The organism is Staphylococcus canis (assembly GCF_016238445.1).
GTDB classification, from domain to species: domain Bacteria; phylum Bacillota; class Bacilli; order Staphylococcales; family Staphylococcaceae; genus Staphylococcus; species Staphylococcus canis.
This window is the reverse complement of sequence record NZ_JABANU010000007.1, coordinates 1-57,671: the sequence shown is the minus strand read 5'-3', so window position 1 is coordinate 57,671 and position 57,671 is coordinate 1. Positions and strand designations below refer to the sequence as shown.

Annotated in this window: 56 protein-coding genes and 1 rRNA gene (1 of these 57 running past the window's edge); 42 read left to right on the top strand and 15 right to left on the bottom strand. The window is 34.2% G+C overall.

Annotated elements, in window-relative coordinates; all coding sequences use genetic code 11:
* Positions 1–933: the 5' portion of a nitric oxide synthase oxygenase gene (locus HHH54_RS03970; RefSeq protein WP_198617544.1), read on the bottom strand. It extends 144 nt beyond the left edge of the window; only the first 933 of its 1,077 coding nucleotides appear in the window; it begins with the start codon at positions 931–933; its stop codon lies off the left edge, out of view.
* A gap of 281 nt (positions 934–1,214) precedes the next feature.
* On the opposite strand from HHH54_RS03970, the gene HHH54_RS03965 reads away from it, so the two are divergent.
* The 10 genes from HHH54_RS03965 (at position 1,215) to HHH54_RS03920 (ending at position 12,834) form a co-directional block, all read left to right on the top strand.
* Positions 1,215–2,684: a nicotinate phosphoribosyltransferase gene (locus HHH54_RS03965; protein WP_198617543.1), complete on the top strand. Its 1,470-nt coding sequence runs from the start codon at positions 1,215–1,217 to the stop codon at positions 2,682–2,684.
* Positions 2,677–3,498 carry an NAD(+) synthase gene (gene nadE / locus HHH54_RS03960; protein WP_198617542.1) on the top strand — a complete coding sequence of 274 codons (822 nt, stop codon included), beginning with the start codon at positions 2,677–2,679 and terminating at the stop codon, positions 3,496–3,498. The genes HHH54_RS03965 and nadE overlap by 8 nt, the downstream gene beginning before the upstream one ends.
* A gap of 189 nt (positions 3,499–3,687) precedes the next feature.
* On the top strand, positions 3,688–4,257 hold the full coding sequence (locus HHH54_RS03955; RefSeq protein WP_198617541.1) for a DUF2179 domain-containing protein: 570 nt from the start codon (positions 3,688–3,690) through the stop codon (positions 4,255–4,257).
* Positions 4,247–4,423: an NETI motif-containing protein gene (locus HHH54_RS03950; RefSeq protein ID WP_198617540.1), complete on the top strand. Its 177-nt coding sequence runs from the start codon at positions 4,247–4,249 to the stop codon at positions 4,421–4,423. Before HHH54_RS03955 ends, HHH54_RS03950 begins: the two co-directional genes overlap by 11 nt.
* A 371-nt stretch (positions 4,424–4,794) precedes the next feature.
* The gene (gene purB / locus HHH54_RS03945) at positions 4,795–6,090 is read left to right on the top strand and encodes an adenylosuccinate lyase (RefSeq protein ID WP_198617539.1); all 1,296 of its coding nucleotides are present in this window, start codon (positions 4,795–4,797) and stop codon (positions 6,088–6,090) included.
* Between the two features lie 66 nt (positions 6,091–6,156).
* Positions 6,157–6,459, top strand: a complete 303-nt coding sequence (locus HHH54_RS03940; protein WP_198617538.1) for a YerC/YecD family TrpR-related protein — start codon at positions 6,157–6,159, stop codon at positions 6,457–6,459.
* 281 nt (positions 6,460–6,740) lie between these two features.
* Positions 6,741–7,430 (top strand): heptaprenylglyceryl phosphate synthase, encoded by a 690-nt coding sequence (gene pcrB, locus HHH54_RS03935; RefSeq protein ID WP_198617537.1) that lies wholly within the window; start codon positions 6,741–6,743, stop codon positions 7,428–7,430.
* Positions 7,430–9,622: a DNA helicase PcrA gene (gene pcrA / locus HHH54_RS03930; RefSeq protein WP_198617536.1), complete on the top strand. Its 2,193-nt coding sequence runs from the start codon at positions 7,430–7,432 to the stop codon at positions 9,620–9,622. Before pcrB ends, pcrA begins: the two co-directional genes overlap by 1 nt.
* 3 nt (positions 9,623–9,625) lie before the next feature.
* Positions 9,626–11,638 (top strand): NAD-dependent DNA ligase LigA, encoded by a 2,013-nt coding sequence (gene ligA / locus HHH54_RS03925; RefSeq protein ID WP_198617535.1) that lies wholly within the window; start codon positions 9,626–9,628, stop codon positions 11,636–11,638.
* A 2-nt stretch (positions 11,639–11,640) separates the two neighbouring features.
* Positions 11,641–12,834, top strand: coding sequence for a CamS family sex pheromone protein (locus HHH54_RS03920; protein WP_198617534.1), 1,194 nt, complete (start codon positions 11,641–11,643; stop codon positions 12,832–12,834).
* An 83-nt stretch (positions 12,835–12,917) separates the two neighbouring features.
* Here HHH54_RS03920 and putP read toward each other — a convergent pair whose 3' ends face one another.
* The gene (gene putP / locus HHH54_RS03915) at positions 12,918–14,408 is read right to left on the bottom strand and encodes a sodium/proline symporter PutP (protein ID WP_198617584.1); all 1,491 of its coding nucleotides are present in this window, start codon (positions 14,406–14,408) and stop codon (positions 12,918–12,920) included.
* 295 nt (positions 14,409–14,703) lie between these two features.
* Between putP and gatC the strand changes: the two genes are divergently transcribed.
* From gatC to dinB, 7 genes are all read left to right on the top strand, one after another.
* On the top strand, positions 14,704–15,006 hold the full coding sequence (gatC, locus tag HHH54_RS03910; RefSeq protein WP_198617533.1) for an Asp-tRNA(Asn)/Glu-tRNA(Gln) amidotransferase subunit GatC: 303 nt from the start codon (positions 14,704–14,706) through the stop codon (positions 15,004–15,006).
* A 2-nt stretch (positions 15,007–15,008) separates the two neighbouring features.
* Entirely contained in the window at positions 15,009–16,469 is a 1,461-nt protein-coding gene (gene gatA / locus HHH54_RS03905) for an Asp-tRNA(Asn)/Glu-tRNA(Gln) amidotransferase subunit GatA (protein ID WP_198617532.1), read from the top strand.
* A gap of 13 nt (positions 16,470–16,482) precedes the next feature.
* Positions 16,483–17,910, top strand: a complete 1,428-nt coding sequence (gene gatB, locus HHH54_RS03900; protein WP_198617531.1) for an Asp-tRNA(Asn)/Glu-tRNA(Gln) amidotransferase subunit GatB — start codon at positions 16,483–16,485, stop codon at positions 17,908–17,910.
* A gap of 342 nt (positions 17,911–18,252) precedes the next feature.
* Positions 18,253–19,185 (top strand): diacylglycerol kinase, encoded by a 933-nt coding sequence (locus HHH54_RS03895; RefSeq protein WP_198617530.1) that lies wholly within the window; start codon positions 18,253–18,255, stop codon positions 19,183–19,185.
* Positions 19,186–19,266: 81 nt separating this feature from the next.
* Entirely contained in the window at positions 19,267–20,628 is a 1,362-nt protein-coding gene (gene rlmD / locus HHH54_RS03890; RefSeq protein ID WP_198617529.1) for a 23S rRNA (uracil(1939)-C(5))-methyltransferase RlmD, read from the top strand.
* A 61-nt stretch (positions 20,629–20,689) separates the two neighbouring features.
* Positions 20,690–21,223 (top strand): metalloprotease family protein, encoded by a 534-nt coding sequence (locus HHH54_RS03885; RefSeq protein ID WP_198617528.1) that lies wholly within the window; start codon positions 20,690–20,692, stop codon positions 21,221–21,223.
* Positions 21,224–21,318: 95 nt separating this feature from the next.
* A complete protein-coding gene (gene dinB, locus HHH54_RS03880) occupies positions 21,319–22,389 on the top strand; it encodes a DNA polymerase IV (RefSeq protein WP_198617527.1) in 1,071 nt (356 codons plus the stop codon).
* On the opposite strand, the gene HHH54_RS03875 is transcribed toward dinB, so the two are convergent.
* Positions 22,384–22,938: a 3'-5' exonuclease gene (locus HHH54_RS03875; RefSeq protein ID WP_198617526.1), complete on the bottom strand. Its 555-nt coding sequence runs from the start codon at positions 22,936–22,938 to the stop codon at positions 22,384–22,386. The genes dinB and HHH54_RS03875 overlap by 6 nt on opposite strands.
* A 167-nt stretch (positions 22,939–23,105) precedes the next feature.
* The gene (locus tag HHH54_RS03870; RefSeq protein ID WP_198617525.1) at positions 23,106–23,609 is read right to left on the bottom strand and encodes a ferritin; all 504 of its coding nucleotides are present in this window, start codon (positions 23,607–23,609) and stop codon (positions 23,106–23,108) included.
* 157 nt (positions 23,610–23,766) lie between these two features.
* On the opposite strand from HHH54_RS03870, the gene murT reads away from it, so the two are divergent.
* Together murT and gatD are read left to right on the top strand one after the other, a co-directional pair.
* Positions 23,767–25,080, top strand: a complete 1,314-nt coding sequence (gene murT, locus HHH54_RS03865; RefSeq protein WP_198617524.1) for a lipid II isoglutaminyl synthase subunit MurT — start codon at positions 23,767–23,769, stop codon at positions 25,078–25,080.
* Positions 25,080–25,808, top strand: a complete 729-nt coding sequence (gatD, locus tag HHH54_RS03860; RefSeq protein ID WP_198617523.1) for a lipid II isoglutaminyl synthase subunit GatD — start codon at positions 25,080–25,082, stop codon at positions 25,806–25,808. Before murT ends, gatD begins: the two co-directional genes overlap by 1 nt.
* Before the next feature lie 64 nt (positions 25,809–25,872).
* Here the strand turns inward: gatD and HHH54_RS03855 are convergent, their stop codons facing one another.
* Entirely contained in the window at positions 25,873–26,871 is a 999-nt protein-coding gene (locus tag HHH54_RS03855; RefSeq protein WP_198617522.1) for an FUSC family protein, read from the bottom strand.
* 93 nt (positions 26,872–26,964) lie between these two features.
* On the opposite strand from HHH54_RS03855, the gene map reads away from it, so the two are divergent.
* From map to vraR, 5 genes are all read left to right on the top strand, one after another.
* Positions 26,965–27,720, top strand: coding sequence for a type I methionyl aminopeptidase (gene map / locus HHH54_RS03850; protein WP_198617521.1), 756 nt, complete (start codon positions 26,965–26,967; stop codon positions 27,718–27,720).
* Positions 27,721–27,820: 100 nt separating this feature from the next.
* Positions 27,821–28,210 (top strand): hypothetical protein, encoded by a 390-nt coding sequence (locus HHH54_RS03845; protein ID WP_198617520.1) that lies wholly within the window; start codon positions 27,821–27,823, stop codon positions 28,208–28,210.
* Positions 28,211–28,222: 12 nt separating this feature from the next.
* Positions 28,223–28,924, top strand: coding sequence for a cell wall-active antibiotics response protein VraT (gene vraT, locus HHH54_RS03840; RefSeq protein WP_198617519.1), 702 nt, complete (start codon positions 28,223–28,225; stop codon positions 28,922–28,924).
* Complete coding sequence (vraS, locus tag HHH54_RS03835; protein ID WP_198617518.1) at positions 28,921–29,964, top strand: sensor histidine kinase VraS; 1,044 nt, start codon at positions 28,921–28,923, stop codon at positions 29,962–29,964. Before vraT ends, vraS begins: the two co-directional genes overlap by 4 nt.
* Positions 29,954–30,583, top strand: a complete 630-nt coding sequence (vraR, locus tag HHH54_RS03830; protein WP_198617517.1) for a response regulator transcription factor VraR — start codon at positions 29,954–29,956, stop codon at positions 30,581–30,583. Before vraS ends, vraR begins: the two co-directional genes overlap by 11 nt.
* Before the next feature lie 68 nt (positions 30,584–30,651).
* On the opposite strand, the gene HHH54_RS03825 is transcribed toward vraR, so the two are convergent.
* The 4 genes from HHH54_RS03825 to HHH54_RS03810 all read right to left on the bottom strand — a co-directional run bounded on the left by HHH54_RS03825 (position 30,652) and on the right by HHH54_RS03810 (position 33,429).
* Positions 30,652–31,224 (bottom strand): beta-class carbonic anhydrase, encoded by a 573-nt coding sequence (locus HHH54_RS03825; RefSeq protein WP_198617516.1) that lies wholly within the window; start codon positions 31,222–31,224, stop codon positions 30,652–30,654.
* Positions 31,225–31,254: 30 nt separating this feature from the next.
* The gene (locus HHH54_RS03820; RefSeq protein ID WP_198617515.1) at positions 31,255–32,514 is read right to left on the bottom strand and encodes a YihY/virulence factor BrkB family protein; all 1,260 of its coding nucleotides are present in this window, start codon (positions 32,512–32,514) and stop codon (positions 31,255–31,257) included.
* 161 nt (positions 32,515–32,675) lie between these two features.
* Positions 32,676–32,963, bottom strand: coding sequence for a YtxH domain-containing protein (locus HHH54_RS03815; RefSeq protein WP_198617514.1), 288 nt, complete (start codon positions 32,961–32,963; stop codon positions 32,676–32,678).
* Between the two features lies 1 nt (position 32,964).
* Positions 32,965–33,429: a low molecular weight protein-tyrosine-phosphatase gene (locus HHH54_RS03810; protein WP_198617513.1), complete on the bottom strand. Its 465-nt coding sequence runs from the start codon at positions 33,427–33,429 to the stop codon at positions 32,965–32,967.
* A 133-nt stretch (positions 33,430–33,562) separates the two neighbouring features.
* Between HHH54_RS03810 and HHH54_RS03805 the strand changes: the two genes are divergently transcribed.
* Genes HHH54_RS03805 through HHH54_RS03795 form a run of 3 tightly spaced genes read left to right on the top strand, consistent with a single transcriptional unit; the run spans position 33,563 to position 35,552 of the window.
* Positions 33,563–33,769, top strand: coding sequence for a DUF1128 family protein (locus HHH54_RS03805; protein ID WP_198617512.1), 207 nt, complete (start codon positions 33,563–33,565; stop codon positions 33,767–33,769).
* A gap of 11 nt (positions 33,770–33,780) precedes the next feature.
* Complete coding sequence (locus HHH54_RS03800; protein WP_198617511.1) at positions 33,781–35,025, top strand: aminopeptidase; 1,245 nt, start codon at positions 33,781–33,783, stop codon at positions 35,023–35,025.
* An 11-nt stretch (positions 35,026–35,036) separates the two neighbouring features.
* The gene (locus HHH54_RS03795) at positions 35,037–35,552 is read left to right on the top strand and encodes an acyl-CoA thioesterase (RefSeq protein ID WP_198617510.1); all 516 of its coding nucleotides are present in this window, start codon (positions 35,037–35,039) and stop codon (positions 35,550–35,552) included.
* An 85-nt stretch (positions 35,553–35,637) separates the two neighbouring features.
* Here the strand turns inward: HHH54_RS03795 and yfkAB are convergent, their stop codons facing one another.
* Positions 35,638–36,789 (bottom strand): radical SAM/CxCxxxxC motif protein YfkAB, encoded by a 1,152-nt coding sequence (gene yfkAB / locus HHH54_RS03790; protein ID WP_198617509.1) that lies wholly within the window; start codon positions 36,787–36,789, stop codon positions 35,638–35,640.
* 112 nt (positions 36,790–36,901) lie between these two features.
* Here yfkAB and HHH54_RS03785 point away from each other — a divergent pair, with 112 nt between their 5' ends.
* Together HHH54_RS03785 and HHH54_RS03780 are read left to right on the top strand one after the other, a co-directional pair.
* The gene (locus HHH54_RS03785) at positions 36,902–37,066 is read left to right on the top strand and encodes an SE1561 family protein (RefSeq protein WP_198617508.1); all 165 of its coding nucleotides are present in this window, start codon (positions 36,902–36,904) and stop codon (positions 37,064–37,066) included.
* Between the two features lie 101 nt (positions 37,067–37,167).
* On the top strand, positions 37,168–37,686 hold the full coding sequence (locus HHH54_RS03780; protein WP_198617507.1) for a type 1 glutamine amidotransferase domain-containing protein: 519 nt from the start codon (positions 37,168–37,170) through the stop codon (positions 37,684–37,686).
* Positions 37,687–37,761: 75 nt separating this feature from the next.
* Here the strand turns inward: HHH54_RS03780 and HHH54_RS03775 are convergent, their stop codons facing one another.
* Positions 37,762–39,012 (bottom strand): aminoacyltransferase, encoded by a 1,251-nt coding sequence (locus tag HHH54_RS03775; RefSeq protein WP_198617506.1) that lies wholly within the window; start codon positions 39,010–39,012, stop codon positions 37,762–37,764.
* 177 nt (positions 39,013–39,189) lie between these two features.
* A complete protein-coding gene (locus tag HHH54_RS03770) occupies positions 39,190–40,935 on the bottom strand; it encodes a pyruvate oxidase (RefSeq protein WP_198617505.1) in 1,746 nt (581 codons plus the stop codon).
* Between the two features lie 235 nt (positions 40,936–41,170).
* Here HHH54_RS03770 and sgtB point away from each other — a divergent pair, with 235 nt between their 5' ends.
* The 5 genes from sgtB (at position 41,171) to HHH54_RS03745 (ending at position 45,484) form a co-directional block, all read left to right on the top strand.
* Entirely contained in the window at positions 41,171–41,971 is an 801-nt protein-coding gene (gene sgtB, locus HHH54_RS03765; RefSeq protein WP_198617504.1) for a monofunctional peptidoglycan glycosyltransferase SgtB, read from the top strand.
* 80 nt (positions 41,972–42,051) lie between these two features.
* A complete protein-coding gene (gene recX, locus HHH54_RS03760) occupies positions 42,052–42,855 on the top strand; it encodes a recombination regulator RecX (protein WP_198617503.1) in 804 nt (267 codons plus the stop codon).
* Positions 42,848–43,162, top strand: coding sequence for a YfhH family protein (locus HHH54_RS03755; RefSeq protein WP_198617502.1), 315 nt, complete (start codon positions 42,848–42,850; stop codon positions 43,160–43,162). Before recX ends, HHH54_RS03755 begins: the two co-directional genes overlap by 8 nt.
* 15 nt (positions 43,163–43,177) lie before the next feature.
* The gene (locus HHH54_RS03750; RefSeq protein WP_198617501.1) at positions 43,178–44,704 is read left to right on the top strand and encodes an ABC transporter ATP-binding protein; all 1,527 of its coding nucleotides are present in this window, start codon (positions 43,178–43,180) and stop codon (positions 44,702–44,704) included.
* A gap of 9 nt (positions 44,705–44,713) precedes the next feature.
* On the top strand, positions 44,714–45,484 hold the full coding sequence (locus HHH54_RS03745) for a teichoic acid translocation permease (RefSeq protein WP_198617500.1): 771 nt from the start codon (positions 44,714–44,716) through the stop codon (positions 45,482–45,484).
* A gap of 41 nt (positions 45,485–45,525) precedes the next feature.
* On the opposite strand, the gene HHH54_RS03740 is transcribed toward HHH54_RS03745, so the two are convergent.
* Positions 45,526–46,503, bottom strand: coding sequence for a metal-dependent hydrolase (locus tag HHH54_RS03740; RefSeq protein ID WP_198617499.1), 978 nt, complete (start codon positions 46,501–46,503; stop codon positions 45,526–45,528).
* Between the two features lie 91 nt (positions 46,504–46,594).
* Here HHH54_RS03740 and mutY point away from each other — a divergent pair, with 91 nt between their 5' ends.
* The 4 genes from mutY to HHH54_RS03720 all read left to right on the top strand — a co-directional run bounded on the left by mutY (position 46,595) and on the right by HHH54_RS03720 (position 52,000).
* On the top strand, positions 46,595–47,644 hold the full coding sequence (mutY, locus tag HHH54_RS03735; RefSeq protein ID WP_198617498.1) for an A/G-specific adenine glycosylase: 1,050 nt from the start codon (positions 46,595–46,597) through the stop codon (positions 47,642–47,644).
* Positions 47,645–47,703: 59 nt separating this feature from the next.
* The gene (gene ntdP, locus HHH54_RS03730; protein ID WP_198617497.1) at positions 47,704–48,252 is read left to right on the top strand and encodes a nucleoside tri-diphosphate phosphatase; all 549 of its coding nucleotides are present in this window, start codon (positions 47,704–47,706) and stop codon (positions 48,250–48,252) included.
* A 142-nt stretch (positions 48,253–48,394) separates the two neighbouring features.
* Entirely contained in the window at positions 48,395–50,137 is a 1,743-nt protein-coding gene (locus HHH54_RS03725) for an ABC transporter ATP-binding protein (RefSeq protein WP_198617496.1), read from the top strand.
* A 282-nt stretch (positions 50,138–50,419) separates the two neighbouring features.
* Complete coding sequence (locus HHH54_RS03720; protein ID WP_198617495.1) at positions 50,420–52,000, top strand: FMN-binding glutamate synthase family protein; 1,581 nt, start codon at positions 50,420–50,422, stop codon at positions 51,998–52,000.
* Positions 52,001–52,081: 81 nt separating this feature from the next.
* Here HHH54_RS03720 and HHH54_RS03715 read toward each other — a convergent pair whose 3' ends face one another.
* Both HHH54_RS03715 and HHH54_RS03710 read right to left on the bottom strand, forming a co-directional pair.
* The gene (locus tag HHH54_RS03715) at positions 52,082–53,173 is read right to left on the bottom strand and encodes an FUSC family protein (protein WP_198617494.1); all 1,092 of its coding nucleotides are present in this window, start codon (positions 53,171–53,173) and stop codon (positions 52,082–52,084) included.
* 84 nt (positions 53,174–53,257) lie between these two features.
* The gene (locus tag HHH54_RS03710) at positions 53,258–54,544 is read right to left on the bottom strand and encodes a glutamate-1-semialdehyde 2,1-aminomutase (protein WP_198617493.1); all 1,287 of its coding nucleotides are present in this window, start codon (positions 54,542–54,544) and stop codon (positions 53,258–53,260) included.
* Between the two features lie 92 nt (positions 54,545–54,636).
* On the opposite strand from HHH54_RS03710, the gene bcp reads away from it, so the two are divergent.
* The 4 genes from bcp to HHH54_RS03690 form a co-directional block, all read left to right on the top strand.
* Positions 54,637–55,095 (top strand): thioredoxin-dependent thiol peroxidase, encoded by a 459-nt coding sequence (bcp, locus tag HHH54_RS03705; protein ID WP_198617492.1) that lies wholly within the window; start codon positions 54,637–54,639, stop codon positions 55,093–55,095.
* 4 nt (positions 55,096–55,099) lie between these two features.
* Positions 55,100–56,050, top strand: coding sequence for a phosphoglycerate dehydrogenase (locus HHH54_RS03700; protein WP_198617491.1), 951 nt, complete (start codon positions 55,100–55,102; stop codon positions 56,048–56,050).
* An 84-nt stretch (positions 56,051–56,134) separates the two neighbouring features.
* Entirely contained in the window at positions 56,135–56,596 is a 462-nt protein-coding gene (gene perR / locus HHH54_RS03695) for a peroxide-responsive transcriptional repressor PerR (protein ID WP_198617490.1), read from the top strand.
* 677 nt (positions 56,597–57,273) lie between these two features.
* Positions 57,274–57,671: ribosomal RNA gene (locus HHH54_RS03690) — 16S ribosomal RNA — on the top strand; the annotation flags it as partial.

Sequence of the window (57,671 nt, the reverse complement as noted above, 5' to 3'; positions counted from 1 at the left end):
TACTGTTCGGCCATGATCTTTTTCGTTCTTTTCAAATTGTTCGAATTGTTTAGAAGCGGTTAAATGATCAACAATTGAAACCCCTTCTGATTTAAATGATTGATAGACAGCATCATTGATTTCAACGAGTACACGGTCTCGATTAAATGTATTATTTTTAAGATCCTCAAATCCCATTGCCTCTGCAAATTGCGGTAATAAATCATAGCGATACGTATCTGTAAAGTTACGTACTGCAATTTCGTTAACCATATACCAACCATTAAATGGCACTGTAGGATAGGTAATACCCCCAATTCTAAGATCCATACTTGAAATGATAGGCACCGCATACCATTTGAACCCAAGTTCTTTCACTTTTGGAAAACGAGAGTGACTTATTGGTACTTCTTTAACGAGTGATTTTGGGTATTCATGAAATTTCATAGGTTGGTTTGGCAGTTTATATATAAGTGGCAGTACATCAAAGTGTGTCCCTTGACCACGCCAACCTAAATGCTCAGCAAGTTGGGTCACTTGACGCTCAGAAGGATCGCCGGCATGTGGATAACCTGCATAACGTATCAATTGATTATTATAAATTTTAGGTCCATCGTCTTCTGATTGAGCATATATTGTAATAAACGGGCGAATACGACCATTGTTTGTCGCATAAGATAAATGGTGATGTATAGAGTCAATAAATGCTTCTTCATCCTTAATATGTCTTGCATCATTAACAATTAAGCGTTCCCAAAATAAGCGTCCAATACATCGATTAGAATGACGCCACGCCATTTTCGCACCGTATGTTAATTCTTCTGTTGTATGATGATATGTGCCAGTTGAATGAATCTCATGCTTGATTTCCTCAAGTCTCTTCTGACAGGATTCATGTGATTTGCCAAGTTCATGATACATTTGTTCAATAAACTGTTTTGCCTGACTAAACATTGTGCTCACCTCACCATTATTATATTCAATTTCAATTCATGATAATAGGAAATAACAATGTTTTCTTTTCTTTTAGCGTTATTTACTGTTAACATTTTAAAAATTTGTCACAAATTCTTAGAACATTTCATAGAAAAATATAAATCAATCATTTTCAAGGGTGTAGAAATTAAAGCCAAGTATAATATGAATATACATATGATTAAAACGGCAGTTACAGAATAAATATGTTACTATTGTGATATCTTAATAAATGTTTATGAGGGTTGAAGGAGAAAATGATGTATCAATTTAATGATGATAGTTTAATGTTGCATAACGATTTATATCAAATTAATATGGCGGAATCTTACTGGTTTGATAATATTCATGAAAAAACTGCTGTATTTGACTTATATTTTAGAAATATGCCTTTTGGAAGCGGGTATGCTGTATTTAATGGTTTGAGAAGAGTGATTGAATTTATCCAAAACTTACATTTTTCAGAAACGGACATTGAATATTTACGTTCTATAGGCTATCAGGAAGATTTTTTAGCATATCTTAAAGAACTTAAATTTACTGGAAATATTCGTTCTATGCAAGAAGGAGAGTTATGTTTTAATAATGAACCACTCATTCGCGTTGAAGCGCCACTTATTCAAGCACAATTAATTGAGACGGCTTTACTAAACATTATTAATTTCCAAACGTTAATATCTACAAAAGCGAGTTTAATTAAGCAAGTGGCAGCAAATGATACGTTAATGGAGTTCGGTACACGTCGTGCGCATGAATTAGATGCAGCAATTTGGGGGGCGCGTGCTGCGATTATTGGTGGGTTTGATTCCACAAGTAATGTACGAGCAGGAAAATTATTTGATATTCCAGTTTCTGGTACACATGCACATGCATTTGTTCAGACTTATGGTGATGAATATGTAGCATTTAAAAAATATGCTGAAAGACATAAAGATTGTGTATTTTTAGTCGATACATTCCATACGTTAAAGTCAGGTGTACCAAATGCAATTCGTGTAGCAAAAGAGCTAGGAGATAGTATTAATTTTATTGGTATTCGATTAGATTCTGGTGATATTGCGTACTTATCTAAAGCTGCACGCAAAATGTTAGATGACGCTGGATTTAAAGATGCAAAAATCATCGCTTCAAATGATTTAGATGAAGAAACAATCACGAGTTTAAAAGCACAAGGTGCAACGGTTGATTCATGGGGTGTAGGAACTAAGCTCATCACTGCCTATCAACAACCAGCATTAGGTGCCGTTTATAAAATGGTAGCTGTTGAAGATGATTCTGGAGTATTAGTGGATCGTATTAAATTATCAAATAATGCTGAAAAAGTTACAACACCAGGTAAAAAGAGAGTATACCGTATTATCAATACGAAAACGAACAAGTCTGAAGGAGATTATATTGCTTTAGAACATGAAAATCCAGGCGCACAAGATAGACTTAAAATGTTCCATCCTATCCATACTTACAAAATGAAATGGATAAAATCATTCAAAGCAATTGATTTGCATCATGATATATTTGTGAATGGTGAGCTTGTCTATGAGCTTCCTTCAGAAAAAGAAGCACAAACTTACTTACAAGATAATCTGAACTTACTTTGGGAAGAAAACAAACGTTATCTCAATCCAGAAGAGTACCCAGTCGATTTAAGTACGGCTTGTTGGGAAAATAAACAAAAACGTATTTTTGAAGTTGCTGAAAATGTAAAAGAGATGGAGGAAGAGCATGACTGATTTACAAAAGATAATTGTGAAGGAAATGAAAGTACAACCAGAAATTGATAGCCATGAAACGATTGAAGCGATTAAAAATTTTATTAAACATTATGTACAAAGTCACAGTTTTATTCAATCACTTGTGCTTGGTATTTCTGGTGGTCAAGATTCTACGCTTGCGGGTAAGCTTGTACAATTAGCAGTCAATGAGCTCAATGCATCTGAGTCTCAAAAATATGAATTTATAGCTGTGAAATTACCATACGGTGTCCAAAAAGATGCAGATGAAGTAGAAGATGCATTGGAATTTATTCAGCCTGACCGTGTTGTTACTGTAAACATTAAGCCCGCTGTCGGTCAAAGTGTGAGTGCTTTAGAAGCATCGGGCATTACACTGACAGATTTTCAAAAAGGAAATGAGAAAGCACGAGAGCGTATGAAAGTTCAATATGCGATTGCATCTAATACTAGTGGAATTGTAGTTGGAACTGACCATTCCGCTGAAAATGTCACTGGATTTTTCACGAAGTATGGTGACGGTGCAGCAGATATCGCACCATTATTTGGCCTAAATAAGAGACAGGGACGCCAGCTACTTAAAGCACTTGGGGCAAGTCCGCATTTATATGAAAAAGTACCAACTGCTGATTTAGAAGATTTGAAACCACAACTTCCAGATGAAGAGGCTTTAGGTGTGACTTATGAGGCTATTGATGATTATTTAGAAGGAAAACAAGTCAATTCTAAAGATGCTAAAGCGATTGAATCTCATTATATTAAAAATGCCCATAAAAGAGAGTTAGCATATACACGCTTTACGTGGCCAAAGTAAGTCTTTATAATGATGAAAGGCCTACCGTAGACTAAAGCATAAAGAGTGAAAATGAGATTGAGATAATTCCTAATTATGCGCAACATGAATGACTACTTCACTCTTTATTGATAAGTTTGCTTTAACTTTTTAAAATCACGCTTTTATCTATATGTAAGCCCATAATTAGAAAATGAAATGAGGTTCTATATGAGTTGGATTAATGATAACCCTTGGATGATGCTCATTGCGATATTTGTTATTAACGTCGCATATGTGACAGCTTTAACAATGCGTGTCATTCTAACGCTTAAAGGTTATCGCTATGTTGCAGCTATAGTAAGTTTTGTTGAAGTGTTAGTTTATGTAATTGGTTTAGGAATGGTAATGTCAAGTCTTGATCAGTTCCTCAATATCATCGCATATGCGTTAGGTTTTTCAGTAGGTATTATTGTAGGGATGAAAATTGAAGAAAAATTAGCGCTAGGTTATTCGGTAGTCAATGTGACAACAGCTGACTATGAGCTTGATTTACCAAGACAATTAAGAGAGTTAGGATACGGTGTCACTCACTTTGGTGCGCATGGTCGTGATGGAGATCGTTTGGTGATGCAAATCTTAACACCAAGACGCTATGAACTAAAACTCATGGATACAATTAAACAACTTGACCCGAAAGCCTTCGTAATTGCGTATGAACCACGGACAATTCATGGCGGATTCTGGGTTAAAGGTGTACGTAGTAAAAAAGTAAAGGCGTATGATACGGATGAAATTTAAAGTACAAGAAAACGAATCTATTACCGAATGTTTAGCACGAATGAAGTCAGAAGGATATATGCCTGTGAAGCGATATGAGAAACCTATATTTAAAGAAGGTCCAGATGGGCAAGTTGAAGTGTTGAAACAAGAAATTATATTTACAGGCAAGAAAATTGAAAAATAGATGTATATAAAGTTGAGATACAAAGATGAAAAGTTGTAAAGTGAAATATCTCTTGAAATTAACAAAATCGTTCATCGATAAAAATTCAGTATGAGGTAACTTGCTTAGCTCATCATACCGTATCTCAACTTTTTATTTTTTAACTACAAGGTATCGTATTTATTAAAAGCCAAGTTTCGTTTTAAAAGTGAATTATATTCATAGCATTTATCATATCATTCGTATTTTTGCGATTGATTTTGATATTTCTAATGAAAAACTTTTCGCCAAACACTTGATTACGAACATTAAATTTGATTGAATAGATAATGTACATATTTTTAGACTTTGATATACTAATATTAACAATGAATGTGAGGAGCTTATAAATAATGATCGAACGTTATTCAAGAGAAGAAATGTCAAATATTTGGACAGATCAAAATCGTTATGAGGCATGGTTAGAGGTTGAAATTCTTGCAAGTGAGGCATGGAGTGAACTTGGCTACATTCCTAAAGAAGATGTTCAAAAGATTAGAGCAAATGCACGTGTTGATGTTGAAAGAGCTAAAGAAATCGAAGAACAAACACGACATGATGTTGTGGCTTTTACACGCCAAGTATCAGAAACACTTGGAGATGAACGTAAATGGGTACATTATGGTTTAACATCAACTGATGTAGTGGATACAGCATTAAGCTTTCAAATTAAACAAGCGAATGACATTATTGAAAAAGATTTAGAGCGTTTTATTGAAGTTTTAGCAGCAAAAGCTAAAAAGTATAAAACGACATTAATGATGGGACGAACTCACGGTGTCCATGCTGAACCGACTACATTTGGTTTGAAAATGGCATTATGGTATGCAGAAATGAACCGAAATTTAGAACGTTTTAAACGCGTTCGTGAAGAAATTGAAGTGGGTAAAATGAGTGGGGCAGTTGGTACATTTGCGAATATTCCACCTGAAATTGAAGCATATGTATGTAAACATTTAGGTATTACGCCAGCACCAATTTCTACACAAACATTACAACGTGATCGTCATGCATATTACATTGCAACGTTGAGCTTAATTGCGACATCTCTCGAAAAATTTGCTGTCGAAGTTCGTAATTTACAAAAAACTGAAACACGTGAAGTTGAAGAAGCATTTGCAAAAGGACAAAAAGGTTCATCTGCAATGCCACATAAGCGTAACCCAGTTGGTTCTGAAAATATTACAGGTATTGCACGTGTCATTCGTGGTTACCTTACAACAGCCTATGAAAATGTAGCATTATGGCATGAAAGAGATATTTCTCACTCATCAGCTGAACGTATTATGCTACCTGATGTGACAATAGCTTTAGACTATGCATTAAACCGCTTCACAAACATTATTGATCGTTTAACAATTTATGAAGATAACATGACTGAAAACATGAATAAAACGTTCGGTTTAATTTATTCACAACGTGTGTTACTTGCCCTTATTGATAAAGGCATGGTGCGTGAAGAAGCTTATGATACGGTACAACCTAAAGCAATGGAATCATGGCAAACTAAAACTCCATTTAGAGAATTAGTTGAAGCAGATCCAAAAATTACAGATCAATTATCAAAAGAAGAGCTAGATGAATGTTTTGACCCTAGACATCATCTTAACCAAGTTGATACAATATTTAAAAGAGTAGGATTAGTATAATTTACTACACTTTAATCTATTAATTCGTTAAAATGATTGTAGATTAATAAATTAGGGGTTGTTTGCATGCAAATTGAAAAATTACGTGGACCAGCATTAGATGAATTATTTGATGCAATATTAACATTAGAAACGAGAGAAGAATGTTATCAATTTTTTGATGACCTATGCACAGTTAATGAGATACAGTCTCTTTCGCAAAGATTACAAGTCGCTAAGATGATTAAGCAAGGTTACACATATGCGACGATTGAACAAGAATCGGGTGCGTCGACCGCAACGATTTCTCGTGTAAAACGTTCGCTTCAATGGGGAAATGATGCATACACTATGATTTTGGAAAGAATGAATATCGAAACGAAGCAATAGCGCCAATAATAGATTAAGTGAAAGCAGTAAATTTAAGACTTTAAGGAAGTGGTTAGGATGACACCAAGCCACTTCGTCCTAGTCTTATTTTAGGATTGGAAATATACGAATTCAAAAGATTAGAATACATCGCAATGCACGGCGAATGTATTCTAATCTTTTTATTTGTTTTGAACATTGTATAATGATAAATGCTGTATCAAAATGACTAGATGAACTTTAGATATCGCATTCTAAAAGTGATATAATATGAGGTATGAAATTTTAAAGGAGCGTTTACGATGTATGATATAAAAAACTGGCGACACGTCTTTAAATTAGACCCAGCAAAAGAAATATCAGATGATGATTTAGAACGTATTTGTATGTCCAATACTGATGCAATTATGATAGGCGGCACAGATAATGTGACAGAAGATAACGTCTTAAATTTAATGAGTCGCGTTCGTAGATATCCATTACCATTAGCATTAGAAATTTCTAATATAGAAAGCACGATGCCTGGGTTTGACTTTTATTTTGTCCCTACTGTATTAAATAGCCAAGATACAGAATTTCACAATGGGTTACTGCATCGCGCGCTCAAAGAATATGGTCACATGATTAACTTTGATGAATTTATCTTTGAAGGTTACCTTGTGATGAATCCTGATAGTAAAGTGAGTGCACATACAAAAGCAAATACAAATTTAGATGTGGATGACATTGTGGCATTTAGTCAAATGGCTAATGCATTTTATAGATTTCCAGTACTTTATTTAGAATATAGTGGTACATTTGGTGATTTAAAGATGGTTGAAGCGGCGCGTTCTGAGCTCACAGAAACGCAACTTTTTTATGGTGGTGGCATCGATAGTTTATCACGTGCAACAGAGGTCGCTGCAATCGCTGATACTATAGTCGTTGGTAATATTATTTATGAAGATATTAAAAAAGCTTTACAAACTACTAAAATAAAGGAGAGAACATAATGAATGCTTTATTACAAAATATGAATCCTGAACAAAGTGAAGCGGTACGTACAACTGAAGGGCCTCTTCTTATTATGGCAGGCGCAGGATCAGGTAAAACACGTGTATTAACGCATCGTATTGCTTATTTATTAGATGAAAAAGGCGTTTCTCCTTATAATATTTTAGCGATTACATTTACAAACAAAGCAGCAAGAGAGATGAAAGAACGTGTACATAGCCTTGTAGGAGAAGAGGCAGAAGTAATATGGATGTCAACATTTCACTCCATGTGTGTAAGAATTTTAAGACGAGATATCGATCGCATAGGAATTGAAAGAAACTTTACAATCATTGACCCGACTGACCAGAAATCAGTGATTAAAGATATTTTAAAACGAGAAAATATCGATCCTAAAAAATATGAGCCACGTATGTTTATAGGGGCTATTAGTCAACTTAAAAATGATCTAAAATCACCAAGTACGGCTTTAAGTGAAGCAAGTGATTTTTACGCTAAAATGGTCGCCCGAGTTTATGAAGGATATCAAAAACAACTCTTAAGAAATCAGGCGTTAGATTTTGATGATTTAATTATGACAACGATTAAATTATTTGAACGTGTCCCTGAAGTATTAGAGTATTATCAAAATAAGTTTCAGTATATTCATGTAGATGAGTATCAAGATACTAACAAAGCACAATATACATTAGTGAACCTCATCGCTAAGAAATTTAAAAACCTCTGTGTTGTAGGTGATTCCGATCAGTCGATATATGGTTGGAGAGGTGCTGATATCCAAAACATTTTATCTTTTGAAGAAGATTATCCAACAGCAAAAACGATTTATTTAGAGCAAAATTATCGCTCAACAAAAACTATTTTAACTGCGGCTAACGAAGTTATACGTAATAATACAGAGCGTAAACCTAAAGGATTATGGACAGCAAATCAGCAGGGTGAAAAAATTTATTATTACGAAGCGTTTAGTGAACGAGACGAGACAGAATATGTTGTACGTGAGATTATGAAGCAACAGCAACGTGGTAAAAAGTTTAAAGATATCGCTGTACTGTATCGAACAAATGCGCAATCTCGTGTGCTTGAAGAAACATTTCTTAAATCTAATATCCCTTATGTCATGGTAGGGGGACAAAAGTTCTATGACCGTAAAGAGATTAAAGATGTATTAAGTTATTTACGACTCGTCGCGAATAGCGCAGATGACATAAGTTTAAGACGTATTATTAATGTGCCAAAAAGAGGCATTGGCCCATCATCAGTTGAAAAAATTGCAAATTATGCGAATGAACATAATATTAGTATGTTTGATGCATTAGCTGAAGTTGATTTTATCGGATTATCTAAAAAAGTCGCACAAGCTGCAGCAACTTTTTACACTTTAATTAATAATTTAATGAAAGAACAAGAGTTTCTTGAAATTACAGAGATTGTTGATGAAGTTTTAGATAAGTCTGGATATCGTGAAATGTTGCAACGAGAACAATCTATTGAGTCAAGAAGTAGACTTGAAAATATTGATGAATTCATGTCTGTGCCACATGATTACGAAGAGAATACGCCGCTTGAGGATCAATCACTCATTAATTTCTTAACTGATTTATCACTTGTTGCAGATGTGGATGAGGCAAATTTAGAAGATGGTGTGACGCTTATGACGATGCATTCTGCCAAAGGACTAGAGTTCCCAGTCGTCTTTATTATTGGTATGGAAGAATCACTATTTCCTCATATTCGTGCTATTAAAGCAGATGATAATCATGAAATGGAAGAAGAGCGTCGTATTAGTTACGTTGCGATTACACGTGCTGAAGAGGTCTTGTATCTCACACATGCGTCATCTCGTACACTTTACGGCCGACCTCAATCTAATGCACGTTCAAGATTTTTAGATGAAATACCTACAGACTTGCTAGAGGACTTGAATGCATCTGCTCAATTTACACGTACACCTCAGCAAAAACCAACAAAACGGGGATTTAGCCAAAAGGTAACCCATTCAAAACAAAGCGCACAACATCAATCTGATTGGCAAGTGGGCGATAAAGTAGTGCATAAGTCATGGGGGGAAGGGATGGTCTCCCATGTAAATAATAAAAATGGTTCAATAGAGTTAGATATTATCTTCAAAAGTGAAGGCCCTAAACGATTACTGGCGCAATTTGCCCCTATTGAAAAAAAGGAGGATTAATCAGTGAAGGATATTCAAGCACGTGTTAATGAATTACATCAACTTTTACACCAATATAACTATGAATACCATGTTCAAGATAATCCGTCAGTACCTGATAGTGAATATGATCAATTGTTACATGAGTTGATTGATATTGAAGCAAAGCATCCAGAGTTTAAAACGTCTGATTCACCGACAGTACGTGTAGGTGGAGAAGCGCAATCTTCATTTGAAAAAAAACGTCATGATACACCGATGTTGAGTTTATCGAATGCGTTTAATGAAGCGGATTTAAGACGATTTGATCAAAGAGTGCGTGACGCAGTGGGACCTGTTGAATATATGTGTGAATTAAAAATTGATGGGTTAGCAGTATCTTTAAAGTATGTCGAAGGTAAGTTTGTTCAAGGACTCACTCGAGGTGATGGTACGACGGGTGAGGACATTACAGAGAATCTTAAGACCATACAAGCTATACCGCTTACACTGAAAACACCTATCTCTTTTGAAGTACGCGGAGAGGCGTATATGCCTAGAAAGTCTTTCTTGAAATTGAATGAGTTAAAAGAAAAAAGAGACGAACAACCTTTCGCTAACCCTCGAAATGCAGCAGCCGGATCATTACGACAACTTGATTCAAAGTTAGCGGCACAACGTAAACTGGATGTGTTTATATATAGTATTAATGATTTAACAGAATTAGATGCTACTTCTCAAAGTGAAGCATTGGATCAGTTGGATGATTTAGGTTTTAAAACAAATCACAATCGTGAAAAGGTTAAAGACATTGAAGGAGTATTAGATTATATTGAGCGATGGACAAAGCAACGTGAACATCTTTCTTATGATATTGACGGAATCGTAATCAAAGTCAATGCATTAGACTATCAAGAAGAAATGGGCTTTACTCAAAAATCACCACGATGGGCTATCGCATATAAATTTCCAGCAGAAGAAGTGGTCTCTCAATTACATGATATTGAACTCAGTATAGGACGCACAGGCGTTGTGACACCTACTGCGATTTTAGAACCTGTGCGTGTTGCGGGTACAACTGTATCTCGTGCGTCTTTACATAATGAAGACTTAATTCATGAAAAAGATATCCGTATAGGGGATCATGTCGTAGTCAAAAAAGCAGGAGACATTATACCCGAAGTAGTTCGTGTGATTTTAGATCGACGTCCTAGTGATGCAAAACCTTATCATATGCCAACGCATTGTCCAAGTTGCGATCATGAATTGGTACGCATTGAAGGTGAAGTCGCGTTAAGATGTATTAATCCTAAATGCCAAGCTCAACTTGTTGAAGGACTAATCCATTTTGTATCAAGACAAGCAATGAATATAGATGGGTTAGGAACAAAAATAATTGAGCAACTTTATCACTATGATTTGATAAAAGACGTCGCAGATATTTTTTACTTAACAAAAGAAGATCTATTGCCACTTGAAAGAATGGGTGAGAAAAAAGCTCAAAACCTCTTAGATGCTATTGAAAAATCTAAACAACAATCTCTAGAACATCTGTTATTCGGTTTAGGTATTAGACACTTAGGCGCGAAAGCGAGTCAGGTTATTGCTGAAAAATACGAAACAATGGACCGCTTGTTTACTGTGACTGAAGATGAGCTCGTTGAAATTTATGATGTAGGTGAAAAGTTAGCCCAATCATTAATTACTTATCTAGAAAACGACGATATAAAACGATTAATTGAAAAATTAAAATCACAAAATGTGAATATGACATTTAAAGGTGAAAAACTATCAGATATTGAAGGTCATCCAGAGTTTAATGGTAAAACAATTGTATTAACAGGAAAACTCCAACAAATGACACGCTCTGAAGCATCAAATTGGTTAAAGCAACAAGGTGCTAAAGTTACAAGTAGTGTAACTAAGTCGACGGATCTTGTAATTGCAGGTGAGGATGCTGGTTCAAAACTGACAAAAGCACAATCGTTAGGTACAGAAGTTTGGGATGAAGCGCAATTTATAGAAAAACAAAGTGAAATTAATAAGCAAGGAGTTTAACGATGAAAAAAAGGATGATGACTATCTTAGGGCTTACGCTCATGCTCACGGCTTGTGCACCTAAATCAGACACCGAATCTCAAATTGATAACGACGCCAAAAATAAAGAACATGTCAAAGAAATCGCTACTGATAAGGCTGTACAAGGAGATAATTATCGTACGTTACTTCCGTTTAAGGAAAGCCAAGCAAGAGGATTAATTCAAGAAAATATGGCAAATAGTTATAACGGAGAAGATTTTGAAGATGGTTTATTAAATATTAGTAAGAGTGTTTTTCCAACAAAAGATTATTTGTATCAAGATGGACAATATTTAGATAAAGATACGATAAGAGCTTACCTCAAGCCTAAATATACCAAAAAAGAACTTGACGCGATGAGCGACGATGAGAAGTCGGAAAAAGATGCGAGTGAAAATCTAGGTTTAAATCCATCAACACATGGTGAAACAGATGAGGCTAAAATTGCTAAAAATAGCCCTGCAGTTTTATCCAATATTTTAGAACAAGATTTTTATGGTCGCTCTGATACTAAAGGGAAAAAGATTAAGGGTATGACGATTGGTTTAGCGATGAATAGTGTTTACTACTATCAAAAAGAAAAATATGGTGAAACTTACAGTGAAAATTTAGATCCAAAAGAAGTTGAAAAACAAGGGCGCCAAATGGCCGATGAAGTATTAACACGTTTGCGTGCACATAAAGATCTAAAAAACATCCCGATTAACTTTGCGATATATATTCAATCTTCTCAAGATGATATTACACCTGGTCGCTTTGTAAGCTATGCCACTTCAGAATCTCAAAAAGACAATCTAGATGAGTGGAAGAAGATTAAAGAAAAAACAGTGTTACTACCATCAAGTGAAGCAGCAGAATTAAATGATAATTTAAACAACAGTTTCCAAAATTTTAATAATGGACTACAGTCTTATTTTTCAAACTTTACACAAGCGGTTGGTAAAGTGACGTTTGTGAATAAAAAAGCGGATCACTTAGTTGTAGATTTACCTATTGATTATTATGGTAAGGCAGAATTAATTGGAATTACACAATATGTTACACAACTTTCAGAGAAGGAATTTAAAGATGTTGATTCTTATGAGATTCATATTAAGGATGGTAATGAATCAAGAGCACTTATTGTGAAAACAAAAGATGATAAATCACCGAACGTACACATTTATCAAAACTAGTATATAGAGATGGAATTACAAAAAGGGTTGGCTGTCAGAAGTACCTTTAAAAGTACTCGTGACGTACCAACCCTTATTTATGTTTATTTATGTTTGACTTCAGCAAGTTGACGTTCAACTTCAGTAAATTCACGATGTACAAATTCGCCTGGTTTTTTCGTAAACATTGATATAACAATAGTGACAATAAAGCTCACAATAAATCCTGGTACAATTTCATATAAATTAAAGAAATCATTCATTTCACCTAGTGGTAATACGAAGGCAATCCATAAAATAACAGTTACTGCACCGGCAATCATACCGCTGATAGCACCAGTACGTGTTAAACCTCTCCAATAAAGAGATAAAATGACGAGAGGGCCAAATGAAGCACCAAATCCTGCCCATGCGTTACCTACTAAGTTTAAAATCGTATCGTTTGGTGTCCAAGCGATTAAAATAGCTACAATAGCAACTAAGATAACCGAAATACGACCAACAAGAACAAACTCTTTTTCATGTTTTTCGGTATTTGCACGTTGACCACGTATTAATTTGTAAAAATCTTCTGTTAATGAACTCGATGTTACGAGTAATTGTGAAGAAATCGTACTCATAATTGCGGCTAAAATTGCGGCTAGTAGAAAACCGCCAACTAAAGGATGAAATAGTACTTGTCCCATTAAAATAAACAATGTTTCAGGGTCTTTAATAGTCACACCTTGCGCAGGTACGAAAGCAATCCCTAGTAATCCCACTAAAACAGCACCTAATAAACCTACAGCCATCCAACTGATACCAATACGTCTCGTCAATGGAAACAATTTAATTGTTCTTATAGACATGAAACGTACTAATATATGTGGTTGACCGAAATATCCCAATCCCCATGCAAAAAATGAAATGATGCCGATCGCTGTTGTTCCTTTGAATAAATCTAGGTTAGTTGGTTTCATTTCTGCAATTGTTCCAAATGTATCTAGACCATTCAGTTTGAGCATTGTTACAATTGGAACCATAATCATAGCAATAAGCATAATCACACCTTGGAAAAAGTCTGTAATAGAAACAGCAAGGTAACCCCCAAAAAAGGTGTATAGAATTACAATGACTGCAATGACAATTAAACCAACACGATAATCAATACCAAAAGCACTTTCGAATAATTTACCTCCAGAAACAAGTCCTGAATGTGTGTAAAGTGTAAAAAACACTACAATAATCACACCAGATACAATTTTAATGATATTTGTTTCATCATTTAAGCGATTCTTAAAGAAATCTGGTAAAGTAATGGCATCTCCGGCTAGTTCGGTGTGCACACGTAGACGAGGTGCAACGAGTAAATAGTTGACATATGCACCTAATGTCAAACCGATAGCAAGCCATAGTGCTGATAACCCTGTCGAATACACTTCTCCAGGTAACCCCATAATCATCCAGCCACTCATATCTGAAGCCCCAGCGGATAATGCTGTTACCCAAGGACCGATACTTCGCCCACCTAGCATGTATTCGCTTAAATTACTTGTTGCTTGCTTGTATCCGTAATAACCAATACCTAAAAGAATCACGAAATAAGCAACGATCATTATATAGGTTTGCCAGTCAGGGTTTACCTGACTCGATAACGTCGCTCCGAAATTAAACACATTAACTCCCCCTTTTCGTTGTTTAAATACATTATACAGAATTGTCAAATAAAGGAAAGAATTTTTTGTAATTATTAATCTTAAGTGTCCAGAATAAGAGTATAATGTTAAATATATAAATCATTTCAAAATGTGTTACGAATAATGAGGGACGTTTTTGAAAGGTTTAGATTTTTACATGGAAATTTGATACAATTTATAGATAAAAGACTATTTTTAAGGAGGCTTTGTTGTAATGGCTGATATTACACAAGAACAAGTCGAATATATTGCTAATCTTGCTCGTTTAAATGTAACTGAGGAAGAATCACAATCATTACAAGATACATTAGAAGGTATACTGAATTTTTGTCATCAAATTGATAATGTAGATACAGAAAATGTGAAACCAACCAATCATGTTTTGGACTTACAAAATGTTTTGCGTGATGACGTAGCAGTACCTGGAATTCCGCAAGAACAAGCTTTGGCGAACGCAAAAGAGGTTGAAGCAGGTCAATTTAAAGTACCAGCAGTCATGAATGAGGAGGACGCATAAAGATGAGCATCCGTTACGAATCAATTGAAAACTTACAAAAAATGATAAAGAATAATGAAATTAAACCTTCTGAAATTGTGAAAGATATATATGATGCAATTGAAGAAACTGATCCAACTATTAAATCTTTCCTTGCACTAGATAAAGAAAATGCAATAAAAAAAGCTGAAGAATTAGATGAATTACAAGCAAAAGGTCAAATGGATGGTAAGTTATTTGGAATTCCGATGGGGATTAAAGATAACATTATCACTGAAGGTTTAGAAACTACTTGTGCAAGTAAAATGTTAGAAGGATTCGTACCGATTTACGAATCAACTGTTATGAAAAAATTACATGCTGAAAATGGTGTGTTAATCGGAAAGGTTAACTTGGATGAATTTGCAATGGGTGGTTCTACTGAAACATCTTACTTTAAGAAAACGGTAAATCCATTTGATCACACAGCTGTTCCGGGTGGCTCATCAGGTGGGTCAGCAGCAGCTGTAGCAGCGGGTCTTGTACCGTTTACGTTAGGAACAGATACAGGTGGGTCTATCCGTCAACCGGCAGCATATTGCGGTGTGGTTGGATTAAAACCTACATACGGCCGTGTGTCTCGTTTTGGTTTAGTAGCATTTGCATCATCACTTGATCAAATTGGACCATTAACACGTAATGTTAAAGATAATGCATTAGTACTTGAAGCTATTGCTGGCGAGGATGAAATGGATTCAACAAGTGCACCTGATGTTGCTACGGATTTTACTGCAGATATTGGCAAAGATATCAAAGGTATGAAGATTGGTTTACCAAAAGAATACATTGGCGACGGTGTGGACGAAGATGTTAAAGAAGCGGTATTAAAAGCAGCTGAAACATTGAAATCACTAGGCGCAGTGGTGGAAGAAGTAAGTTTACCACGTACTGCTGCAGGTATTCCTTCATATTATGTAATTGCATCAGCCGAAGCATCTTCTAACTTAGCACGTTTTGATGGTATTCGATATGGTTACCACTCTAAAGATGCTAAATCGCTTGAAGAGTTATATAAAATGTCACGTAGCGAAGGATTTGGTGAAGAGGTTAAACGTCGTATTTTCTTAGGAACGTACGTTTTAAGTTCAGGCTACTTTGATGCGTACTATAAAAAAGCTCAAAAAGTACGTACGTTAATCAAAAATGATTTTGAAAAAGTATTTGAAAACTATGATGTAATTATTGGACCTACAACACCGACAGTAGCATTTGACCTTGGTGCAGAAATCAATGATCCTTTAACAATGTATGCGAATGACTTATTAACTACACCTGTAAACTTAGCAGGGTTACCAGGTATTTCATTACCATGTGGTTTAGCTGAAAATAATCGTCCAATTGGTCTACAACTCATCGGTAAACCATTTGATGAAAAAACGTTATACCGTGTTGCATATCAATATGAAACACAATTTAATCTACACGACCAATATCAAAACTTATAAGGAGTGGCAATCAATGCATTTTGAAACAATTATCGGGCTTGAAGTCCACGTTGAATTGAAAACAGATTCTAAAATGTTTTCTAGTGCACCAGTTGGTTATGGTGCAGAACCTAATACAAATACAAGTGTTATCGATTTAGCATATCCAGGTGTACTACCAACAGTAAATAGACGTGCAGTCGATTGGTCTATGCGTGCTGCGATGGCGCTCAATATGGATATCGCAACAGAATCTAAATTTGATCGTAAAAACTACTTTTATCCAGATAACCCGAAAGCATACCAAATCTCTCAATTAGACCAACCGATTGGAGAAAATGGATATATAGATATTGAAGTCAATGGCGAAACCAAACGTATCGGTATTACACGACTTCATATGGAAGAAGACGCTGGTAAATCCACACATAAAGATGGGTATTCACTCGTTGACTTAAACCGTCAAGGTACGCCTTTAGTTGAAATTGTATCTGAACCTGATATGCGTTCACCGGAAGAGGCATATGCTTATTTAGAAAAACTGAAGTCTATCATTCAATATACTGGTGTATCAGATGGAAAAATGGAAGAAGGGTCATTACGTTGTGACGCAAACGTATCTCTTCGTCCATATGGTCAAAAAGAATTCGGAACAAAAGCTGAGTTGAAAAACTTAAACTCATTTAACAACGTCAGAAAAGGACTGGAATATGAGGTTAAGCGTCAAGAAGAAGAACTTTTAAACGGTGGCGAAATCTTACAAGAAACACGTCGTTATGATGAATCAACAGGTAAAACAATTTTAATGCGTGTTAAGGAAGCTTCAGATGACTACCGTTACTTCCCTGAACCGGACATCGTTCCTTTATATATTGATGATGCTTGGAAAGAACGCGTACGTCAAACGATTCCGGAATTACCAGATGCACGTAAAGCGAAATATGTCTCTGAATTTGGTTTACCAGAATATGACGCTCATGTCCTTACATTAACAAAAGAGATGTCAGATTTATTTGAGGGCACAGTTAAAGAAGGTGCTGATATTAAACTTACATCTAACTGGTTAATGGGCGGTGTCAATGAGTATCTCAATAAAAATCAAATTGAATTACATGATACGGCTTTAACACCAGAAAATTTAGCGAGTATGATTAAATTAATTAAAGACGGAACAATGAGTAGTAAAATTGCGAAAAAAGTCTTCCCAGAATTAGCTAAAAATGGTGGAGATGCACAACAAATCATGAAAGATAAAGGATTAGTACAAATTTCTGATGAAGGTGCTGTACTAAAATTTGTTCAAGAAGCAATTGAAAATAATCCTCAATCTGTTGAAGATTATAAAAATGGTAAAGGTAAAGCGATGGGTTTCTTAGTTGGACAAATTATGAAACTTTCTAAAGGACAAGCAAATCCACAACTTGCAAATAAATTATTAAAAGAAGAACTCGATAAGTTATAAAATGTTCATCTTATAGAAAATATTCATCATGTGAATAATCAATGATACTTATAAAGAGGCTGGCATTAAGTAAAAAGTGTAGAAATAGAGTTGAAAGACTCCGCGTCTGATTTAAAGATTTCTATTTTAACACGTATCAAGTGTCAAGCCTCTTTATATTTGAATTTATTGACGGTAACTTTTTATGATTGTTCAAACATCCCGGTAAACTCATATACATTTAAGGGATGGCTATCATAAAATGTTATTGAAAGGGACTTAATTGCATTAGGTGTTATGACTTTAAATGATACTCATATTGCTATAATATGATTGTGAGTATATAAAAATTGAGGGATATGAATGAGAAAACGCGCAAGAATTATTTATAATCCAACTTCTGGAAAAGAAGTGTTTAAACGAGCATTACCCGATGTTTTAACGCAAATGGAACAAGCAGGTTACGAAACAAGTACATATGCAACACAAAGTATTGGTGATGCCACAGAAGAAGCGGCACGTGTCATTAATCAAAATTTTGACTTGCTCATTGTCGCTGGTGGAGACGGTACATTAAATGAAGTGATTAATGGAATTGCTGAAAAACCTAACAGACCTAAGTTAGGCCTTATCCCTATGGGGACAGTTAACGATTTTGGCCGCGCACTTCACTTGCCAACAGATATTTTTGAAGCAGTAGATGTTATTTTAAAAGGGAAGACCGTGCATGTAGATATTGGTAAAATGAATAGCCGATACTTTATAAATCTTGCAGGTGGTGGAAAAATCACTGAAGTTTCTTATGAAGCACCAAGTAAATTGAAATCTATTGTTGGTCCGTTTGCTTATTATATTAAGGGATTTGAAATGTTACCTCAAATGAATGCTGTGAATGTCAGAATTGAATACGACGGAGAAGTTTTCGAAGGTGACATTATGTTGTTTTTATTAGGCCTTACGAATTCTATGGCAGGATTTGAAAAATTAGTGCCTAATGCAAAACTTGATGACGGTATGTTTACCCTGTTAATCGTTGAAAAGGCAAATATTGCTGAACTTGGCCATATTATGACACTTGCATCTAGAGGCGAACATATTCATCATCCTAAAGTACATTATTATAAAGCACAAGCTGTTAATATTTCTTCTTTCAGTGACATGAGATTAAATGTTGATGGTGAATACGGAGGACAATTACCAGCAAACTTTTTCAATTTAGAGCGTCATATTGAAGTGTTTTCACCATCCCAAGAAGATAATGAATTATTGATTGATGAGCCTAAACAATCAGAATAATAAAGATATGTATCGTCTTTGTTAGTGACTTAATATTTATTGTTGTATGGGTGATACCAAAATAGTAATGGGGAGTTTTTTATGGCAATAGTAGAAAAAAATCAAATCTATGAAGGAAAAGTTATCGATTTAACACATGAAGGGCATGGCGTGATTAAAATAGATAGATATCCAATATTCGTCCCAATGAGTCTGATAGATGAATTAATTACTTTTAAAGTCATTAAAGTCAAAAAAAACTTTGCGATTGGAAAACTCATAGAAGTTAAAGTTAAAAGCGATAGCCGAGTAGAGGCTCCATGCCCGTATTATAGTAAGTGTGGAGGATGTCAGTTGCAACACCTATCATATGAGGCACAGCTTGCTATGAAGCGTGAGCAAGTTGTGAACCTATTTGAACGTAAAGGTCAATTTGAAAATGTCAAAATTCATGACACAGTCGGTGCTTTAGATCCATGGCGATATCGCAATAAATCACAGATACCAGTGGGATTAACTAAAGAAGGACAAGTTAAAATGGGTTTCTATCGCCAGCGCAGTCATGACATTATCGACATTGATCACTGTATGATTCAATATGAAACACAAGATGAGATTATGCAATTTTTAAAAAGACTCATTGATTCATACCAGATTAAACCATATCAAGAAGTTAAACATAAAGGATTGTTGCGTCATATCGTCATACGTAAAGGCTATTATTCTCAAGAAGTGATGATCATTTTTGTTATTAACGGTAATCAACTTCCGCACCAGAATGACATTATTGAAGCAATTGTTTCTCAATTTCCTAACGTTACAAGTATAAAAGTGAATCAAAATAAAGAAAAATCTAATGTCATTATGGGGAAAACATCACATACCATTTATGGAAAAGATGTCATTACTGATCAACTTAATGATACACATTTTGAGATTAGTGATTTATCATTTTATCAAATCAATGTTCCTCAAACTCAAAAATTATACAATATTGCGAAAGACTATGCGCATTTGACAGGTGAAGAAATCGTATTAGATACGTATTGTGGTATAGGTACGATTTCATTAATGATGGCACCTTATGCAAAACACGTTTATGGTGTAGAAGTCGTTGAAGCTGCAATCGATAATGCGAAACAGAATGCACAGAAGAATTATATAACGAATACGACCTTTGAAGTGGGAGCATCAGAAGACGTGATGATTCGTTGGAAGAATCAAGGAATTCAACCCGATGTCGTAACGATTGATCCACCTCGAAAAGGCTGTGATCCTGTCTTTATTGAGACATTACTCGAACTTGAACCCAAACGTATTGTTTATGTGTCTTGTAATCCAAGCACGCAATTGAGAGATGTTCAGATGCTTTCAGATAAATATCAACTTATTGAGATTACACCTGTAGATATGTTTCCTCAAACAACACATGTTGAAACAGTGGCGTTATTAGTAAAAAAGTAAGATGAAAATATAAAGAGAATGAAATATTAATGCATCAAGAATATAACGGTTAGGTGATTGCATGTATCAAATTAATTTATATAATAATAAGCAAAAGATGAAGCGTTTTTTAGTTTTCCAATTTATTGTAATTTTAATATTTATTGTGCTGAGTTATAAATGGTCTATGTCTTTAACGTTACTACATGAACAAAATATAGGTATGAATATTTTCCTAGGAGTCAGTGGCTTTATTATATTAGAAATCGTACATGAGCTTGTTAAGGTTTTAATATTACGTATGATTACAAATCGACATCAAGCATTTCATCGATATCAGAACGGCGTATTAATCACATATTTACCTCATTATTATTTTAATCGCATCACCTTTTTTCTTTATACATTATTGCCAGGTATAATACTAATGTTATTGCTGTTAATTTGGTTTACTTTAATGCCATACTCATCAATTATATTTATATTTGCACTACATATGGCATATTTATCAATTCCTATATATTTTGTGGCAGTGGGATTAAGTAAGACACATGTTCAATTTGTAGAAATGACAGAAAGTGGTATTAATTTATATCAAGAAAAACCTACAATATAAGAAAAACAACACTTTGATATGCTTCGTTTATAGGTTTTATCATTTTTGTATTTTGAATATAACGTTTGATGGAATTTATTAAAGGAGTGAGCGCGGTGGCACCACGTCGAATAATTCATATTGATATGGATTATTTTTTCGCACAAGTTGAAGTTCGTGATAATCCGAAGTTGAGAGGAAAACCTGTCATCGTAGGCGGGAAAGCGAGTGGACGTGGTGTTGTCTCAACTGCTTCTTATGAGGCTCGTCAATACGGAGTTCATTCAGCGATGCCAATGGCAAGAGCACATCAGTTATGTCCAGATGGTTATTATATCACGCCACATTTCGAGAAATATAAAGCGGTCTCGAAACAGATCATGGAAATTTTTAAAAGTTATACAGATTTAGTAGAACCACTGTCACTTGATGAAGCGTATTTGGACATTACAGATCTAGTGAGACCCGATTTACCTGCATCTCAAATTGCACAGTATATTCGTAGAGATATATTTGAAAAGACAGCACTCACAGCAAGCGCCGGTGTTTCTTACAATAAGTTTTTAGCGAAGTTGGCAAGTGGGATGAACAAACCCAATGGACTCACAATTATTGACTACAATAATGTTCATGATATATTAATGCAACTTGATATCGGAGACTTTCCAGGTGTGGGAAAAGCGTCTAAAGCCAAAATGCATGAACACCATATTTATACAGGGCAAGATTTATATAATCAAAGCGAACATACTTTAGTCTATTTATTTGGTAAAAAGGGGCATCATCTTTATCAACGTGTCAGAGGTCAAGATGATCGGTTAGTACAAGCTGAACGCATTCGTAAAAGTGTAGGAGCTGAGAGAACTTTTTCAGTTGATACGAATGAAGATGAAGAAATCTTAAGAAAAATTGAAGCGTTATCTTATAAAATTGCTGAGAGATTAGAAGCGCTCGATCAAGTTGGACAAACTGTTACAGTTAAGATAAAAACTGATCAATTCGAAAACTACTCTAAACAAAGAAGTTTAGTCTCTCCTATTCGTGAGCAACAATATATTTATCAAATCGCGTATGAATTATATTACGAGTTAAAAGATCCAAACGTTCCTATACGACTTATAGGGGTATCAATTGGAAATCTTCAGGAACGATTTTTTCGTAATATGACTATTTTTGATTTTTTATAAAGCATCTTTGTCCGTTAATTTTTTCCCATATATTTGAATAACGTCTTTTAAACTTGGATAATGTTTCAACAATCGATAGGTAATCATTGCACAGGCTTTCGCGTCGTTAAGGGCATCATGATGTCCATGAAAATCTAAACCATAAAACATCATCATATATTTTAAACCATAGCGATGAGAATTAACTGTACGTTTTGAAAGTTGATAAGAACAGAAATAGATAATGTTAGGCGTATCATAATGTGCAGCTTTTAAACTAGCGTGTAATACTGACATATCAAAAGCAGCGTTATGTGCAACAACTGGTAAATCGCCGATAAACTGTAACATGTATGGATAAACTTCTGAAAATATAGGAGCGTGACGCACATCTCTAGGACGGATACCATGTACGTCGATATTTTTAGGCGAAAAAGTATCGTTGGGATTGACAAGTGTATAAAACGTTTCAGTAATCTCATGATTGACAACCTTTACCATACCAACAGCGCAGATACTTGTACGTTTGTAATTGGCGGTCTCAAAATCGAGTGCAATATAACTTTCCATTATGTCAACTCCCTTTCTTAAAACAGTATGACATATATTAACCCTTTTCAAAATTCAAGTCAAAGTATTTAAAACAGTGATTTATAAGAATTTATAAAAAACGTGAGCAGATTATCAAAATTGATAGCGCTCACGTTCATTTGAATAGCATGGATTATCATTTAGACTTAAGCCTCAGCTGAAAAAGAACGTTGGGCTAAGTCTTTTTCATAGAGATATAGTGCATTAGAATCGTCACCGATACGTTTTAAATAGTCGATATGTGTTTCAAACATAGATTCTTCTTCAACTTGTTCATCTAAGAACCAGTTCAAGAAAGAAATTGTCGCATAATCTTTTTTCTGATTAGCAATATCAGATAAATTATAGAAACGTTGTGTAACATCTCTTTCTTGTGCTAGACCATCTTCAAATGTTTCAAGAATCGAATTGAAATCAACTTTTGGAGCATCTAAGCTTGAAAATACTGCTTTTTCTCCACGATCATTGATGTAGTTATAAATTTTTTGGCCGTGAAAACGTTCCTCTTTAGCTTGTTCAATATAAAAATTAGCGAATCCATCATAAGATTGATAATCGCAATATGCGGCCATAGCCATATAAGCGTGCGCTGCGTAAAACTCATGGTTCATTTGTTTATTTAAAGCCTCTAATAATTCTTTATCAAGCATAAATTATGCCTCCATTATTATGAATTTTTTACTTATAATGTATGATACCCCCAAATTAAAAAAATATACATAAAGCAATTGAGCGCATGCTATTTTTGTTTATGAAAAGTACTCGAGCATGGTATAATATGGGAATGAAATCGGAGGAGTGTATGGAATGAGACAATGGACAGCTACACATATGGCAAAACTTGCTAGATTTGCAAGTCGTGCAGCAGGTAAAAAAGGTACAGATTTACCAGGCCAAGTGGCACGAAGAGTAGATCCTCGTATTCTAAGAAAGTTAGCAGCAAATGTTGATGAAGTCGTTTTTATCAGTGGAACAAATGGTAAAACAACTACTTCAAATTTGATAGGTCACACATTAAAAGCGAATAACATCGAAATCATTCATAATAATGAAGGTGCAAATATGGCGGCAGGGATTACGTCTGCTTTTATTGTACAATCAACACCTCAGACTAAAATAGCAATCATTGAAATAGATGAAGGGTCTATTCCACGTGTTTTGAAAGAAATGACGCCAACTAAAATGGTTTTTACAAATTTCTTTAGAGATCAAATGGACCGTTTTGGTGAAATAGACATTATGGTGAATCGCATTATTTCTGCAATTGAAAATAAAGATATACAACTTATCTTAAATGCGGATGATCCTTTTGTAAGTCGGCTTAAAATTGCAAGCTCACGTATTAAATATTATGGCATGCAAAAAAATGCCTATCCATTTGAACAATCTACCATGAATGAAAGTCGATATTGTCCAAATTGTGGTCGACCTTTAAATTACTCGTATATACATTATAACCAATTAGGCCACTATCAATGTCAATGTGGTTTTAATCGTCATGACCCAGATTATGAGATTTCAACTTTTAACATTGATCCTTTTATAACAATGACGGTTAATGACTATCAATTTAATATGAAGATTGCAGGGGATTTCAACGCTTATAATGCACTTGCTGCATATGCAACGTTACGTGAACTTGGTTTAAATGATGAATCAATTCAAAAAGGATTTGAAAGTTATACATCAAAAAACGGACGCATGCAATACTTTGAAGGTACAAAACATAAAGCATTGATTAACTTAGCGAAAAACCCAGCTGGTATGAATGCTTCTATCGCAATGGGTGAAAAGCTAGAGGATAAAAAGATATACATTTTAAGTTTAAATGACTTTCCAGCAGATGGACGTGACACTTCTTGGATTTATGATGCTGATTTTGAAAAGTTAAATGAACAAGAAATCGAAGCGATTATTGTAACAGGAAATCGTGCTGAAGAATTACATCTCAGACTAAAGCTTGCTGAGGTCACAGTACCAATAGTGGTTGAACGAGATATTTATAAAGCAACAGCATTAACGATGAATTACTCATCTTTTATTGTTGCAATTCCTAACTATACCTCTTTAGCCCCAATGCTTGATCAATTAGAGCGCTTATTTAAGGAGGAGCAATCATAATGTATGAACTAACAGTCTATCATTTTATGCCAGATAAGCTAAATCTCTACAGTGATATTGGAAATATTATGGCATTAAAATATCGTGCCAAAGAACGTAATATTAAATTAAATGTTGTAGATATTAATGATACAGAGAATGTTGATTTATCCAAAGCTGATATCTTCTTTATTGGCGGTGGAAGCGATAGAGAACAAGCATTAGCTACTCAAGCATTATTGAAAATCAAATCTCAATTAAAAGCAGCTATTGAAGATGGTATGCCAGGGTTAACTGTTTGTGGTGGATACCAATTCTTGGGTGAAAAGTATGTTACACCAGATGGTCAATCGTTAGAAGGATTAAATATTTTAGATTTTTATACAGAATCAAAGTCAGAGCGTTTAACGGGAGACATTGTCATTGAAAGTGATACATTTGGAACAATTGTAGGTTTTGAGAACCATGGCGGCCGTACGTATCATAATTATGACACTTTAGGACATGTAACACATGGCTATGGCAACAATGATACCGATCAAAAAGAGGGGATTCATTACAAAAATTTACTTGGTACGTATTTACATGGTCCTGTTTTACCTAAAAATCACGAACTTACGGATTATCTTTTAGAGGCTGCAGCAAAGCGTAAAGGTATTCCATTTGAGCCTAAACAAATCGACAATACGGTTGAAGAAGCGGCAAAACGAGTTCTTGTCAATCGAGCACATAAACAAAAAGAATCTTAAAATAAAGAGACAAGTTACGATCCTATAAGTGTTAATAACTTGTCTCTTTTCTATGTACTGTATTTTATTTTACTCGATAGCGAAGTAATAAGATACGGTAAATCAATAGAATTTCATAAATGGTGTGACTTTTGACTTGGTTGATGTCAAATTCATTTAATCCTTTAACAGAGTTTTTAAGTGTCGATGCTGCTTTTCGTTCAGGTTTAAATGTGCCGCAATGAATGATTTGATCAATACGTTGAGAGATAGAGATAATTGCAAGCTTTTCTTTGTCATCGAAAACCATCATCGCATCATCTGGTAAATAAATAATATTTGATAAATGTGTAATTAATAGCCTATTTTCATGTGCACGGTTTGTTAATTTTCTCAATTTAACCCATTCATCGTGACGACGGTGAGTTTTATGGAAATTTAATTCATCGCGTTGAAAACCGAGCAACTCTTCGATTCTAGTGTTCCAGATATGCAGTTGTTCAGCTGCTTGATCACTTTTTTTCGAATCAAAATTTCCAACCAAAAGTTCTTTCATACGACAATCAAATAAATGATAAATATGTCGCTCTGTTTTTTCAATCAGTGATTCAATTTGATTATAATATTTAGGTGGTAAAACAATAAAATTAACTAATCCGGCAGTACCTAGTCCAATAATTGCTGTAAGTAGTCTTGAGAAAAAGTTAAAAGCATAATCGTGTTCGATATCCGGTATCATTGCAAGTGCTGTTAACGTGGCAACCGTTATACCCACATGCAAGTTGAATTGGATACATAAGATAATCGTGATTGTTGCTGTAAGTCCATAGGTCAAAGCAGAATCATCGCCGAATAGATATGTACAAACTACTGCAATAAATGCGCCCATTACAGTTGCAGGCAATCGCTTATATCCTTTTCGAATAGAAGCTTTAACGGTTGGTTCAATAGTGACAACAGCTGATAAAATGGCAAAAATTGGATTTAAATTGAGCATCAAACAAAATAACGCTGTTAAAAATGTAGCTAAACCTGTTTTAATCGTGCGTGCGCCAATGAGGTGTTTAAATTTAGTGACTTTCATTTTCCTATCTCCTGTTACATACTAACTCCTAGTATATCAAAAAAAGTTTGTTATAATAAGTAGAGTAAAATTAAGATAAAGGAAAGGGATAATATGATCGTAAAGAATGATGATGAATTACAAGCTTTAAAAGAAATTGGTAAAATATGCGCACTTGTACGTGATGAAATGCGTGAAGCGACAGTACCAGGTATTACAACTAAAGAGTTAGATGAGATTGCTAAAGTAAGATTTGAAGAGCATGGCGCATTATCTGCTCCGATTCATGATGAAAACTTTCCTGGTCAAACATGTATTAGTGTCAATGAAGAGGTTGCACATGGTATCCCAAGTAAACGCGTGATTCGTGAGGGAGATCTTGTAAATATTGATGTCTCAGCTTTAAAAAACGGTTATTATGCTGATACGGGTATTTCGTTTGTTGTAGGAGAAACTCAAGAAGAAATTAAACAAAAAGTTTGCGACGTTGCTGAAGAAGCTTTTGAAGCTGCAATGCGCAAAATTAAACCAGGTACAAAATTAAGTCAAATTGGGAAGGCAGTACATGCGACTGCTCGCAAAAATGATTTGAAAGTGATTAAAAACTTAACAGGTCATGGTGTAGGGCAATCTCTACATGAAGCACCTGCTCATATTATGAATTACTATGATCCCCAAGAAAAAATGTTGCTTAAAGAAGGTATGGTCCTCGCGGTTGAGCCATTTATTTCTTCAAATGCAACATTTGTGACTGAAGGGAAAAATGAATGGGCTTTTGAAACAAAAGATAAAAGTTATGTTGCCCAAATTGAACACACAGTTATTGTAACTAAAGATGGTCCGATTCTTACAACTCAAATTGAGGATTAATACTCATAAGACTTAAGTCTTAATATAAAATGGTCCTGTAGCCTATTTTTAGGTATGCGGGGCCATTTTATAATGGAGTTGATATCGAGGTGATTTAATTATGGTACAATTGGTTAAACGTTTTATTGGTCAATATTTTAAATCAATATATTCTCAAACATTCCAACACTATTTGGAATATCTTGCGAATCAACTCAATAATATTAATCATACGATTCAATATCTTCAAACTAAAAAAAAGCAATTACAGTTGATAATTGACAAGCAAACGTTAGCATTAGAAAATAAATACATCGAAGTCATGGAACAGAACCAAATTAAGATGCCACAAAATATTTATTGTATCGATGTGCACCAAATTAAAGAAAATTTAAATCAAATAGAAAAAGAGTATGCCGAACTTGAGACATATGTTTTACGTCTAAACGAAGATAAAGCATACACTAAAAATCAGTGTGATGTTTTAGAAGCACTGATTAACGCATACTAGAAAGGTGGATATATGACCCAAAAATACATTTCAACTGAATTATTAATTATATTCACAGCATTAATGATCATAGCTAATTTATACTATATATTCTTCGAGAAGATAGGTTTTTTATTTATCTTATTATTGGGTAGTATTTTAATGTACGTAGGTTATATTTATTTCCATAAAGTACGTGGTTTACTCAGTTTTTGGATTGGAGCATTGATGATTATCTTTACGTTGCTGTCCAATAAATACACTTTGATTATTTTATTCATTTTCATTATTTTTATAAGTCTACGTTACATTGTGTATAAGCGAAAACCGCTTGAGGTTATTGGTACTGAAGAAGTCAGTGAATCTCATGCATTTGTGAAACAAAGATGGTTTGGTGAACAAAAAACACCTATTTATATTTACAAATGGGAAGATTTACAAATTCAACATGCAATTGGTGACGTTTTGGTCGATATGACAAAGGCAGCGAATCTTAAATATGAAAATACTATTGTCATGCGTCACATTGTTGGTAAAGTTCAAGTGATTGTCCCACTAAACTATAATGTTAAATTGCATGTTGCAGCATTTTACGGCAAAGTTAATTTAAATCAACAGATTTATAAAGTTGAAAATAATCACTTGAATGTTGAATCTGAGCAAAAAGCAGATCGCTATACAGTTAACATTTTTGTATCAACATTTATTGGAGATGTTGAGGTGATTTATCGATGAATCACTACGTCAGAACAATTGGTTCAATGTTAATCCTTGTTTATAGTATGTTTACAGCTTTTTTCTTTATAGATAAAGTGTTTGTGAATATCATCTTCTTTCAAGGGATGTTTTATACTCAAATATTTGGAATACCGGTGTTTTTGTTTCTCAATTTAATTGTTATTTTTTTATGTATTATTGTAGGTAGCGTCATTGCATATAAGATAAACCAACAAAATGATTGGCTTCGTCAACAAATTGAACGTGCCTTTGAAGGTGAGACTGTTGGTGTAAATGATCAACAACTGGAACTCTTTAATGAAACATTAGAAGTATATCGCGCTTTAGTCCCATTGAACCAAGAGTTACATAAAATGCGTATGAAAACACAAGATTTAATTAATGAATCATATAGCTTAAATGATTCTAAAGTTAAAAAAATAATTGAAGATGAACGACAACGATTAGCTAGAGAATTACATGATAGTGTATCTCAACAATTATTTGCTGCAAGCATGATGTTATCTGCAATTAAAGAAACAAAACTCGAACCTCCCCTTGACCAACAAATACCTACACTTGAAAAAATGGTTCAAGATTCACAACTTGAAATGAGAGCACTATTATTACATCTACGACCAATTGGATTAAAAGATCGTTCATTAGGTGAGGGGATTCGATCGCTGGTTACAGATTTACAAAAAAAAGTACCTATGAAAGTTGTGCAAGAAATTGATGAGTTTGAAGTCCCTAAAGGCATTGAGGACCATTTATTTAGAATTACACAAGAAGCAATTTCAAACACTTTACGTCATGCTAAAGGTGAAAAGGTTATTGTTGAATTATTAAAGCGTCAGGACTATCTTCTCTTGCGTATTCAAGATGACGGTGTAGGATTTGATGTAGAAGACAAATTAGAGCAAAGTTATGGACTCAAAAATATGAGAGAACGTGCAATAGAAATTGGTGCAACATTTCATTTAGTATCTTTACCGAACGCAGGAACACGTATTGAAGTTAAAGCACCATTAGAAAAGGAGAAAGATTATGCCAATTAGAGTATTATTTGTAGATGATCATGAAATGGTTCGTATTGGAATTTCCAGTTATTTATCAACACAATCGGATATTGAAGTTGTTGGAGAAGGAGAATCTGGTAAAGATGCGATTGAAAAAGCAAAAGCACTAAAACCAGATTTGATATTAATGGATCTTGTTATGACAGATATGGATGGGGTAGAAGCTACAACGTATATTAAACGAGAGATGCCACAAATTAAAGTTGTGATGTTAACCAGCTATATTGAAGATAAAGAAGTCTATCGCGCTTTAGATGCAGGGGTAGATAGTTATATTTTAAAAACAACGAGTGCGAGTGATATTGCCAAAGCGATACGACAAACGTATCAAGGAGAATCTGTATTTGAAGCAGAAGTGCTTGTGAAAATGAGAAATCGAATGAAACAACGTGCAGAATTATATGAGTTATTGACAGATCGAGAAATGGAAATTCTATTGCTGATTGCAAAAGGATATTCTAATCAAGAAATTGCAAGTGCTTCACATATTACAATTAAAACGGTAAAAACGCATGTGAGTAATATTTTAAGTAAGCTAGAAGTTCAAGACCGTACGCAAGCTGTAATCTATGCTTTCCAACATGGATTGATTGAATAATGTGTATATATCAAAAAAGGTGCGTGCAACTCAAATAAGCCTTAAGTTGAAACGCACCTTTTAAAATATTAGTTTTGAATTTGTTCATAACCATTATGGACGAGATCGAGTTCGCCTGTATGAGGGTCAATCACAAGCCCATGCACTGGAACTTTTGGATCGAATAATGGATGACTATAAATCATCTCAATATTTTGACGGACATTATCGTAAACGTCATCAAACCCCTTTAAGAAGTTAGATACATCGATGCCTGAATGTTCGAGAATATGAAATACTTGTTCATCTACACCGCGTGATTTCATTGTGTTCATCACTTCATCCACATTTATACTACCCATGCCACAATCTTTGTGACCCATAATAATGATTTCTTCAGCACCGAGTGCATAGATACCTACTAATAAGCTACGCATTGTTGAACCGTATGGATGACTGATAGTAGCACCAGCATTTTTGACTACTTTTAAATCACCGTTGTTAAAACCTAAAGCTTTTGTTGATAAATCTTGTAAGCGCGTATCCATACATGTGAGTAATACTGCTTTTTTAGAAGGTGTTTTACTTGTTGTATAGGCTTCGTAATCTTTATTTTCAACAAAATCCTTATTAAAGGAAAGAATACTTTCTAATAATGACATGATTGATATCCCCCAAATTTTGACTTAAGATTATGAGTCTTTTGTCGTTTTGATATGTTTAGATAAACCGTCGTTTTCTCGTTTTACTTGATTATTTTTGTGTTGTGATTGAGATTTTGAAGGCGGTTCGTTGTTATCATATTTATCATTTTCATCATCTGATCTATAGTTATTATAAGATTCCGCAAAGTCTTCAGGGTTTTCATCTTCAAGTTGATCATAAATTTTTTCCTCAGGTGTTTTACCTTTTACGACTTTACGTTGGTGGACGATAGCATTAATCTCTGCACCAAGGATTAAAATAAATCCTGTGATGTATAACCAAAGCATTAATACGATAACGCCTCCGATACTGCCATATGTTTTAGAATAATTTCCAAAGTTAGACACATAAAAACCAAATGCAATTGTACCTAAAATCCAAACAACAGTAGTGAAAAGTGCACCAGGAATTACAGATTTCATTTTAATCTTTACGTTCGGTGCAACAGTATATAAAACGATAAATACAATAAAAATGACAATTACTGGTAGTGCAGTACGCACAATACTAAATACCCAACGTACTTCATCATCTAACCCAAGTGGTCCAAATAATAAGTTGCCGATTTGTTCACCAAAAGTAAATAACACCATCGTTAAAGGTAACGTAATACCAATTAAAATTGTAAAGAAAATTGCTAATGCTTTCGATACAAAGAAATTACGACTATCTTCAACATCATATGCAACGTTAAATGAATTCATCAATGCAGTCATTCCATTTGACGCTGTCCACAATGCCAGAATCAACCCGATTGAGAGTAGACCACCATTAGCATTGCCCATAACATCTTTGATAATGCCTGTGATGATTGTTGCAGTATCAGCAGGAGCATTATTTTGAATTTGACTTATGATAGATTGTGTATCGATTTTGAATAAAGGTACTAATGATAAAATGAAAATAAGCATAGGGAATAGCGATAACATAAAATAATAAGCGAGTTGTGCTGCTAATCCAGATGCATCATCTTTACTAATACGGTAAATTAAATAACTAAAGAAATTAGGTCTGTCTGTATACTTTACAGGCTTGTTAATACGAGAGACAAAGAATGTTTGATTATCTTTAGGTGCTTCCTTAGATTGGAAAGGTTGTGGTTTAACATAGTTGCGATCTTTTTCGATTTCACCTGATGCATCACCTTTACGGTCAGGGTTATTACCTGAATCATCGTTTGAATCTCCAGTAATTTTGTGTTGAATTTTGTCTTTAAGATTTTCAGACGAATCTTTATTGTCTGGCATAACGAATCCTCCTTGAAATTGATATGAAAAAAGCAATTTCATATTGAAGTATATTCCAGAAAGATAAAGGAGAACAAATAGCTATAGTATCCCAATAAAAAGATAAGTTCTCCTTATATCTCGAATTCAACTTCATTGAAATTGCCTCTATATGCTACGAATTAAAGACCGATTTGTTTATTGTTTTTACGTTCAACAAATGTGTCTTTTGCATTGCGTAGAGAACGTTCAAGTTCAGGATTGTTACGACGAATTTCTTCGATTGTATTTTTCCAATACATAATCTCATCTGTTAATTGAGAGATTTTAGATGGTTGATTTGAATTTTGTCGAGCTTGGATATTATTTTTTGATGCTTTAAGAGAACGGCGTGTGTTTTTATCCAATAATGTCACTGCGCCACCAATTAAAGCTCCGACTAAAATTCCTGGTACTAATTTGTTTTGCATATTAATTTGACCCCTTTCTAGTGTCCTTAACGATATAGTCAATTAAATGATCACATGACGATTGTATCATGTCATAGACACCTTCAAAATTATTTGTGTAGTATGGATCAGGAACATCTGTTTCTTCCATATCACTGAAATCTAGCAATTTAAATATCTTTCCTTTAAGATTTGGATTGATATGCTTTATATTATCCACGTTACTTTGATCCATTGCAATAATATAATCAAAGTCGTCATCTTTTGTGAATAATTCACTAACCATACCATCGAAAGGAATATCATGTTCTTTTAATATGTTTTGAGTCCCTTCATGGGGTGGTTCACCTAAGTTCCACCGGCCAGTTCCTCTAGAATAGACATCAATCCCTGTGATTTCACGTTCTTTCAAACGCTGACGCATAATAGCTTCAGCCATCGGAGAACGACAAATATTTCCAAGGCATACAAAAGCAACTGTTGTCATGTGTACTTACCTCCATGTCGTAGGTTATAAGACCATTTTAGCCTTTTTCATAGTAATTCTAAAGTATTTTAACAAAAATTTTCAAAAATCTCATCTACTCTGTTAAAATACTGGTTATGAAAGGATGATTAAAATGGCATCACATAGTATAGAAGATATGATTTTAGAAATTAGAGAGCGTTTAAATCTTGTGAATAAAGGGCTCATTGAACCTGATAATTTCAGTGATTCAGATCGTGAAGATATCGAGGAAATATATACTTTCGTTAAATCTAAAGAGAATTTTACACCAAGTGAAATGACAGGTATTACAGAAGCACTTGGTGCATTACGTAAATAGGAGGGTGTATATTGACTACGCAAGAAAAACTACAAAAATATGCAGAATTATTAGTAAAAGTTGGTATGAATGTTCAACAAGGACAACCTGTTTTTATTCGAACAACTGTTGATGCAGTTGATTTTACACGTTTAATTGTGGCAGAAGCGTATCAACAAGGCGCTTCAGATGTACGTGTGAAATATGCTGATCCATCACTTAAACGTTTAGCTTATGAAAATGAGTCAGCATCTTTTTTTGAAAATAGTATTAAGCCATTTGATGTAGAAGAGCGTATGGATTATGCTAATCGCGGCGCTTGTAATCTTGCATTAATTACAGAAGACCCAGATCTTTTAAATGGTATAGATTCAGACAAATTACAAGCTGCACAATATGCGGGTAGTAAAGCATTTAAACCTTATATGATTCAATCACAAAAAAATGCGTTTCCATGGGTTGTTGCTTGCTATCCTTCAATTGAATGGGCAAAGCGTGTATACCCAAATTTAGATGAGAAAGCTGCTTTTAATCAATTTTTAGAGGATATCCTTTCAATTGTACGTGTTAATGAAGGGGATGCTATTCAAAACTGGGAAACACATATTAAGCGTTTAAAAGAAAAGGCGGATTGGTTAAATGCTAAAGGTTTTAAATCACTTCATTATACATCTGAAGGTACCGATCTCAAAATAGGTTTACCAGATGGACATATTTGGGAAGATGCAACAAGTTATACGCCTGAGGGACAAGCATTTGTTGCTAACATTCCAACAGAGGAAGTGTTTACAGCACCACATGCCGCTAAAGTAGATGGTTTTGTTTCAAACACATTACCATTAAGTTATAATGGCACAATTATTGATGGTTTTACACTTACTTTTAAAGATGGCAAAGTTGTAGACTATAAAGCTGAACAAGGTGAAGCTGTTTTAAAAACATTACTTGAAACAGATGAGGGTGCGAGACGTTTAGGAGAAGTGGCGCTTGTTCCTGTGGATTCACCGATAGCTCAACGCAATACGATTTTTTATAATACATTATTTGATGAAAATGCCTCATGTCACATTGCATTAGGTGCAGCCTACGCTTTTAATCTTAAAGATGGTACGGAAATGACAAGTGATGAGTTAAAAGCACATGGATTAAATGATTCATTAACGCATGTTGATTTCATGATTGGTAGCTCTGATTTAACAATTTATGGAGAAACAGCTGAAGGGACAACAGAACTTATTTTCAAAGATGGAAATTGGGCTGAATCATCCGATAAATAGAGGAGAATAGCATGAATAATCGAACTGAAAAAGCAATGAAAGACGCTAAAACATTTAAATCAAGACAAGTTTTCCCACAGGATACAAATCATTTAGGTACACTGTTTGGTGGTACAATGATGGCGAACATTGATGAAATCGCAGCTATTTGTGCCAAGAAACATGCTGGAAGTACTGTTGTGACTGCATCCACAGATTCTGTTGATTTTTTAAGACCTATTAAAAATGGCGATATTTTAACTTACGAGGCTATGGTATCATATGCTGGCATATCTTCAATGGAAGTTTGTATACAAATTTTTATTGAAGATATCATTGAGAATGATCGTCATCTTGCAGGATTGAGTTTTCTCACATTTGTAGCACTTGATGATGATGGAAAACCAACTCAAGTCCCTTCAGTATATCCGGAAACTGAAGAAGAAAAATGGTTTCATGATACTGCAGAAGTACGTGTACAACGCAGAAAAGCACGTCGCGAAGAGAGTAAACAAACCTTAGAGTTTTTAAGTAATTTAAAAAAATAACGAGTTCAATAAGAATTTAGTAAATATAGTATCCTATATAGCCCGTCATACTCAAACTATGAGTGACGGGCTTTTTTGATGGTACTCAAGTAAACAAAATTTGATGATATTGCTTGTGCATGGCATGTTCTTTTTGTTTAAAGTCGATGTTTGGATAATACATATTTTTAACTAATAGATTAGGTCCTAGACATTTGAATTTAGGACAATGACAATTAATAGAATGTGAAAGTGGTGAAGCTAACCACTGTTCAAAAACGTCTGTTAATCGATCTGTTTGAATGTTTGAAATTGTACCTGTCTCATCACCAAAATCAGTCACGATAACATTGCCGCTAAAAACATTTACATTCAAACGGCTACGACCATCAGGATCATTTCTTAAAGTGACGTTTTTAGCATTTTGAAGTTTTTGTAGTAAACGTTGGTCTGCTTCATCTTCAAGACAAGGTAAAATTGGTAATGTACCAAAAAGCATCCAAGTATTAGGATCACGAAAGTCTAGAAGTTGGTCGATTGTTGATTTGATTTCTTTCAGTGATAAAACTTCAAGTTGACTTGCGAAATCAGCAGGGTACATCGGATGAATCTCATGACGTCGACACTTCATATCATTTACAACTTCATTATGTATCTTTTGAAGGTGTGGTTGAGTACTTTTGTTAAGCATGGTTTCAGCTGAGACGAACATTCCTTGGCTACTTAGTGTATGAGCATTTGAAATCATTTGCTCATAAAGTTTTAACTTTGCGTTGAGTGGAGGTTGTTTGTCCATAGCGCCAAATCCTACTTGGGCGAAAGTATCACGTGTGCCCCAATTGTGTGAAATGTGCATCACATCAATATACTCAGCAATATCTAAGTAACGATCTAGTGGTAGCGTTAAATTAGAATTCATCTGAACATAAATACCTCTTTGATGAGCATATTTTAAAAGCGGTTTAACTACTTCTCGAATCGATTTTTTCGAAAACATCGGTTCGCCACCCGTAATTGAAATCGTTCTTAGAGTGGGGATTTCATCCAATCTTTGAAGAATGAGTGACATAGGAAGCGTATCGGGGTCTTGTGTTTGTAAGGTATAGCCAACAGCACAATGACTACAACGCATATTACATAAGTTTGTCGTTGTGAATTCAACATTACTTAATGTTAAGTGACCGTATTGTTCAATATCTTTATATGCTTCCCATGGATCATTATAAATAGAAATTGGGGATTTTTGATTGTGTGTCATAATAAAACTCCTCGTTTGATAATATGTATGGTGTTTGATATTTTATTTGAGGAATATCAAAATCATGTTAATATAACAATAACAATGCAATTATAAAGGAGTTTCTGACACAATGAAAGAGCCACAAACAATGAATCAAGTAAAAGAAAGATTATCAAAGTTTATTGAAGATATTGATCAAGTAGATCCTAACAAAGTCGATGTGGCAGAGATAGATGAATGGATCAAATTATTAGATCAACTGGAAGAAAAGGTAAATCAATTTCGGGAACAATAAATATATCAATTTAAAAATAACAAAAAAGTATGTTTGAAAATATGGATACTTGGTTATACTAAAGATTAGAACAACTTAAAAGTTAAGAAAGGTGATTAAGTATGGCTAAAAAAATTGCTGTTTTATTAGCAGATGAATTTGAAGATATCGAATTAACTAGTCCTAAAGAGGCAATCGAAGAAGCTGGACACGAAGCTGTAATTATTGGTGACGAAGCAGGTTCAGAAGTTGTAGGTAAACACGGTGAAAAAGTAAAAGTTGACGTAAGTATCGCTGATGCTAAACCTGAAGATTATGATGGTTTATTATTACCTGGCGGATTTTCACCTGACCACTTAAGAGGTGACGCAGAAGGCCGTTATGGTACATTCGCTAAATACTTCATGAAAGAATCAAGACCTGTATTTGCAATTTGCCATGGGCCACAAATCCTTATTGACACAGACGACTTAAAAGGTCGCAAATTAACTGCAGTACTTAACGTACGCAAAGACTTATCAAACGCTGGTGCAAATGTTGTAGATGAATCAGTTGTTGTTGACCAAAATCTTATCACAAGCCGTGTACCTGATGATTTAGATGATTTCAATAGAGAAATCGCTAACATTTTAAATAAATAATTGAAAACTACTCTGAATAGAGTGTGATAAAGGGAGATTGAGTGTTGTTACTCAATCTCCTTTTTGAGTGATGCTTCATTGAAATGTTAGTTTCATTAACCTTTTTAATAATTGAGCAACTTTATAGACAAAAGGACGTAATGGCTTGATAAAGTCGCCAGGGTACTCTTCTACATGTGCATTAAACCCTTTTTTAAATTGTTGTACACCAGCATCCTCTGCTTGATCTGAAAAGTCACCTGTAATCCCATAAAAATTATAACGTGGGATTTGGCGGTCTTTCGCAAATTTAATCATTTCCCACTGTAAACGATATGCACCCATAAATCTATTAAATTCAGGATTAGAACCACTGGATAAGTAGTAAACTTCCCAACGATTAAAAATGAACACAGCAGCAGCGAGATCTAGAATTTTTCCATGCTCACGATACAACTTATGTGCCTCATCTGTTTTACGTGATTGGCTTGAGTGTTGTTGTTGTAACTGTTTAGCTTTTGATTTATTTTTTTTAGAATTAGGGTTTTCTTTGAGTGTTTGATTAACCTCATCTAGTTGTAATTCAAGAGTCTCGAGTTTCTTTTGTAATGATTTTGCATACGCCTCAAGGTCAATATAAGCGAGTTTCAATGTAATTTGATCACCATATACCTTCTGGAGACGTTTGAAATATGCTAGGTCTCTAAATTTAAAGTTATGTTTTTCTTCTGCCATTTTGTTTAACCGATAAAAACGCTCAGTTTCATCTAATGTTAGAGTTTTTATTTCAACACCCATTTCAAACGTTTTTTTAATATTTCTTCTCGTTTGATAATCCATTTCTTTTAGTAATTGATCTTCACTTTTATCCTCTAAATCTAGAACAGATAACCAACGAATTTGGCTAATGTTCGAGTAACCAGTACTGAAACCTTGATGTCTGTATCCTAATTGTTCAAGCGCATGCATCCAATGTTGGTGGGGACGTGATTCAATAATCTCACCGTCAGCGTTACGGATATGTATAATTTCATAGGGATCTACGCGAACATATAATCCTTTATGTTGTTTTAAATAACGTGTCAATGATTTAAAAAAGAAGTGTACGAGTTGTGTATTACGATAATCCATAACAGGACCACGCTGTGTATAAAAATATTTAAAGAATTTTAAAGCTCGCGTTTCAGTTAATAAACATGCAGCTAAAACTTGATTGTGTTCATCCTTAACACCTACTAAATGTGCGTTATTATGTGCATTAAAAAGCGAAATGGATTGCGTATAATGACTCAAATGCGAGTTCATAAAATCTTGAAATTCTTGTGTAGAAAGTTGCGTAAACTTCATATTTAAACTCCTTTATTATTTTAATGAAATATCTTGTCTTAATAGTATAGTAAACCGCTTAAAACTACAAGATAAGATAATAGTGTTTTGATAGCGTTTTCAAATTAGATGAAAAATAAGCCGAGAGGAGGTTGAGCGAACCTCTTCTCGGCTTGAAAACATTATATGCTTTCTAGATTATAAGAAACGTTTAATCGCAGTAGAAAGTGAAGGCATTTCGTTAAATACTAACTTACGTTCTTCAGTTAAATTACGGTATGCCCATTTTGCATAGTTTCTTGCTTCATCAGGAACAATTTTACCTGGAAGTGGAGCAGCATTAGGGTCTACATATACGTTAACGATTGTTGGTTTATGTTGTTGAACAGCAGTTTGAACAACAGCATCAATTTCTTTAGGATCTTTAAGTGTTAATCCAACACCACCACAAATTTCAGCGAACTTCGCAAAGTCCATATCTGAAAAATCAATACCGTATTCTAACTCACCAGCAGCTTGTTGTTCATATTTAATAAATGATAATTCTTGGTTATTCAGTACGAAAATAACCATAGGTAAGTTATATTGAACTGCAGTTGCGAAGTCTTGCATTACCATTTCAAATGCACCGTCACCTGAAATCGCAATAACTTGACGGTTAGGGAACGCAAAACGTGATGCGATTGCAGTTGGTAATGCACAACCCATTGTACCTAACCAACTAGAGATGATGAATTTGTTATCTACGCCTAATTTTAAGTAACGTGTAGACCATACAGTTGAAGTACCAACATCTGCCGCAATTACAGTATCTTTGTTAATCACTTTATTAATAGATTCCATTAAACGTTCAGGGCGGATAGGTGAAGATTCGTTTTTAACATCTTCTGCCATCCATTGATCCCATGTTTCTTTATGATTCAACATGTCATTTAAGAATGGACGATTTTGAACTGGTTTAATTGCATCAGTTAACTGTTGTAATGCAATTTTACTATCTCCAACAATTGGAGCATCGATATTGAAGCGGTGACCAATTGCAGCAAAATCTTTATCTATTTGAATTGCTGGAATATCTTTCTTAGGTAAGTAATCTACATATGGGTAGTTTGTACCAGCTAAGATTAATAAGTCAGCATTTTGCATTGCTTGATATGAAGGTTTTGTACCAATTTTACCGATATTACCTAAGTTATAAGGGTGGTCATCAGCAACAATTGTTTTAGAAGGTAATGTTACCATTGTAGGAATTTTACCTTTTTCAATAAATGCTTTAACTTCATCTTTTGCATGTTCTGCACCTTTACCTACTAAGATGACAGGCTTTTTACTCTTATTAAATAGACGAGCCGCATCTTGAATTGATTTTGGAGAAGGTGCTTGTACTGTAGCCATTGTTTTATTAACTTCTGTAGGGAAGTTGTCTTTGATTTTCGTTGTTAAAATATTATTTGGTAAAGTTAAAACAGCTACACCATTTTCTTGATAAGCAGTGCGGATGGCTTCATCAACAATATTAAAGATGTTCGGTGCATCTGCATCTGTTAATTGATAATTATATACTGCAACATCTTCAAATAGTTTAGGTAGGTCAACTTCTTGGAAAGCTTTTGTACCTAATTTGTGACTATCCGCTTGGCCTGCTAAAACAAGTTGGGGTACATTATCCATTTTAGCGTCATACATACCATTTAATAAGTGGACAGCACCTGGGCCACCGATTGCAAGTGAAACACCAATTTTACCTGTTAATTTTGTGTAAGCTGCAGCAGCTAAACTTGCAACTTCTTCGTGGCGCACATGAATAAATTTAATGCTATTTTCAGCGACTTTAAGTCCGTCAACAACAGCATCAATTGAGTCACCAGGGATTCCGTAAACGTGGTCGATATCCCACGCTTCAAGGGCTTTAATAAGTCCCATATTTGCTTTTACTTTAGACATAGAAAATACTTCCTTTCACATAATTTCGTCTAATATATTATACCCAAGTTTGCAACTTATATTTAAGAATTTGCTTATAGAAGTTAGTAAAGTTAAAAAGTCTGTGAACATAGAACTTTTTCGCTTTTACTACTCATGCTTGGGACCGATTTTAACTATAACATATAGATTTATTGGTATGTAATTGGTACACTTTTTATAATCATTAAATCCATGAGAAAGTAGGTCTTTATTTATGAAGCGGAATGACCGAAATTATCGACGTAGTCAGGCAACAAACGAGCCACATTTTAACACCTACTATAGACCTGTCGGACAACCTCCTAGGAAACAAAAGTCAAAGCGTATATTTAGAGTATTGGTTTTAGTAATTATTATATTGGCTCTTTTATTTACAGGATTAATGTACATGTTGTCAGAAAGAGCAAACGTAGAACAACTAATCACAATTGAACAAAAACCATCTTATGTCGCGTCGACTGATATGCCAGATTACACAAAAAATGCGTTTATAGCAGTGGAAGATCGTAGGTTTTATAAACATAAAGGAGTGGATTACAGAGGAAGCTTAAGAGCCATATTTTCTTCAGTTCGTGATAGGGATAACCTACAGGGTGGAAGCACGATTACCCAACAATTAGTCAAAAATTATTATTATGATAACCAACAAACGCTCACACGGAAACTTAAAGAAATTTTTGTCGCAAAACGTGTTGAAGATGAATATGATAAGCCAGATATATTAAGTTACTATTTGAATAATATTTATTATGGCGATAATCAATATACGATTGAATCTGCCGCTAATTATTATTTTGGTACAACTGTAGATGTGAATAATCCAAACTTACCTCAAATTACAGTTTTACAAAGTGCAATTTTAGCAAGTAAGGTCAATGCACCTTCAGCTTATGATGTGAATAATATGTCTCCTTCATTTATAAATCGAACAAAAATGACGCTTGAAAAAATGAAACAACAAAATTATATTTCTGAAACACAATATATTGAGGCACTGCAACAACTTGGTGCGTAACGCCTATTTATGGCATAATAAATGTATGTAAGCTGGAAGTGATTGCTCTTCCAGTTTTTTCAGTTCGAAGGGATGATAACATGCCGAAAATTACGAAAATCGAAGTTCAACAAAACAACACTGAAAGGTTTAATATATATATCGATCAACAATTTGCGATAGGTATCTCAATGGAAACGTTAGTGCATTTTAATCTCAAAAAAGGCGATATCATTGAACGAAAAAAATTAGATGATATCGAAAAACAAGAGTTTCAACAACATGCGATTAATGAGGCATTAAATTATTTATCCTATCGTAAACGAACACGATATGAGATTGAGCAACATCTCCAAAAGAAATCTTACCCGCCTACAGTGATAGAAGGAGCAATCTCGTTTTGTGAAAAGCAAAAATTAATCGATCATGAAGATTACGCAGAAAGTCTGAAAAACACGATGATTCAAACAACAGATAAAGGGCCTGAAATATATAGACAAAAATTAAAGCAAGCAGGAATTGAACCACAATTATGTGAGCAAGCAACAGAAAAATATAAATTAGAACAGTCATTGGAAGATATTGTAAAAGTAGCACGAAAAATTTTAAAACAAAAGAAAGGGCCTTCTGTAAAAGTAAAACAAAAAGTTGAGCAATCGTTATTACGAAAAGGTTATGATTTTGAAACGATTGCTTTAGTACTCGAGGAATTGGATTTTAGTCAAAATGCAGAAGACCTCGATAATTTATTGCAACGTGATTTAGAGAAAGTCTATAATAAATATCAGAAGAAATATGAAGGATATGAGCTTTCACAAAAAACGATCGCCGCACTCCTTCGAAAAGGTTATCATTATGAGGACATTAATCAAAAATTAGAAGAAAGTGGTATTAGTCATGAATAGAAAACGTTTAAGTGATATGGAAAAACATGAAATTTTACATGAAATACAAACATATAAAGAAAAAATGCGTAAAGCAGAAATGAACGGCATTATGAATGAATATGACGTATATCAAAATAAAGTAGTGATTGCAGAAAGTTATCTTGTCGATCTTTCAGCAATTGAACTGGGTCAGACTTATACATTGAAAGACGGTACGCAAGATACGTTTCAAGTTGACCGATTAAAAGGTGTTTTTGCTTGGGGACATCGAACGCACCAACCTTCTAAAGAAGAGGGTATACCAGTGTCATTACTAAATATATAAAGAGGGGGAAGTAGAATGAGTAGTGCTATTGTTTTGAAGATGATCAATGTCACACATTATTATCGAAATCAAAAAAAGCATAATGTACTTAAACCCTTTAGTTATCAACCTGAAGATATTGAATTGAATAATATCACATTACATATCTATCAAGGTGAAGCATTAGGTATAATCGGTGAGCCTGAATCTTCAAAATCTCTAGTAGGTGAAATTTTAGCTGGCACAGTACAACCCGATAAGGGGCGTGTTGTTCGAACGGGGTCTTTGTTTTATGCTAATATGAATCAAAAAAACGTTGAGAATATCAAAGTTATGGATTATATCAATGATGTGATTCAGCTATATACATACGCAGTACCAGAGCATAAAGCGTCACAAATTTTAAAATATGCTCATCTAGAGGGATATGAAAATAATAATATAAATGAATTAGATGACGCGCAATATGCACAACTTTTATTTAGCTTAGCACGTTCATCTCAAGCAGAAATTGTTATTTTAAGTCATGTTTTAACCTATTTAAATCCTGAATTCTTCGAAAAAGCTAAAGAAATGTCTAAAGATTATATTGATAATGGTCTGACATGGATTGCGATTGATAATCATATTGATCGTATCGAAGCGGTAAGTAACTATATCGCATGGATATCACATGGTCAGTTAAGACATGAGGGGGCACTGAAGCAAGTTATTCCTACTTTCAAAGTTCATGAAAGAGACCGTTCAACACTAAAAAATGATGACGAAAAGAAACATTTTGACGAGGATTGGAAAAGAAGTCGTTCGAAAATGCCTGAACTGACTTATAACTTTAAGCGTACTGAACGTTATCACCACGCTGAACCACCTGCTTTTTTATCACGAATTTGGACTTTAACAGGTTTATTTATAGTAGGTATGTTGCTTTTTGCCATTTTAATATTTGCAGATTTAGGTAAAATTGCTCCGTCGCAAACATCATCTAATACGCTCGCTCAACAATCTAAAGACCCTTACATAGAAAAGCTTGCATATGGCATTGTCAATCGTAATCAAACTCAGTTAAATGGTGAAGATAATAAGGTGAAAGATATAAAGGTGCCGCGATATGGATTTGTAACGATAACAGGCGAGAATAAAACTCGATATCAAGTTGAAATAAATCATCAAAAGTACACAGTAAGTAAAGAAGATTTGAAGTATTTTGATCCAGCTGCACTTTATGAATCAGTCGACCAAAAGGAATTAGAACCGTTCTTAAATCAAAATTATCTTAGTTCGATTGAATATTTTAATGGAGAATTGAACCATAAGCATTCAGAAGTCAATGATAAATTGGTACCTGAGAAGGAGAACCGATTTGTTGAGTCAATTGTGGAACAGCCGATTGCGATGATATTTGATGATCAAGAAAAACTTAAAGGATTTGTATTCCCAATTGAGCAACCATCTAAGTTAAAAGAGAAATTCCATATTAAAGAAGATTATTGGATTGCAAAAGCTGAAAATGGCTATTTTATTGCGGACATTAAGCATTCCAAGTGGTTGTATATAGAATTGTAGGTGAACGCATTGATTGAAAAATTTATTAATTTCTATAATAATATTCCTGAATTATGGCGACATAGTGTATATCGGCTTAAAATGCAAAAAAATTGGTTTCTTTATGCTTTAGCTATTGGTATTGTACTTATTTTAGGCCTTACACTTATTTTAAAATTGATAGGGATGTTAGACATTAAGCAAGCAACCATACTTTATCGACTCGTTGGACTTAATGTATTTGGGATAATTTGGATAGCGATATACATCAATTATCGTTTTTATCCAAGAGATTATTATGTGACTCGACATTATAATACAAGTCCGCTATTATACCTTTTAATCTCAAGTGCATTGTATAGTGGTATTTTACTTGTATTAATGCTAGTCATTGCCTTAGTAAAACCTGTAAGTGCTGATACAGCTATTTGGGGTGTAATATATTATACGATAATGAGTTTTTGCTTTATATTTATTTTTTCATTTTTACTAGGTATGATTTATATTTTATATCCAAATCTCGATCGTATTTATATTGTAATTACAATACTAATATTTTTAATTTTACCAGTTATTTTTATACCAAATGCGACAAGCCATACCGTGACTCATATCTTAATGATGAATCCAGTGTATTACTTGGTAAATGGTATGCAACAATCTGTCATTGTGGGACATAATGCATTGAATCATCTGAGTTATCATCTCTATTTCTTGAGTTTTATGGGACTAATTATTGTATTTTGCTTTGCCTTAAATGATTATGTATCACAATTAAGACCAAACGAACATGTGAAATAAAAAAAGAGGTTAAGGTTGGGTGTTACCCAACTTTAACCTCTTTAATGTGCATAAAGTTTTTTCATTAATTTTTCTTCACTGAATATCCAACCTGTGTACGAGTGAGAAATTTCCATATTTCGGTCAAGGTGAACAATAGCAACGAATTGATAGTGTCCATTTTTTAAATATCGTAAATCAATAAAGCGCACTTCTGTAACACCGTTTTCTAATTCTTGGACATGTGAGCGATAAATAGATGAAAAATTTAAAAACGCACGTACATTAGGGTCGTTTTTAACATACTTCATAATCTCAGCGCTTGGATAAGGTTGACGTTCGACTTCATCACTAAAAACAATATTGCGACCAAAACTACGTCCAACATAATCATGTGTTTCAGTTTGAATTGCGACGCGCCATTGCATGAAACGCATAGTAGGCGCAACGAAAACTTTGATTGGACGACCTAAGTGTTGAATTTGATTTAAAGCTTGCTTTTTTAACCAGCTTTGCATTTGAAATCGAATGATATAGTATATCAAGAGAATCGCAATAATAGGGAAAAAGACGACATAAGGGTGTACGCCTACTGCCCATATGATAATTCCAATGATTAAAATAATGAATATAATGGGATCGAATGTGTTGATAACACTTAACTGTATCCATTTATTTGAAATAGGGCGCAATGCTTGTGTACCGTATGAATTGAATATATCAACAAACACATGTAGAAAGACTGCTAATTGAGCCCATAGCCACACGTGAAAAGGATCAATCGATTGAAAAAAGACATAGGTAAGTAGCGTAATAAGCAAAGGCCAAAACAATGTAAATGGTATTGAGTGTGTAATCCCTCTGTGATTTGATATATACGTTGCATTATTTTTTAATTTTAGTACAGTATCAATATCAGGAATTAAAGAACCTGTGATTAATACAGTGGCACCTGCCGTCATATTTGTCGCAATCATTGGATCTGTAGAAGCAATAGCAGTTAAACCTACTCCAATTGCAATATGTGTTGCTGTATCCATAACATTCACTCTTTTCAAAAATACTTAAACTTATTATAAGCTAAATGACCTATGAACAAAATCATTTAGCTATGTGTAAGGAGAATAATATATGTTCAATGCAGAAACGTTTAAAGCGCATTTAGTGGAATGGTTTAATAAACATCAACGTCAAATGCCTTGGAGAGAAACAAAAGATCCGTATGCCATATGGGTGAGTGAAGTTATGCTTCAACAAACTCAAGTTGATACGGTAAGGTCGTATTATGAACGATTTTTAAACCGCTTCCCTAACGTAGAAACGCTTGCAAAAGCTCGTGAAGAAGAAGTTCTTAAATACTGGGAAGGTCTTGGCTATTATAGTCGTGCGCGGAATTTTCATACGGCAGCGCAGGAAGTTGTAACACGTCACGGAGGCATTGTACCTAAAAATCCGGATCAATTTAAAGCATTAAAAGGAGTTGGGCCTTATACTCAAGCTGCAGTATTGAGTATTGCTTTTGACACACCTTTGCCAACCGTAGATGGAAATGTATTTCGAGTATGGTCAAGATTAAATAATGATTCGCGAGATATTCAACATCAACGTACACGTAAAGCTTATGAATCAGAACTAAGTCCTTACGTGCAACAACAAGCAGGCACATTTAATCAGGCGATGATGGAGTTAGGTGCTTTAATTTGTACACCTAAAGCGCCGTTATGTCTATTTTGTCCAGTCCAATCTCATTGTGAGGCTTTTCATGAGGGAACAGTGATGGATTTACCTGTGAAATCCAAAAAGGTAAAGAAAGAGATCGTAGACTTAGATGTTTTTATTATTAGAGACGATTTAAATCGACTATTAGTAGAACAACGACAAGAACGATTGCTTAATGGAATGTGGCAATTTCCATTGTTTGAAAAACGGGAAGATAATTCGCACGTAAAAAAAGTACTAGGTGCATCATTTCAAGTTGAATCAGAAGAGGTATTCCAACTAAAACATCAGTTTACACATAAAACATGGCAATTACACGTTCATTATGCTTCACTATCTCAAGATGATTTAGATAACCTACCTAAACATTATCAACGCATTACCTTTGAAGAAAAAGAGCAATTAACCTTTCCTGTATCGATGACTAGAATATTTGATTTCGTAAAGAAAGCTTTATCATGAAGTGTCTTTATGTGATATGCTATAATTATTGAGTGAATCTGTACAAGGTGGTGCGACAAATGGTTAAATCATGTATTCCGAAAGAAGGACAATCGATTAAAATCCAATCTTACAAACATGACGGTAGTATTCATCGGGTATGGTCCGAAACGTTAATCTTAAAAGGGACTGAAGATGTAATCATCGGAGGCAATGATCATACACTTGTGACTGAAAGTGATGGCAGGACGTGGGTAACACGTGAGCCAGCTATTGTTTACTTTCACTCTCAATATTGGTTTAATGTCATTTGTATGTTCCGAGAAGATGGCGTGTATTATTATTGTAATTTATCTTCACCATTTGCTTGTGACCGAGAAGCATTAAAATATATTGACTACGATTTAGATATTAAAGTTTATCCAAATGGTAAATATCATTTACTAGATGAAGATGAATACTTGCAACATATGAATCAAATGAATTATCCAAAAGATATAGATCTTATATTGAGACGTAGCGTTGATATTTTACAACAGTGGATTGAACAAAAAAAAGGACCATTTGCACCGGATTTTATTAAAGTATGGCAAGATCGTTTTCATAGATTAAGAAATAAGTCATTATAATAAAAACTTTAAAATTATCTACATAAGATGTTTGATAAAGTTAGAGCGGGACATCGAACTCAAACGAAAAGTACACGTTTGACCAAAGTTCCGCTCTGAATTTTTTGTAATGACAAAATAGTTAAAGAAAGGGGAAAACACAATGATTAAACGATACTTAGAATTCGTAAAACCTTATAAATGGTTGATATTTGGAACGATCATTGTAGGTATTATGAAGTTTGGTATCCCTTTACTCATACCATTACTTATTAAATATGTAATTGACGATATCATTAATAATGCTGGTATGACTGTTTCAGATAAAATGAATCATCTGATGATAGCGATGTTAATTGCTGCATTTATCTTTGTCATTGTTCGACCACCAATAGAATTTTTACGTCAATATATGGCACAGTGGACGAGTAACAAAATTTTATATGATATACGAAAAAAACTGTATCATCATTTGCAAGCGCTAAGCTCACGATTTTATGCGAATAACAAAGCAGGTGAAGTTATTTCTCGAGTAATCAATGACGTCGAGCAAACGAAAGATTTTATTATGACTGGCCTTATGAATATTTGGCTCGATTGCGTTACTATTATTATTGCTTTATCAGTGATGTTCTTTTTAGATATTCAACTTACAATAGCTGCGATTATTGTTTTACCTTTTTATATCATAACTGTGTATTTCTTTTTTGGACGTTTACGTGCTTTAACTCGACAACGTTCACAAAAACTTGCTGAAACTCAAGGGTTTTTACACGAGCGTGTGAATGGAATGTCAGTGATTAAAAGTTTTGCGATTGAAGAAAATGAAGCACGGAATTTTGATAAACGTAATCGAAACTTCTTAAATAAAGCTTTTAAACACACACGTTGGAATGCTTATTCATTTTCAGCCATCAATACTGTTACTGATATTGGTCCTTTGATTGTTATTGGTTATGGCGCATTTTTAGCGATTAATGGTTCAGTCACAGTCGGAACACTAGCTGCATTTGTGAGTTATTTAGAACAACTGTATGGTCCGTTACGTCGTTTAGTATCTTCTTTTACGACACTGACTCAAAGTTTTGCTTCAATGGATCGTGTATTTCAATTATTTGATGAGCCATATGATATTAAAAATACTAAAGACGCAAAGCCAATCCGTATCAATCACGGTGATATTCAATTTAAGCATGTTTCTTTTAGATACAATGAAGATGAAAAAAATGTTTTAAATGATATTAATTTAAATGTTCATCATGGTCAAACTGTTGCATTTGTAGGGATGAGCGGTGGAGGAAAATCTACCTTAATTAGTTTAATTCCACGATTTTATGATGTTTCAACAGGTTCCATTACCATTGATGATCATGATATTAAAGCATTTGAAACTTCAAGTTTGCGTCGACAAATTGGTATGGTTCAACAAGATAATATATTATTTTCGGATACAGTTAAGGAGAATATTTTGTTAGGTCGACCAGATGCAACATTTGAAGAAGTTGTAGAAGCGGCAAAAATGGCCAATGCACATGATTTTATTACAGATCTACCGAATGGTTATGATACTGAAGTCGGTGAGCGAGGCGTAAAACTATCAGGTGGACAAAAGCAACGTCTATCGATTGCACGTATTTTCTTAAACGATCCACCAGTACTCATATTAGATGAGGCAACAAGCGCACTTGATTTAGAGAGTGAAGCGATTATCCAAGACGCACTTGAAGCGTTAAGTCATGATCGTACAACATTAATTGTGGCGCACAGACTATCAACGATTACGCATGCTGATAAGATAGTTGTTATTGAAAATGGTGAAATTGTTGAAGAAGGGGATCATGATTCATTAATGCGTCTTGGTGGTGCGTATCAGCGCTTATATAATATTCAAAACCTTAACTCGTGAGTGTGAACGATTTAATAGGAAAGCACGCAGTTTAACCTTATTTTATCACTACAATAAATATGTTTATCAAATTATACAGAATCGATATATCTGTAAATCAGATTGTCGATTCTTTTTTATGTCGTCACTCCTCAATTGACTGTATTCAATTATTTAGTAACACCACTTTATACATTACCATAATAACTCTACTTTTCTTTTATGAAAAACAAATAAATAGTTTGGCAAAATTGTGAAAGACGGTTAAGATGAAGGTGAAAAGATATAAGGGGGATGTAGGTTTTGACACAATTTTTAACTATTTTACAACTTTTTGTAAATATTCTTATTGTAAGTATCATTTTAGTTGCTGTTATCATAGCGATTATATTTTTAATTTTTGATAAGAGACAAAAACAACATAGTGTATTAAGAAACTATCCAGTTCTAGCACGCGTACGATACTTTTTTGAACATATTGGTCCAGAACTGCGTCAATATCTATTTTTAAATGATAATGAAGATAAACCGTTCTCACGTGATCAATATCGTCATATCGTAATTGCCGGAAAATACAATAGTCGTGCGGATAGCTTTGGAACAGAAAAAGATTATGATGAAGGTTTTTTTATTAATAATTCAATGTTTCCCGTTCAAGCTAAAGATTTACATATCGATAATCAACAAATGATTTCAACATTTGTATACAATGTAAAACGCGAAAGTTTATTTAATCGAAAAGAAACGGTCGGCCAAAAAGAAATCGCACCATTTATGTTAAAGGAAAGTCATTATGTAAAATTAGGTGAAAACATTGCACACCCATATTATGCGAAACGTCTTGTTGGTCAGTCTGGTATGAGTTATGGCTCTTTAGGAGTGAATGCTATTACGGCTTTATCTAAAGGATTGAGTAGAGCTGGTACGTGGATGAACACGGGTGAAGGCGGTTTGTCACCACATCATCTTGCAGGAGATGTAGATATTATATTTCAAATTGGACCAGGTTTATTCGGCGTTCGAGATATTGAAGGTAACTTTAGCGAAGAGATGTTTATGGAAAAGGCCAAGCATCCTAATGTTAAGGCCTTTGAAATTAAACTAGGACAAGGAGCCAAAACACGTGGTGGTCATATTGAAGGCCATAAAGTTACTGAAGAAGTAGCCAAAATGAGAAATGTAAAACCATATCAAACGATTGACTCACCTAATCGTTTTGAGTTTATTGAAAACGCAGAAGATTTATTACGATGGGTAAACGATTTACGAGAAATGAGTCAAAAACCTGTTGGCTTTAAAATCGTCGTTGGTCAGAAGTCAGATATTGAAACGTTAGCAGAGACAATGTATAACTTAAATATTTATCCTGACTTTATCACTGTAGATGGAGGAGAGGGCGGTACAGGTGCTTCGTTCCAAGAATTCCAAGATGGCGTAGGTTTACCATTATTTACTGCATTACCTATCGTAGACGGTATATTAAAAAAATATAACGTACGAGATCGCGTAAAAATCTTTGCATCAGGTAAATTAGTCACACCAGATAAAATAGCGATTGCATTGGCATTAGGTGCAGACTTAGTTAATGTTGCACGTGCGATGATGATTAGTGTGGGATGCATTATGAGTCGCCAATGTCATAAAAATACTTGTCCGGTAGGCGTTGCGACGACTGATCCTAAAAAAGAAAAAGCATTAGTAGTGGATGAAAAGCAATATCGTGTCACGAATTATATTACAAGTTTACATGAGGGATTATTTAATATAGCGGGAGCTGTTGGTGTCAATAGTCCAACCGAAATCGGTCCTGAACATGTGACATTAAAACATAAGTATGGAAATACTGAAACGATCAATCAGTATCAACTGAAATTGATTGAATAATAATAACGCGAGCTACAAACAAAGGCGGTTTAATTTTGAAATAAGCCCATTGTTTATAGCTCGCTTTTATTATTGTTGTAATTATAAGTCGAAATCTTCTTCAACGATTTCAATGTCTGGATCCGTTGAGTGATATTTGAAGTAGCTTAATCTTAAACGATTTAAATGTTCTAAATTATAACGGTATTCTTCTAATGAAGAGATAATGTGTACAACATTTGCATAAGCATTATCATCTTCAGTGTGTTGTGCTGTTTCTTCCTTAAAGGCTACAAGAATATCTTTCTTAAGTGGGTTTTTTATCGTGTTTGTATCTTCATCATTATAAAATTTAGCTTTTTTTGTAATACTAATTAAAATTTGTTCGTGAAATTGAGCAAGTTCATCAATTTCTAATTTTAATTGTAAAATAAAATCATCACTCATATTAATCATACTATTATGATAGCGATTCATTCGTCTTAATACGTCATAAGCGTCTCGTGTTGATAATACGATTTCTTTAAATAATATTTTTTTACGTGTTTGAGCAAATACTTGTTTTTTTGTTAATACGCGTTCTTCTTTATAAAACTCAAGAAGTTGCTCAAGTTTTACAATACGTTGACGTAGGTTTTCTAAATCACTTTTAACGTAATTAAATTCTGTCGCATCATTGAGAACGAGATTAAACCATTTAAAAATATCTGTTGAGATATTAAGTGAATTGTAATAAATTTTTGTTTCGAATTTCGGAGGTAAAAAAGTCAAGTTTACGATAAATGAACTGATTACCCCGATCATTACAAGTGAAAAACGATAAAACGCTGAAATGTAAAATGAACCATCGTGTTGTCCCATGATAACCAAAGCTGTTACGGTTGCAAGTGTGGCTACATGTGCAATATTCATTTTAAATAACAATGCGATTAAAAGAATGACAGTTGCACCCATGATAATAATATTATTACCAAAGACAGTAACCATGATTACAGCAAGAATTGCACCTATAACATTTCCTTGAAATTGGTCAACAATTGTTTTAAATGTTCTATATACACTAGGTTGCATTGCCACTACTGCAGCAATACCAGCAACAGTAATCATGCCAGCATTACTAGGTAAAAGTGAGGCAATCGAAACAGCGAGAATAATTGCAATACCAGTTTTTAAGATCCGTGCGCCTAACTTCAAATGTTAGCACTCCTTTTTAATATTCATAATTCTTTGTTGTATTAAATAAAGTTATACACCGATGACATTGAATTTTCAAGAAGTTTACAGTTGACTAAAGGCATAATCAGCTGCCTTGATTGTCGCTTCTATATCTTCGTCAGTATGTTCTGTTGTTAAGAACCAAGCTTCATATTTTGATGGAGCAAGATTAATACCTTGATTAAGCATTAATTTGAAGAAACGTGCAAACATCTCTCCATCTGAAGCATCAGCTTGTTCATAATGAGTTACTTTTTCATCAGTAAAATAGACAGTTAAAGCGCCATAAACACGATTGATTGTTGCTTTGATTTGATATTTATCAATAGCGGCTTGAAGTCCTTCTTCTAATTTTTGGCCTAAAGCGTTCAATTTCTCATACACACCATCTTGTTCAAGTACCTCGAGTAATGCAATACCAGCTTTCATAGATAAAGGATTACCCGCCATTGTTCCGGCTTGATATGCTGGTCCTAAAGGCGCTACTTGTTCCATAATATCTTGACGTCCACCGTAACCACCAATAGGTAAACCACCGCCAACAATTTTACCAAAGGCAGTTAAATCAGGATAAACACCTAATAAATCTTGAGCACCACCATAATGGAAGCGGAAAGCTGTAATCACTTCATCATAAATGACAAGGCCACCGTGTTCATGTGTGATGTTGTTCACTTCTTCTAAAAATCCATCCTTAGGCTCCACCATTCCGAAGTTACCAACAATAGGTTCTACTAATACACCGGCAACATCATGACCCCAGTGTTCCATAGCCTCTTTAAATGAATCAATATCATTAAATGGAACAGTAATCACTTCTTGAGCGACACTTTTAGGAACACCCGCCGAGTCAGGTGATCCAAGTTGTGAAGGACCACTACCCGCTGCCACCAGTACTAAATCAGAATGACCATGGTAACATCCTGCAAATTTAATGATTTTGTTGCGACCTGTGTAAGCACGCGCTACACGTATTGTTGTCATTACAGCTTCTGTACCAGAATTGACAAAACGCATTTTTTCAAGAGAAGGAATAGCAGCTCTTAATTTTTTAGCAAATTGAATCTCTAATTCAGTTGGTGTTCCATAAAGTACACCTAATGCTGCTTGTTCTTGAATGGCTTTTGTAATATGAGGATGTGCATGTCCAGTAATAATTGGACCGTAAGCTTGTAAATAATCTATATATTTATTGTTATCAACATCATATAAATAAGCGCCTTTCCCTGATTTCATAACAACAGGGGCTCCACCGCCGACAGCCTTATATGATCGTGAAGGAGAGTTTACACCCCCTAAAATATATTCATTCGACAATTGTTGTAGCTTTTCACTTTCGCGAAAGTTCATAATGTATCAACCTCTTTTGATTTAATATTTTCATTATATATCGTATCATAAATGATAAAGTAAATAATATATGAAGAAAGGGCGTTTTCGTGATGTTAAAAAAAGGGGATTTGTTTCCAGATTTTAAATTGGAGAATCAAAATGGTGAGTGGGTAACTAACGAAACATTAAAAGGGCAAAAGGCGATTGTGTATTTTTATCCGAGAGATAATACGCCTACATGTACTACAGAAGCGTGTGATTTTAGAGACAATTTATCATACTTTGAAAAACTCAATACTACTGTTGTAGGTGTAAGTGGAGACACGAAACGTAAACACCAAAACTTCATTAATAAACACCAGTTAAATTTTGATTTATTAGTGGATGAAGATTTTCAACTTTCTAATGCTGTAGGTGTATATCAAGAAAAGAAAACCTTTGGCAAAGTATCAATGGGTATCGTACGTACAACTTTTGTCCTTGATGAAGAGGGACGTATTATAGATGTAATTGAAAAAGTAAAAGTCAAAGATCAAATCGAGCAACTTAAACAAATCTTGGAGGGGTAATATTATGTTAGTAGTCAGTTTAATGCGTTTAGGTGATGAGGAAAATAGACTAAAAGAAACGTTTCCAGAAGTGGACTTTGAATTTTACAAACATCCTTCTGAGTTACCAAAAACTACACAGGAAAAGATGGATGTATTAATTACATACCATGCTGAAGTTGATGAAGCGTTTATTGAAGCGGCATCTAATCTGAAATGGATTGCATGGTATGCAACTGGGGTGAACGCATTACCACTTCAAAAAATTAAAGAAGCGGGTATATCGCTTACGAATGCGAAAGGTGTTCATGCACAACAACTTACTGAATTTTTATATGCCTTTATTTTAGATGATTATAAAGAATTGAAAGAAGTATATAATGAACAAAAAGAAAAAGTATATAATTCTAAACGTACGACTCAATCCATTGAAGACCAAGTTATCATGTTTTTAGGTACAGGGGTTATTCCTCAACGAGCAGCAGAGATTGCAAAAGCCTTTAATATGAAAACAATTGGTTTAAATACTACTGGTCATAAAGTAGAGAATTTTGATCGTACTTATTCACTTGATGAGCGTCAATCGGTATATAAAGAAGCTGATATTGTGGTGAATATTTTGCCTGAAACTAAAGATACCCACTATTTATTAACAAAAACAGATTTTGAGCATATGAACGATCATACATTATTTGTAAATATAGGTAGAGGAACGATTGTAGAAGAAGCTATCCTTGTAGAAGTACTTAAAAATAAATTGATTCGAAAAGCATATTTAGATGTTTTTGAACAAGAACCTTTAGATTCTGATTCAAAGTTGTATCAATTAGATAATGTATATCTAACTAGTCATATTGCAGGGAACGGTGAAACTAACAAGAAAAAATCTACTGATATTTTCATAAACAACTTCAAAAATTTTCTCAATAAGAATGAGTTAATTGAGAATGTAGTTGATTTAGATAAGGGATATTAAGATTATTATTGACATTTTAAGAAAAAAAGCATTATATTATTATTAAGTAAGAATGATTACTAACTAGAAAGACGGGTGAGGTAAATGGCTGCAGAGCTTGAATCGCATGAACATTTATTAAATGAATCAATTAGCAGTTTGCGTCATGCAGGTGTACGTATTACACCTCAAAGACAAGCGATTTTAAGTTTCTTAATCAAAGCGGATACACATCCAACGGCTGATGAGATTTATCAATCACTATCACCTGATTTTCCTAATATAAGTGTAGCAACAATCTATAACAATCTTAAAGTTTTCAAAAAAACGGGAATTGTTAAAGAGTTAAGTTATGGGGATGCTTCAAGTCGTTTTGATTTTGATACACATAATCATTATCATGTTATTTGCGAAAACTGTGGTAAAATAGTCGATTTTCATTATCCTTTATTACATGAGGTTGAGCAATTGGCACAACATGTGACTGATTTTGAAGTATCACATCATAGAATGGAAATTTATGGTATCTGCCGAGAGTGTAAAGAAGCGCAAGATCATCAACATTAAAATTAAACATTGTTGAAACGATGGATTAATATAGTAGTTTCTATGTGAGTTCGAAAAGAGTTGATAAACAGTCGAACTACTATATCTACAGTATTCAGTTGTTTCGACAATGTTTTTTTATAACCATAAGTGAGTATATGAATATATATAGTTAGATTTTAAGTTAATGTAAATGTCATCTTGCTACATATAGTGAGGTATAACAACTTTATCTTTATCTATTTAACTATAAATGTGTTTCTTTTCTTTTATGAGGTAATTTTTATACAAAAAAACCTTTAAATATATGTTGACGTCTATGTAGAGACTTGATAAGATATAAAAGTCGCTGAAACGACATGCGACAAATATTAATCTTAAATGATTACTTTAAAAAAAGTTTTAAAAGTGTAAAATTAACTCTTGAATCTTTTTACAAAACATTATAAGATAGTTAATGTTGAAATGAAGCAATTAACCAACAAAATTCACTTCAAAATTAATTAAAAAAACTTAAAAAAGTTCTTGACATTGATTTTGAAAAGAAGTATAATGATTAATTGTAACGGCGAAAATTAGTCGATGAACATTGAAAACTGAATGACAATATGTCAACGTTAATTCCGATAAAACACAGTACAATGTACTGACAGACTGATTGACTAAATCAATCGAAAGAGCTATATCAAGCTTACTCTAATATGGAGAGTTTGATCCTGGCTCAGGATGAACGCTGGCGGCGTGCCTAATACATGCAAGTCGAGCGAACTGACGAGGAGCTTGCTCCTTTGACGTTAGCGGCGGACGGGTGAGTAACACGTGGGTAACCTACCTATAAGACTGGAATAACTCCGGGAAACCGGGGCTAATGCCGGATAACATGTTGAACCGCATGGTTCAATAGTGAAAGACGGTCTTGCTGTCACTTATAGATGGACCCGCGCCGCATTAGCTAGTTGGTGGGGTAATGGCCTACCAAGGCAACGATGCGTAGCCGACCTGAGAGGGTGATCGGCCACACTGGAACTGAGACACGGTCCAGACTCCTACGGGAGGCAGCAGTAGGGAATCTTCCGCAATGGACGAAAGTCTGACG

What these genes read in the sequence shown, in the direction of transcription:
- HHH54_RS03965 (WP_198617543.1), top strand. Translation starts at nt 1,215, where the DNA reads ATGTATCAATTTAATGATGATAGTTTAATGTTGCATAACGATTTATAT.
- nadE (WP_198617542.1), top strand. Translation starts at nt 2,677, where the DNA reads ATGACTGATTTACAAAAGATAATTGTGAAGGAAATGAAAGTACAACCA.
- HHH54_RS03955 (WP_198617541.1), top strand. Translation starts at nt 3,688, where the DNA reads ATGAGTTGGATTAATGATAACCCTTGGATGATGCTCATTGCGATATTT.
- HHH54_RS03950 (WP_198617540.1), top strand. Translation starts at nt 4,247, where the DNA reads ATGAAATTTAAAGTACAAGAAAACGAATCTATTACCGAATGTTTAGCA.
- purB (WP_198617539.1), top strand. Translation starts at nt 4,795, where the DNA reads ATGATCGAACGTTATTCAAGAGAAGAAATGTCAAATATTTGGACAGAT.
- HHH54_RS03940 (WP_198617538.1), top strand. Translation starts at nt 6,157, where the DNA reads ATGCAAATTGAAAAATTACGTGGACCAGCATTAGATGAATTATTTGAT.
- pcrB (WP_198617537.1), top strand. Translation starts at nt 6,741, where the DNA reads ATGTATGATATAAAAAACTGGCGACACGTCTTTAAATTAGACCCAGCA.
- pcrA (WP_198617536.1), top strand. Translation starts at nt 7,430, where the DNA reads ATGAATGCTTTATTACAAAATATGAATCCTGAACAAAGTGAAGCGGTA.
- HHH54_RS03920 (WP_198617534.1), top strand. Translation starts at nt 11,641, where the DNA reads ATGAAAAAAAGGATGATGACTATCTTAGGGCTTACGCTCATGCTCACG.
- putP (WP_198617584.1), bottom strand. Translation starts at nt 14,408, where the DNA reads ATGATCGTTGCTTATTTCGTGATTCTTTTAGGTATTGGTTATTACGGA.
- gatC (WP_198617533.1), top strand. Translation starts at nt 14,704, where the DNA reads ATGGCTGATATTACACAAGAACAAGTCGAATATATTGCTAATCTTGCT.
- gatA (WP_198617532.1), top strand. Translation starts at nt 15,009, where the DNA reads ATGAGCATCCGTTACGAATCAATTGAAAACTTACAAAAAATGATAAAG.
- gatB (WP_198617531.1), top strand. Translation starts at nt 16,483, where the DNA reads ATGCATTTTGAAACAATTATCGGGCTTGAAGTCCACGTTGAATTGAAA.
- HHH54_RS03895 (WP_198617530.1), top strand. Translation starts at nt 18,253, where the DNA reads ATGAGAAAACGCGCAAGAATTATTTATAATCCAACTTCTGGAAAAGAA.
- rlmD (WP_198617529.1), top strand. Translation starts at nt 19,267, where the DNA reads ATGGCAATAGTAGAAAAAAATCAAATCTATGAAGGAAAAGTTATCGAT.
- HHH54_RS03885 (WP_198617528.1), top strand. Translation starts at nt 20,690, where the DNA reads ATGTATCAAATTAATTTATATAATAATAAGCAAAAGATGAAGCGTTTT.
- HHH54_RS03875 (WP_198617526.1), bottom strand. Translation starts at nt 22,938, where the DNA reads ATGGAAAGTTATATTGCACTCGATTTTGAGACCGCCAATTACAAACGT.
- HHH54_RS03870 (WP_198617525.1), bottom strand. Translation starts at nt 23,609, where the DNA reads ATGCTTGATAAAGAATTATTAGAGGCTTTAAATAAACAAATGAACCAT.
- murT (WP_198617524.1), top strand. Translation starts at nt 23,767, where the DNA reads ATGAGACAATGGACAGCTACACATATGGCAAAACTTGCTAGATTTGCA.
- gatD (WP_198617523.1), top strand. Translation starts at nt 25,080, where the DNA reads ATGTATGAACTAACAGTCTATCATTTTATGCCAGATAAGCTAAATCTC.
- HHH54_RS03855 (WP_198617522.1), bottom strand. Translation starts at nt 26,871, where the DNA reads ATGAAAGTCACTAAATTTAAACACCTCATTGGCGCACGCACGATTAAA.
- map (WP_198617521.1), top strand. Translation starts at nt 26,965, where the DNA reads ATGATCGTAAAGAATGATGATGAATTACAAGCTTTAAAAGAAATTGGT.
- HHH54_RS03845 (WP_198617520.1), top strand. Translation starts at nt 27,821, where the DNA reads ATGGTACAATTGGTTAAACGTTTTATTGGTCAATATTTTAAATCAATA.
- vraT (WP_198617519.1), top strand. Translation starts at nt 28,223, where the DNA reads ATGACCCAAAAATACATTTCAACTGAATTATTAATTATATTCACAGCA.
- vraS (WP_198617518.1), top strand. Translation starts at nt 28,921, where the DNA reads ATGAATCACTACGTCAGAACAATTGGTTCAATGTTAATCCTTGTTTAT.
- vraR (WP_198617517.1), top strand. Translation starts at nt 29,954, where the DNA reads ATGCCAATTAGAGTATTATTTGTAGATGATCATGAAATGGTTCGTATT.
- HHH54_RS03825 (WP_198617516.1), bottom strand. Translation starts at nt 31,224, where the DNA reads ATGTCATTATTAGAAAGTATTCTTTCCTTTAATAAGGATTTTGTTGAA.
- HHH54_RS03820 (WP_198617515.1), bottom strand. Translation starts at nt 32,514, where the DNA reads ATGCCAGACAATAAAGATTCGTCTGAAAATCTTAAAGACAAAATTCAA.
- HHH54_RS03815 (WP_198617514.1), bottom strand. Translation starts at nt 32,963, where the DNA reads ATGCAAAACAAATTAGTACCAGGAATTTTAGTCGGAGCTTTAATTGGT.
- HHH54_RS03810 (WP_198617513.1), bottom strand. Translation starts at nt 33,429, where the DNA reads ATGACAACAGTTGCTTTTGTATGCCTTGGAAATATTTGTCGTTCTCCG.
- HHH54_RS03805 (WP_198617512.1), top strand. Translation starts at nt 33,563, where the DNA reads ATGGCATCACATAGTATAGAAGATATGATTTTAGAAATTAGAGAGCGT.
- HHH54_RS03795 (WP_198617510.1), top strand. Translation starts at nt 35,037, where the DNA reads ATGAATAATCGAACTGAAAAAGCAATGAAAGACGCTAAAACATTTAAA.
- yfkAB (WP_198617509.1), bottom strand. Translation starts at nt 36,789, where the DNA reads ATGACACACAATCAAAAATCCCCAATTTCTATTTATAATGATCCATGG.
- HHH54_RS03785 (WP_198617508.1), top strand. Translation starts at nt 36,902, where the DNA reads ATGAAAGAGCCACAAACAATGAATCAAGTAAAAGAAAGATTATCAAAG.
- HHH54_RS03780 (WP_198617507.1), top strand. Translation starts at nt 37,168, where the DNA reads ATGGCTAAAAAAATTGCTGTTTTATTAGCAGATGAATTTGAAGATATC.
- HHH54_RS03775 (WP_198617506.1), bottom strand. Translation starts at nt 39,012, where the DNA reads ATGAAGTTTACGCAACTTTCTACACAAGAATTTCAAGATTTTATGAAC.
- HHH54_RS03770 (WP_198617505.1), bottom strand. Translation starts at nt 40,935, where the DNA reads ATGTCTAAAGTAAAAGCAAATATGGGACTTATTAAAGCCCTTGAAGCG.
- sgtB (WP_198617504.1), top strand. Translation starts at nt 41,171, where the DNA reads ATGAAGCGGAATGACCGAAATTATCGACGTAGTCAGGCAACAAACGAG.
- recX (WP_198617503.1), top strand. Translation starts at nt 42,052, where the DNA reads ATGCCGAAAATTACGAAAATCGAAGTTCAACAAAACAACACTGAAAGG.
- HHH54_RS03755 (WP_198617502.1), top strand. Translation starts at nt 42,848, where the DNA reads ATGAATAGAAAACGTTTAAGTGATATGGAAAAACATGAAATTTTACAT.
- HHH54_RS03750 (WP_198617501.1), top strand. Translation starts at nt 43,178, where the DNA reads ATGAGTAGTGCTATTGTTTTGAAGATGATCAATGTCACACATTATTAT.
- HHH54_RS03740 (WP_198617499.1), bottom strand. Translation starts at nt 46,503, where the DNA reads ATGGATACAGCAACACATATTGCAATTGGAGTAGGTTTAACTGCTATT.
- mutY (WP_198617498.1), top strand. Translation starts at nt 46,595, where the DNA reads ATGTTCAATGCAGAAACGTTTAAAGCGCATTTAGTGGAATGGTTTAAT.
- ntdP (WP_198617497.1), top strand. Translation starts at nt 47,704, where the DNA reads ATGGTTAAATCATGTATTCCGAAAGAAGGACAATCGATTAAAATCCAA.
- HHH54_RS03725 (WP_198617496.1), top strand. Translation starts at nt 48,395, where the DNA reads ATGATTAAACGATACTTAGAATTCGTAAAACCTTATAAATGGTTGATA.
- HHH54_RS03710 (WP_198617493.1), bottom strand. Translation starts at nt 54,544, where the DNA reads ATGAACTTTCGCGAAAGTGAAAAGCTACAACAATTGTCGAATGAATAT.
- bcp (WP_198617492.1), top strand. Translation starts at nt 54,637, where the DNA reads ATGTTAAAAAAAGGGGATTTGTTTCCAGATTTTAAATTGGAGAATCAA.
- HHH54_RS03700 (WP_198617491.1), top strand. Translation starts at nt 55,100, where the DNA reads ATGTTAGTAGTCAGTTTAATGCGTTTAGGTGATGAGGAAAATAGACTA.
- perR (WP_198617490.1), top strand. Translation starts at nt 56,135, where the DNA reads ATGGCTGCAGAGCTTGAATCGCATGAACATTTATTAAATGAATCAATT.